At 72.7% G+C, this 56,448-nt stretch carries 56 protein-coding genes and 1 riboswitch (2 of these 57 cut by a window edge); of the genes, 32 read left to right on the forward strand and 24 right to left on the reverse strand.

The annotated features are described in order from the left end of the window. Positions 1-108, forward strand: the final stretch of a protein-coding gene (locus tag AB0877_RS14220) for a lipoprotein (protein ID WP_366608961.1). The gene continues 552 nt to the left of window position 1, outside the view; only the last 108 of its 660 coding nucleotides appear in the window; the start codon falls outside the window, past its left edge; it ends in the stop codon at positions 106-108. Positions 109-124: 16 nt separating this feature from the next. Here the strand turns inward: AB0877_RS14220 and AB0877_RS14225 are convergent, their stop codons facing one another. Beyond that, positions 125-1,861 (reverse strand): glycoside hydrolase family 3 N-terminal domain-containing protein, encoded by a 1,737-nt coding sequence (locus tag AB0877_RS14225; RefSeq protein WP_366608962.1) that lies wholly within the window; start codon positions 1,859-1,861, stop codon positions 125-127. 87 nt (positions 1,862-1,948) lie between these two features. Then, positions 1,949-2,440: a DUF3145 domain-containing protein gene (locus AB0877_RS14230; RefSeq protein WP_366608963.1), complete on the reverse strand. Its 492-nt coding sequence runs from the start codon at positions 2,438-2,440 to the stop codon at positions 1,949-1,951. A 308-nt stretch (positions 2,441-2,748) separates the two neighbouring features. On the opposite strand from AB0877_RS14230, the gene AB0877_RS14235 reads away from it, so the two are divergent. Beyond that, positions 2,749-3,078, forward strand: a complete 330-nt coding sequence (locus AB0877_RS14235; protein ID WP_030330285.1) for a hypothetical protein — start codon at positions 2,749-2,751, stop codon at positions 3,076-3,078. A gap of 197 nt (positions 3,079-3,275) precedes the next feature. Here the strand turns inward: AB0877_RS14235 and AB0877_RS14240 are convergent, their stop codons facing one another. Beyond that, on the reverse strand, positions 3,276-3,899 hold the full coding sequence (locus AB0877_RS14240; RefSeq protein WP_366609042.1) for a carbonic anhydrase: 624 nt from the start codon (positions 3,897-3,899) through the stop codon (positions 3,276-3,278). A 170-nt stretch (positions 3,900-4,069) separates the two neighbouring features. On the opposite strand from AB0877_RS14240, the gene AB0877_RS14245 reads away from it, so the two are divergent. From AB0877_RS14245 to AB0877_RS14265, 5 genes are all read left to right on the forward strand, one after another. Then, positions 4,070-5,041, forward strand: a complete 972-nt coding sequence (locus AB0877_RS14245) for an alpha/beta hydrolase (protein ID WP_366608964.1) — start codon at positions 4,070-4,072, stop codon at positions 5,039-5,041. A 108-nt stretch (positions 5,042-5,149) separates the two neighbouring features. Next, positions 5,150-7,267 carry an AAA family ATPase gene (locus AB0877_RS14250; protein ID WP_366608965.1) on the forward strand — a complete coding sequence of 706 codons (2,118 nt, stop codon included), beginning with the start codon at positions 5,150-5,152 and terminating at the stop codon, positions 7,265-7,267. A gap of 106 nt (positions 7,268-7,373) precedes the next feature. After that, positions 7,374-8,291: a cation diffusion facilitator family transporter gene (locus tag AB0877_RS14255; protein ID WP_366608966.1), complete on the forward strand. Its 918-nt coding sequence runs from the start codon at positions 7,374-7,376 to the stop codon at positions 8,289-8,291. A gap of 117 nt (positions 8,292-8,408) precedes the next feature. Beyond that, positions 8,409-8,540: riboswitch (cyclic di-AMP (ydaO/yuaA leader) on the forward strand. Between the two features lie 56 nt (positions 8,541-8,596). Continuing rightward, positions 8,597-9,610: a hypothetical protein gene (locus AB0877_RS14260; protein WP_366609043.1), complete on the forward strand. Its 1,014-nt coding sequence runs from the start codon at positions 8,597-8,599 to the stop codon at positions 9,608-9,610. Between the two features lie 141 nt (positions 9,611-9,751). Then, positions 9,752-10,252 (forward strand): hypothetical protein, encoded by a 501-nt coding sequence (locus AB0877_RS14265; RefSeq protein ID WP_366608967.1) that lies wholly within the window; start codon positions 9,752-9,754, stop codon positions 10,250-10,252. Positions 10,253-10,817: 565 nt separating this feature from the next. Here the strand turns inward: AB0877_RS14265 and AB0877_RS14270 are convergent. Next, positions 10,818-11,282: an SRPBCC family protein gene (locus tag AB0877_RS14270; protein WP_366608968.1), complete on the reverse strand. Its 465-nt coding sequence runs from the start codon at positions 11,280-11,282 to the stop codon at positions 10,818-10,820. A 190-nt stretch (positions 11,283-11,472) separates the two neighbouring features. Between AB0877_RS14270 and AB0877_RS14275 the strand changes: the two genes are divergently transcribed. After that, complete coding sequence (locus AB0877_RS14275) at positions 11,473-12,450, forward strand: PfkB family carbohydrate kinase (protein WP_366608969.1); 978 nt, start codon at positions 11,473-11,475, stop codon at positions 12,448-12,450. Then, positions 12,447-13,274, forward strand: coding sequence for a 5'/3'-nucleotidase SurE (locus tag AB0877_RS14280; protein ID WP_366608970.1), 828 nt, complete (start codon positions 12,447-12,449; stop codon positions 13,272-13,274). The genes AB0877_RS14275 and AB0877_RS14280 overlap by 4 nt, the downstream gene beginning before the upstream one ends. An 18-nt stretch (positions 13,275-13,292) precedes the next feature. On the opposite strand, the gene AB0877_RS14285 is transcribed toward AB0877_RS14280, so the two are convergent. Continuing rightward, complete coding sequence (locus AB0877_RS14285; protein ID WP_366608971.1) at positions 13,293-13,655, reverse strand: STAS domain-containing protein; 363 nt, start codon at positions 13,653-13,655, stop codon at positions 13,293-13,295. Between the two features lie 385 nt (positions 13,656-14,040). On the opposite strand from AB0877_RS14285, the gene AB0877_RS14290 reads away from it, so the two are divergent. From AB0877_RS14290 to AB0877_RS14310, 5 genes are all read left to right on the forward strand, one after another. Further along, positions 14,041-14,181 (forward strand): hypothetical protein, encoded by a 141-nt coding sequence (locus AB0877_RS14290; RefSeq protein ID WP_366608972.1) that lies wholly within the window; start codon positions 14,041-14,043, stop codon positions 14,179-14,181. 169 nt (positions 14,182-14,350) lie between these two features. Further along, complete coding sequence (locus AB0877_RS14295; RefSeq protein WP_366608973.1) at positions 14,351-14,746, forward strand: hypothetical protein; 396 nt, start codon at positions 14,351-14,353, stop codon at positions 14,744-14,746. A gap of 645 nt (positions 14,747-15,391) precedes the next feature. Then, the gene (locus AB0877_RS14300; protein ID WP_366608974.1) at positions 15,392-16,078 is read left to right on the forward strand and encodes a BON domain-containing protein; all 687 of its coding nucleotides are present in this window, start codon (positions 15,392-15,394) and stop codon (positions 16,076-16,078) included. Between the two features lie 125 nt (positions 16,079-16,203). Next, complete coding sequence (locus tag AB0877_RS14305; RefSeq protein ID WP_366608975.1) at positions 16,204-16,701, forward strand: redoxin domain-containing protein; 498 nt, start codon at positions 16,204-16,206, stop codon at positions 16,699-16,701. Then, positions 16,698-17,246: a thioredoxin domain-containing protein gene (locus AB0877_RS14310; RefSeq protein WP_357181301.1), complete on the forward strand. Its 549-nt coding sequence runs from the start codon at positions 16,698-16,700 to the stop codon at positions 17,244-17,246. The genes AB0877_RS14305 and AB0877_RS14310 overlap by 4 nt, the downstream gene beginning before the upstream one ends. 5 nt (positions 17,247-17,251) lie before the next feature. Here AB0877_RS14310 and AB0877_RS14315 read toward each other — a convergent pair whose 3' ends face one another. Further along, the gene (locus tag AB0877_RS14315) at positions 17,252-20,098 is read right to left on the reverse strand and encodes a LuxR C-terminal-related transcriptional regulator (RefSeq protein WP_366608976.1); all 2,847 of its coding nucleotides are present in this window, start codon (positions 20,096-20,098) and stop codon (positions 17,252-17,254) included. Between the two features lie 153 nt (positions 20,099-20,251). On the opposite strand from AB0877_RS14315, the gene AB0877_RS14320 reads away from it, so the two are divergent. From AB0877_RS14320 to serS, 5 genes are read left to right on the forward strand one after another with little or no spacing between them, the layout of a single operon-like run. Next, positions 20,252-20,719, forward strand: coding sequence for a hypothetical protein (locus AB0877_RS14320; protein WP_366609044.1), 468 nt, complete (start codon positions 20,252-20,254; stop codon positions 20,717-20,719). Further along, the gene (locus AB0877_RS14325) at positions 20,716-21,864 is read left to right on the forward strand and encodes an alcohol dehydrogenase catalytic domain-containing protein (RefSeq protein ID WP_366608977.1); all 1,149 of its coding nucleotides are present in this window, start codon (positions 20,716-20,718) and stop codon (positions 21,862-21,864) included. Before AB0877_RS14320 ends, AB0877_RS14325 begins: the two co-directional genes overlap by 4 nt. 50 nt (positions 21,865-21,914) lie before the next feature. After that, positions 21,915-23,111 carry a saccharopine dehydrogenase NADP-binding domain-containing protein gene (locus tag AB0877_RS14330; RefSeq protein ID WP_366608978.1) on the forward strand — a complete coding sequence of 399 codons (1,197 nt, stop codon included), beginning with the start codon at positions 21,915-21,917 and terminating at the stop codon, positions 23,109-23,111. 25 nt (positions 23,112-23,136) lie between these two features. Further along, positions 23,137-24,264: a MerR family transcriptional regulator gene (locus tag AB0877_RS14335; protein WP_366608979.1), complete on the forward strand. Its 1,128-nt coding sequence runs from the start codon at positions 23,137-23,139 to the stop codon at positions 24,262-24,264. 41 nt (positions 24,265-24,305) lie between these two features. Beyond that, positions 24,306-25,592: a serine--tRNA ligase gene (gene serS / locus AB0877_RS14340; protein ID WP_366608980.1), complete on the forward strand. Its 1,287-nt coding sequence runs from the start codon at positions 24,306-24,308 to the stop codon at positions 25,590-25,592. 101 nt (positions 25,593-25,693) lie between these two features. On the opposite strand, the gene AB0877_RS14345 is transcribed toward serS, so the two are convergent. From AB0877_RS14345 to AB0877_RS14365, 5 genes are all read right to left on the reverse strand, one after another. Further along, complete coding sequence (locus AB0877_RS14345) at positions 25,694-28,837, reverse strand: discoidin domain-containing protein (RefSeq protein ID WP_366608981.1); 3,144 nt, start codon at positions 28,835-28,837, stop codon at positions 25,694-25,696. Positions 28,838-28,951: 114 nt separating this feature from the next. After that, positions 28,952-29,836: a cytochrome c biogenesis CcdA family protein gene (locus tag AB0877_RS14350; protein WP_366608983.1), complete on the reverse strand. Its 885-nt coding sequence runs from the start codon at positions 29,834-29,836 to the stop codon at positions 28,952-28,954. Then, positions 29,833-30,480, reverse strand: a complete 648-nt coding sequence (locus tag AB0877_RS14355) for a thioredoxin-like domain-containing protein (protein ID WP_366608985.1) — start codon at positions 30,478-30,480, stop codon at positions 29,833-29,835. The genes AB0877_RS14350 and AB0877_RS14355 overlap by 4 nt, the downstream gene beginning before the upstream one ends. A gap of 51 nt (positions 30,481-30,531) precedes the next feature. Further along, positions 30,532-31,998: an NADH-ubiquinone oxidoreductase-F iron-sulfur binding region domain-containing protein gene (locus AB0877_RS14360; RefSeq protein ID WP_366608986.1), complete on the reverse strand. Its 1,467-nt coding sequence runs from the start codon at positions 31,996-31,998 to the stop codon at positions 30,532-30,534. After that, positions 31,995-33,614, reverse strand: a complete 1,620-nt coding sequence (locus tag AB0877_RS14365) for a hypothetical protein (RefSeq protein ID WP_366608988.1) — start codon at positions 33,612-33,614, stop codon at positions 31,995-31,997. Before AB0877_RS14365 ends, AB0877_RS14360 begins: the two co-directional genes overlap by 4 nt. A gap of 271 nt (positions 33,615-33,885) precedes the next feature. Here AB0877_RS14365 and AB0877_RS14370 point away from each other — a divergent pair, with 271 nt between their 5' ends. Both AB0877_RS14370 and AB0877_RS14375 read left to right on the forward strand, forming a co-directional pair. Next, positions 33,886-35,331 carry an alpha-amylase family protein gene (locus tag AB0877_RS14370; RefSeq protein ID WP_366608989.1) on the forward strand — a complete coding sequence of 482 codons (1,446 nt, stop codon included), beginning with the start codon at positions 33,886-33,888 and terminating at the stop codon, positions 35,329-35,331. 75 nt (positions 35,332-35,406) lie between these two features. Further along, entirely contained in the window at positions 35,407-36,318 is a 912-nt protein-coding gene (locus AB0877_RS14375) for a L,D-transpeptidase (RefSeq protein ID WP_366608990.1), read from the forward strand. A 16-nt stretch (positions 36,319-36,334) separates the two neighbouring features. Here the strand turns inward: AB0877_RS14375 and AB0877_RS14380 are convergent, their stop codons facing one another. The 4 genes from AB0877_RS14380 to AB0877_RS14395 are packed head-to-tail and all read right to left on the reverse strand — an operon-like array spanning position 36,335 to position 39,822. Continuing rightward, positions 36,335-36,967: a response regulator transcription factor gene (locus tag AB0877_RS14380; RefSeq protein WP_366608992.1), complete on the reverse strand. Its 633-nt coding sequence runs from the start codon at positions 36,965-36,967 to the stop codon at positions 36,335-36,337. Beyond that, entirely contained in the window at positions 36,964-38,094 is a 1,131-nt protein-coding gene (locus AB0877_RS14385) for a histidine kinase (protein WP_366608993.1), read from the reverse strand. Before AB0877_RS14385 ends, AB0877_RS14380 begins: the two co-directional genes overlap by 4 nt. A gap of 26 nt (positions 38,095-38,120) precedes the next feature. Further along, positions 38,121-38,921, reverse strand: coding sequence for an ABC transporter permease (locus AB0877_RS14390; RefSeq protein ID WP_366608994.1), 801 nt, complete (start codon positions 38,919-38,921; stop codon positions 38,121-38,123). Position 38,922: 1 nt separating this feature from the next. Then, positions 38,923-39,822, reverse strand: a complete 900-nt coding sequence (locus AB0877_RS14395; protein WP_366608995.1) for an ABC transporter ATP-binding protein — start codon at positions 39,820-39,822, stop codon at positions 38,923-38,925. 280 nt (positions 39,823-40,102) lie between these two features. Between AB0877_RS14395 and AB0877_RS14400 the strand changes: the two genes are divergently transcribed. From AB0877_RS14400 to AB0877_RS14415, 4 genes are all read left to right on the forward strand, one after another. Then, a complete protein-coding gene (locus AB0877_RS14400) occupies positions 40,103-40,957 on the forward strand; it encodes an alpha/beta fold hydrolase (RefSeq protein WP_366608996.1) in 855 nt (284 codons plus the stop codon). Positions 40,958-41,105: 148 nt separating this feature from the next. Further along, positions 41,106-41,315 (forward strand): type II toxin-antitoxin system VapB family antitoxin, encoded by a 210-nt coding sequence (locus AB0877_RS14405; RefSeq protein WP_366608997.1) that lies wholly within the window; start codon positions 41,106-41,108, stop codon positions 41,313-41,315. After that, positions 41,312-41,731, forward strand: coding sequence for a PIN domain nuclease (locus tag AB0877_RS14410; RefSeq protein ID WP_366608998.1), 420 nt, complete (start codon positions 41,312-41,314; stop codon positions 41,729-41,731). The genes AB0877_RS14405 and AB0877_RS14410 overlap by 4 nt, the downstream gene beginning before the upstream one ends. A 57-nt stretch (positions 41,732-41,788) precedes the next feature. Then, positions 41,789-42,928, forward strand: coding sequence for a site-2 protease family protein (locus AB0877_RS14415; RefSeq protein WP_366608999.1), 1,140 nt, complete (start codon positions 41,789-41,791; stop codon positions 42,926-42,928). 112 nt (positions 42,929-43,040) lie between these two features. Here the strand turns inward: AB0877_RS14415 and AB0877_RS14420 are convergent, their stop codons facing one another. Together AB0877_RS14420 and AB0877_RS14425 are read right to left on the reverse strand one after the other, a co-directional pair. Then, the gene (locus AB0877_RS14420) at positions 43,041-44,312 is read right to left on the reverse strand and encodes an FAD-binding protein (RefSeq protein WP_366609000.1); all 1,272 of its coding nucleotides are present in this window, start codon (positions 44,310-44,312) and stop codon (positions 43,041-43,043) included. Beyond that, a complete protein-coding gene (locus AB0877_RS14425) occupies positions 44,309-45,031 on the reverse strand; it encodes a hypothetical protein (protein ID WP_366609001.1) in 723 nt (240 codons plus the stop codon). Before AB0877_RS14425 ends, AB0877_RS14420 begins: the two co-directional genes overlap by 4 nt. A 150-nt stretch (positions 45,032-45,181) precedes the next feature. On the opposite strand from AB0877_RS14425, the gene AB0877_RS14430 reads away from it, so the two are divergent. Beyond that, positions 45,182-45,604 (forward strand): hypothetical protein, encoded by a 423-nt coding sequence (locus AB0877_RS14430; protein WP_366609002.1) that lies wholly within the window; start codon positions 45,182-45,184, stop codon positions 45,602-45,604. Between the two features lie 33 nt (positions 45,605-45,637). Here AB0877_RS14430 and AB0877_RS14435 read toward each other — a convergent pair whose 3' ends face one another. The 4 genes from AB0877_RS14435 to AB0877_RS14450 form a co-directional block, all read right to left on the reverse strand. Next, on the reverse strand, positions 45,638-46,567 hold the full coding sequence (locus AB0877_RS14435; protein WP_366609003.1) for an LLM class F420-dependent oxidoreductase: 930 nt from the start codon (positions 46,565-46,567) through the stop codon (positions 45,638-45,640). 65 nt (positions 46,568-46,632) lie between these two features. Continuing rightward, on the reverse strand, positions 46,633-47,670 hold the full coding sequence (locus AB0877_RS14440; RefSeq protein ID WP_366609004.1) for a hypothetical protein: 1,038 nt from the start codon (positions 47,668-47,670) through the stop codon (positions 46,633-46,635). Then, entirely contained in the window at positions 47,670-47,939 is a 270-nt protein-coding gene (locus tag AB0877_RS14445; protein WP_124859437.1) for a hypothetical protein, read from the reverse strand. Before AB0877_RS14445 ends, AB0877_RS14440 begins: the two co-directional genes overlap by 1 nt. A 565-nt stretch (positions 47,940-48,504) precedes the next feature. Continuing rightward, positions 48,505-49,059: a Uma2 family endonuclease gene (locus AB0877_RS14450; RefSeq protein WP_366609005.1), complete on the reverse strand. Its 555-nt coding sequence runs from the start codon at positions 49,057-49,059 to the stop codon at positions 48,505-48,507. 168 nt (positions 49,060-49,227) lie between these two features. Here AB0877_RS14450 and AB0877_RS14455 point away from each other — a divergent pair, with 168 nt between their 5' ends. The 6 genes from AB0877_RS14455 to AB0877_RS14480 all read left to right on the forward strand — a co-directional run bounded on the left by AB0877_RS14455 (position 49,228) and on the right by AB0877_RS14480 (position 54,549). Further along, positions 49,228-49,821, forward strand: coding sequence for a TetR/AcrR family transcriptional regulator (locus tag AB0877_RS14455; protein WP_366609045.1), 594 nt, complete (start codon positions 49,228-49,230; stop codon positions 49,819-49,821). 10 nt (positions 49,822-49,831) lie between these two features. After that, positions 49,832-50,305: a GNAT family N-acetyltransferase gene (locus AB0877_RS14460; RefSeq protein WP_366609006.1), complete on the forward strand. Its 474-nt coding sequence runs from the start codon at positions 49,832-49,834 to the stop codon at positions 50,303-50,305. 9 nt (positions 50,306-50,314) lie between these two features. Further along, on the forward strand, positions 50,315-50,794 hold the full coding sequence (locus tag AB0877_RS14465; RefSeq protein ID WP_366609007.1) for a hypothetical protein: 480 nt from the start codon (positions 50,315-50,317) through the stop codon (positions 50,792-50,794). Between the two features lie 74 nt (positions 50,795-50,868). Next, complete coding sequence (locus tag AB0877_RS14470; RefSeq protein ID WP_366609008.1) at positions 50,869-52,017, forward strand: MFS transporter; 1,149 nt, start codon at positions 50,869-50,871, stop codon at positions 52,015-52,017. A 317-nt stretch (positions 52,018-52,334) separates the two neighbouring features. Beyond that, the gene (locus AB0877_RS14475) at positions 52,335-53,279 is read left to right on the forward strand and encodes an RNA polymerase sigma-70 factor (RefSeq protein WP_366609009.1); all 945 of its coding nucleotides are present in this window, start codon (positions 52,335-52,337) and stop codon (positions 53,277-53,279) included. An 82-nt stretch (positions 53,280-53,361) separates the two neighbouring features. Beyond that, positions 53,362-54,549 carry an FAD-dependent oxidoreductase gene (locus AB0877_RS14480; RefSeq protein WP_366609010.1) on the forward strand — a complete coding sequence of 396 codons (1,188 nt, stop codon included), beginning with the start codon at positions 53,362-53,364 and terminating at the stop codon, positions 54,547-54,549. A 45-nt stretch (positions 54,550-54,594) separates the two neighbouring features. Here the strand turns inward: AB0877_RS14480 and AB0877_RS14485 are convergent, their stop codons facing one another. The 3 genes from AB0877_RS14485 to AB0877_RS14495 form a co-directional block, all read right to left on the reverse strand. After that, entirely contained in the window at positions 54,595-55,809 is a 1,215-nt protein-coding gene (locus AB0877_RS14485; RefSeq protein WP_366609011.1) for an Imm21 family immunity protein, read from the reverse strand. 117 nt (positions 55,810-55,926) lie between these two features. After that, entirely contained in the window at positions 55,927-56,217 is a 291-nt protein-coding gene (locus AB0877_RS14490) for a hypothetical protein (RefSeq protein ID WP_366609012.1), read from the reverse strand. A gap of 133 nt (positions 56,218-56,350) precedes the next feature. Further along, a protein-coding gene (locus tag AB0877_RS14495) for a hypothetical protein (protein WP_366609013.1) crosses the window boundary here: on the reverse strand, positions 56,351-56,448 show its 3' portion. The gene runs 787 nt beyond the window's last position; 98 of the gene's 885 nt are visible here — the last part of the coding sequence; its start codon lies beyond the right edge, outside the window — the gene reads right to left on this strand; its stop codon occupies positions 56,351-56,353.

The following is a 56,448-nucleotide window of genomic DNA, read 5'->3' on the forward strand; positions in this document are numbered from 1 at the left end:
GCGGGGCAGACGCTGGTCTTCGCGGTCAACGAGGGCCTGATCACCGAACGGACCGACGTGCTGCCGGCGTACCGGCTCGCGGTTGGCGGGCTCGCGGCCGCCGGCTGAGGCCAGCCCGGCACGGTCAGCTCCTGGCGCAGGTCGTGGCGGGCAGGCCGGGTACCGCGACCGGGGACTGGCCGCCCGGCCGGGCCTTGCCGGCGAGCACGGCGGCCAGGGCGGTCATCGACGCCCGGCTGGAGGAGTACGTCGCCAACAGCGTCGGCGACTTCGCGTCGGCCAGCACGTACGGGGTGTCCATGGCGACCGTGACGGCCGCGTCGGGGCGCAGGTCGCTCTTGCCGTCGCCGTAGCCCACCAGGTGCACGACAGTGCCGCCGCTGGGCTTGACCTGCACACCGGCGGCGGTCAACGCGGCGGTGAGGGTGGCCCGGGTGCCGTCCCGACCGCCGGACGAGGTGACGGTGACGGGCCCGCGTACCGCTCCGCCGCAGGCGCCACGCAGCACGGTGACGGCGGCAGCGGCCAGCGCGTCGGCCGCCGCCCGGTGTGCCGGGGTGTTGAGCGTGGACATCTGCGCCGCCGGCAGCTCGGCGAGCTGGAACTTCATCGTCAGCACCCGGGTGACCGCCTCGACCAGCCGGGTCCGGGGCAGCGACCCCCCGCGCAGCGCGGCGAGCAGCCCGTCGTACGCCTGACCGACGTTCGGGGTCATCAGGATGAGGTCGTTACCGGCGTTGAGCGCCCGGACCGCCGCCTCGCCGGGAGCCCAGCGCATCGCGGGCGGCATGTTCATCCCGTCGGTGATCACCACGCCCTTGAAGCCGAGTTGGCCGCGCAGGACGTCGGTGAGCAGCTTGTGCGAGAACGTCGCCGGGGTTCCCGGGTCGATCGCGCGCGCGTCCAGGTGACCGGACATCACGGCCATCGCGCCCGCGTCCATCCCGGCGGTGAACGGCGGCCACGCGCCGCTCTGCAACGCCGCGGCGGACTGGGTCAGCACCGGAAGGTCCTTGTGCGAGTCGTCGGCGCTGTGACCGTGCCCGGGGAAGTGCTTCAGGGTGGCCGCGACCCCGACCGCCTGGAGGCCACGGACCGCGCCGCCCACCTGCGCGGCGGCCCGCTTCGGGTCGGAGCCGTAGGACCGGGAGCCGATCACCGTGCTGCGGGTGGCCAGCACGTCGGCCACCGGGGCGAAGTCGATGTTGATGCCCATCGCGGCCAACTCGGCGCCGGCGGCCCGCCAGGCGGCCTCGGTGAGCTTCGGGTCACCGGCCGCGCCGGCCGCGAGGGCGCTGGGCAGCACCGTGACGCCGTCGGTCACACGGGTGACGACCCCGTACTCCTGGTCGGTGCCGACGAGCAGCGGCGCCGAACCGGCGGCGAGCCGACCGGCGGCGGTACGCAGCCCGGTGGTGAGCTCGTGCACCTGCTTGGGGTTGTCGACGTTCGTGGTCTCCTGGTTGCCCTTGGTCGGGTCGTCGGCGCTGAAGCCGACCAGGATCAGGCCACCCAGTCGGTACTTGGCGATCATCTCGGCGGGGGTGTCCACCCCGGCAAGGGCCTGGTTACCGGCCGCCGAGCCGGCGGAGACCTTCGTCGCCGAGTCGCCGTAGGCGTACGGCATCAGCACCTGGCCGACCAGGTCCTCGTCGGGCAGCGTCGCCACCAGCGCGGCGGCGCGGCCGGCGGGGTCGCTGGCCGGCGGCGCGGGCGGGACGCTCGGAGCCGCGGACGTCCCGATCGGGCTGGGCGTCAGCGTGGGGCGCTCCGGGTCACCTGAGCAGCCGGAGACGAGCAGGGCGGTCAGGGCGGCGACAGCGACACTGGCGCGCCACGGGCGATTCGACACGCCGCCCATCCCACCAGCTTCTCCCTTATCGGGGCAACTTGACCTTACCGGTCGTCACCGGCGCGACAGCGTACGGCCAGCGGCCCGCCGGCCGGGTCAGCCGACCCGAGTGAGCAAGGTCACCGGAGCACCGTCGCCGGCGTACCGGTAGGGCTCCAGGTCAGCGTCCCATGCCGTGCCGAGCGCCTTGTCGAGGGCGTGCGCCAGGGCCTCGGGGGCCCGGGAGGCCGCCATCAGCGTCCGGAGCCGGTCCTCGCCGAGTTGGATGTCGCCGGCCACGCCCACCGTCGCCCGGAACAGGCCACGGGCTGGCACGTACATGAAGCGCTCACCGTCGACGCCGGGACTCGGCTCCTCGGTGACCTCGAAACGGATCATGGGCCACTGCCGTAGGGCAGCGGCCAGCTCGGCGCCCGTCCCCGGACGACCGGTCCACCCGCACTCGGCCCGGCGTGCGCCGGGGTCGACGGGCTGAGCCGTCCACTGCAGGTTGACCGGCGCGGCTAGGACGCGCGCGATCGCCCACTCGACGTGTGAGCACACGGCGAGCGGGGTCGAGTGGACGTATACGACGCCACGCGTTGGCACGGTGACCTCCCGGAGAGCGAGGTGCGTCTTCCCCTACGACCTCGTCCACCCAGGTGGCTGCTGCAACACATGATGACTCCTGTGACGCGTGGTGCGCCAGGGAATCGGAAAAAACGCCGGGTGGAATAGCCGGACGGGTGGCCGCCGTTGCCTCTCAGGACACCGCGACGACCAGCATGATGTCGTGGTCCTGTACAGTTCCACCGGCGGCTTATGCCGCGTTACACCTTCGCGGGTCGAGTCACGTACGACCCGCACACAGCCCCCGGACGTCTAGTCCTCCCGTACGTCTTGCAAGGAGTACCTCCGTGGCGAGCAACACCTCTAAGACCGCGCGCGCGTCAGTCCGGGCCGGCCAGGCTGGCCAGGGTGGCGCCCTCAGCGTGCTGGGCGAGTTCAAGTACCTCATCCCGCTCAACGGCGGCAAGCACGCCTACGTGCGGAACCTGACCAACGGCAAGACCGCGCACCTGCGCACGGACTCCGACGCCTTCGTCGAGGAGATCCGCGTTCTGGCCGCCGCCGGCCACGCCGCCAAGATCCGGGCGGAGATCAACAACCTGGCTGCCACCCACCCGGGTGACGGCTGGGAGGCCACCGAGAAGCGCCTGGTCGCGGCCGGCGTCTTCGAGGGCTGAGCCCCCTCCCCCACGCACCACCGAAACCGCCCGCCGGGAGTTCCCGGCGGGCGGTTTCTCGTGCGCGAGGACCAACTTGGTCGATCATGGAGTTGTGGTGCCCGGATTGAAGTCGTTCAGGCTGGTCTGTCACCCACCACAACTCCATGATCGACGCGAGCGGCGGCGGGACGATCCTCGGGCCGGGCCGGGGCGGGTCAGCCGGGGTCGAGCAGGGCGACCTCGCCGGTGGCCAGGTCGTAGAGGCCGCCGACCACGGCCACCCGGCCGACGGCCACCGGCCCGGCCAGCAGATCGTCCCGGCGCAGGGTGTGCACCGTGCGCCGGACGTGCCGGCGGATCGCCAGCGGCAGCACCGCCGGGTCGTCGATCCCCGCCTCGGTCACCGCCGGCGCGATCTCGTCCACCAGGTGCGCCAGCGACCCGCCGGGACGCCGGCCGATGCGCAGCGCCTCCACCGTGGCCTGCACCGCGCCACACCGCTCGTGGCCGAGGACCATCACCAGCGGTACGCCGAGCTGGCCGACCACGTACTCGATGGAGCCGCAGACCGCGCGATCGAGCACATGCCCCCCGGTACGGATCACGCAGATCGCGCCGAAGGTCTGGTCGAAGATCGCCTCCAGCGGCACCCGGGAGTCGATGCAGCCCAGCACCACCGCGTACGGCTGCTGGTCGCCGGAGGCCGCGGCGGCGGCCGTGACGTCGTGTCCGTGCGCAGGCTGACCGCTGACGAACCGCCGATTGCCGGCCAGCAGGTCGGCAAGGGCGGCGCGGGGCGTACCGCCGGCCTGCCGCCCCTGCCCCGACGTCGCTCCCATGGGCGCTCCCGACGACCCCATGCCGTCCAGCTTGGCCCGCGACCGTCCGGTACGGGCGAGGTCGGGAATGTTCGCCACGGCGCGATTGGCGTGGTGTCATGGCGGGTAGCCGGTGTTACCGCCGGGTATCGGAGGTGCTGGTGGTACTGGGCGGCCCTGGGGAGGTGGCGATGCCAGAGCGGTTCGAGGTCGGCCTGCCGGACGGCGTACGGCTCAACGTCGAGGCGACGGGCCCGACGGACGCCCAGGTCACCGCCATCCTGCTGCACGGCTGGACGCTGGACGGGCGCGCCTGGCACCGACAGGTCGAGGCGCTCACCGCGCCGCAGTTCGGCGGTGCGGTGCGGGTGGTCGCCTACGACGCGCGGGGACACGGCCGGTCCAGCTGCATGGCGCTGCCCACGGCCACCCTGGCCCAGTTGGGTGACGACCTGGCCGCGGTCATCGACGCGGTCGCGCCGACCGGCCCGGTGGTGCTGGTCGGGCACTCGATGGGCGGCATGACGATCATGGAGTACGCCCACCGCCACCCCGCGCACTTCGCCGCCCGTACCGCCGGCCTGGTCTTCGTCTCGACCACCGCCGAGGGGCACACGCACACCGTCTACGGGCTCTCGCCGCGGATCGCCCGGTTGATCCGGCTGGCCGAGACGACCGGCGCCGGCGTACTGGCCCGGTGTGGCTCGTGGCGTGCTCCCCGGGCACTGCTGAACGCGCTGCAACCGAGCATCCGGTGGATGCTCTTCGGTGACCGCTGCGAGCCGGCCGACATCCGTCTGGTGACGTCGGCGGTGGCCCGGGCCTCGCTGCGTTCGATCGGCGGGTTCCGCGCCTCCATCGGCACCCAGCACCGCCTGGACACCCTCGCCGCGCTGGCCCACCTGCCGGCCGCCGCCCTGGTCGGCGACCGGGACCGGCTGACCCCACCGCCGTGCGCCGAGTCGATCGCGGCGGCTCTGCCGGCCACCGAGCTGACCGTCTGCCCAGGTGCCGGACACATGCTGATGATGGAACGCCCGGACGAGGTGAACGCCGCGCTCACCGGCGTCGTACGACGGGCGATCGCCGAATCGCCGCCGGCACACCTCGGCGCATCGCCGCCGGCACACCTCGGCGCGGCCCCCGCCGGGACGGGTGCCTGAGCACGTTCGCGCACCTCGGGCGCGGCGGGTCGGGTCCGGGGCCGTACCCTTCTGCGGTTGGCCCGCGCGGTTTCCGCCGCCTGCCGGCGACCTCTGAAGGAGCGTGCGTTGACCGACCAGACCGGCCTGGAGCAGGAGATCGCCGTCGAGCAACGACACCTGGACCGGGTGTACGCCCGACTGGCCGAGCTGCGGCAGTCGGCCGTCCGCGCCGAGCGCGACGGCTACCGGATGGCCCGGGTGGGCACGCACGGCGCCCTGGTCGAGCGCGACGCCATGGTCTTCCACGCCGCGCAGCGGCGGCACACCCTGGACGCCGAGCACGAGGGGCTGGTCTTCGGCCGGCTGGACCTGCGCGACCGTCAGGTGCTGCACGTCGGGCGACTGGGGATCCGCGACGAGAACGCCGTCACGCTCGTCGTCGACTGGCGCGCGCCGGCCGCCGCCGCCTTCTACCAGGCCACCCCGGCGCAGCCGCTGGATGTGGTGCGGCGGCGCACCATCCAGTCCCGCGCCGAGCGGGTCACCCGGATCGAGGACGACCTGCTGGACCCGACGGCCGCCCCGGAGGGGATGACCGTCGTCGGTGACGGCGCGTTGCTGGCCACCCTGTCCAAGGCCACCGGCCGGGGTATGCGCGACATCGTGGCGACCATCCAGCGGGAGCAGGACGAGGCGATCCGCTCGCCCGGCTCCGGGGTGACGATCGTCGCGGGCGGCCCCGGCACCGGGAAGACCGCTGTGGCCCTGCACCGGGCCGCGTTCCTGCTCTACTCCGACCGCAGCCGCTATGCCGGCGGCGGCATCCTGGTGGTCGGGCCGTCGTCGGTCTTCGTCGAGTACATCGGCTCCGTGCTGCCGTCGCTCGGTGAGGACACCGCGACCCTGCACTCGCTGGGCACCCTCTTCCCGGGGATGACAGCCACCCGCCCCGACCCGCCCGAGGTGGCGGCGGTGAAGGGTTCGCTGCGGATGCGCCGGGTGCTGGAGCGGGCGGCCCGCGACGCGGTGCCGGGCGGCCCGGGTGAGCTGCGGCTGCTCTACCGGGGCACGCTGCTGCGGTTGGACCGGGTCGCGTTGGACCGGATCCGGGAGCGCGCGCTGCACCGCGGCGCACGGCGCAACGAGGTGCGCCGGGCCGGTTTCGACGGGGTGTTCGCCGCGCTCTGGGCGCAGGCCCGTGAGCTGAGCAGCGGTCGGCTGCCGGAGCAACCGGCCTTCGAGGCGGAGATCGCCGAGCGGTCGGAGTTCCGGGAGTTCCTCAAGGCGTGGTGGCCTCGACTGCACCCCCGGCACGTGCTCGGCTGGCTGGCGCAGCCGGACCGGCTGCGCCGCTACGCCGGGGGGATTCTCTCCTCGGCGGAGATCCGGCTGCTCAACGCCGCGTACCGGGACCTGGACTCGGCCGGGCTGACCATCGCCGACGTGGCGCTGCTGGACGAGTTGGACGCGCTGCTCGGCAAGCCCGCGCAGCCGGCCCGCGCGCGACGCGACCCGTTCCAGCTCGCCGGCGGCGTCCGTGAGCTGAGCACCCTCGGTGAACGGCAACGGGCCGCCCGCGCGGCGGCCCGGGAACGCCCGGCGGACTACCGGGACTACGCGCACGTGGTGGTGGACGAGGCGCAGGACGTCTCGCCGATGCAGTGGCGGATGATCGGTCGGCGGGGCCGGCTGGCCTCCTGGACCGTGGTGGGCGACCCCGCGCAGACCGCGTGGACCGGCGATCCGGAGGAGCTGACCCGGGCCCGCGACCAGGCGCTGGGCCGGCGCAAGCGACACGACTTCACGCTCACCACCAACTACCGCAACTCGGCGGAGATCTTCGCGGTGGCGGCGGCAGAGATCCGGCGGCTCTACCCGGACCTGCCGCTGCCGACCGCCGTCCGCTCCACCGGGGTCGAGCCGGTGGAGCTGGTGGTGCCCGCGACGGGGTTGGAGACCGCGACAGTGGAGGCCGCCGCCGGCCTGCTGGCCGAGGTGGAGGGCACGGTCGGTGTGATCACGCCGGTCCCCCGCCGCGACGAGGTGGCCGGTTGGCTGGGCGCTCTCGGCGCGCCCAGGTTGCAGGTGGTCACCAGCCTGGAAGCCAAGGGCATGGAGTACGACGGGGTCGTGCTGGTCGCCCCGAGCGAGATCCGGGCCGATCCGGGCGCCGGGGTACGCACCCTGTACGTGGCGCTCTCCCGGGCCACCCAGCGGCTCACCACCATCGACCCGAACGGCTGACGTGTGCGGACTGCCACCGGCGGAACGCTCCACCCGTACACTTGCACACATAGCGATGTGAGCATACATTTGACCGGGTCCCGACCAGCGGCGGAAGGTGGTTCTCGTGGGCGCAGGGCATGACCACCACCATGGGTCCGTCGCCAATGCCGCACACCAGCACCGGGGTCGCCTCTGGGCGGCGTTCGGGTTGCTGGCCACCCTGATGGTGGTCGAAGCGGTGGTCGCACTGCACACCGGCTCGCTCGCCCTGCTCTCCGACGCCGGGCACATGTTCACCGACGTGCTCGGCATCGGGATGGCGCTCGCCGCCATCACGGCGACCCGACGGGCCACCGGTGACCCGCAGCGCACCTTCGGGCTCTACCGGCTCGAGGTGCTCGCCGCGCTGGCCAACGCCGTCCTGCTCTCCGGCGTCGCGATCTACGTGGTGATCGAGGCGATCCGCCGCTTCGGTGACCCGCACCAGGTCATCGCCGGCCCGATGCTCGCGGTTGCCGTACTCGGCCTGCTGGCGAACATCGCCGCCTTCGCGCTGCTGCGAGCCGGGGCCCGGGAGAGCATCAACCTCCAGGGCGCCTACCTGGAAGTGCTCGGTGACCTGCTCGGCTCGGTCGGCGTCATCGGCGCGGCGCTGCTGATCACCGTCACCGACTGGTGGTGGGCCGACCCCCTGGTCGCGGTCGCCATCGGCGTGTTCATCCTGCCGCGCACCTGGCGGCTGGCCCGCGCCGCCATCCGCATCCTGGTGCAGGCCGCCCCGGAGCACCTCCAGGTGACCGCCGTGCACGACCGGCTCGCCGCCGTCCCCGGGGTCGTCGAGGTGCACGACCTGCACGTCTGGACGCTCACCTCGGGCATGGAGGTGGCCTCCGCCCACCTGACCATGGCACCGGGCGCGGAGGTCGGCGCGGTGCTCACCGCGGCACGCACGGCCCTGCACGACGACTTCCGCATCGAGCACGCGACGTTGCAGATCGAGCCCGGCGCCGCCTCCGGGGCCTGCGGCTCCATCGAATGGTGACCGGTTCGCAGTTTTCCGTGGTGACGCACGCACCGTCCGTCACATTGGCTGCAGCGGTCCCACCCGCACCGGTAGGCTCGGTCCCGGCCTCCACCAGAAGGCGCCTCCCGGCGCCGGTGGCGGTCGCCGCCTAATCGCCCAACCGGGCGAACCGGGGAACCACGTTCCTGGGGTGCATCCGCGTCAGCGGTAGGGATCTTCCGTCCCGAACCCGTCAGCTAACCCGGTCGGCGGCTGACGGAAGGACATGCGCAGTGGCACCAGCACGACCACCCGCCGCCCGACTGGCGGCCCTGATCGTCGCGATGTTCGCCCTCGGCGTCGCGCTCCCGGCCGGCACCGCCTCGGCCGCTCCCCCGACCGGCCTGCGGGCCGCCGCACCCGACTCCGACGAGGAGGGCGGCACCCCGGCGTTGCGGGCCCAGCTTGAAGCTGCCAGCAAGGGCTACCTGGACGCGAAGCGCGCCCTGGACACCTCGGTGCAGCGGCAGAAGCAGCTCGGCACCCAGTTGAAGACCATCGAGGTCGAGATCGACCAGCGCAACGGCAAGGTCGGCGAGATCGCCGAGGTCGCCTATCGCACCGGCCGGCTCGGTGCGATGTCGGCGCTGCTCAACAGCAGCACCCCCGAAGGCTTCATGGACCGGGCAGCCGCGCTGGACGCGGTGGCGGCCAACGAGGACCGGGTGCTACGCGACCTGCTCGACAGCAAGGACAAGGCCAACCGCACCCGGATCGCCCTGGACGGCGAGATCAACGAACAACGCAAGCAGGTCGCGGTGATGGCCAAGCGCAAGGATCAGGCCGAACGGGCCCTGACCGTGGCCACCACCCCCAAGCCGCAGACCACCGCGGACGGCGGCTCCAACCGGGGCACCTCCAACGCCAACGCGAAGGCCGCACCGCGCAACTCCGACGGCTCCTGGCCCTCCGAGTCGTGCAGCGTCAACGACCCCACGCCCGCCAACGGCTGCATCACCCCGCGCACCCTGCACGCGCTCAACCAGGCCAAGGCCGCGGGATTCACCCGGTACGTCTCGTGCCACCGCCCCAGCGGCTCGGGTGAACACCCGAAGGGCCGGGCCTGCGACTTCGCGGCGCAGAAGAACGGGTTCGGCGGCAACGCCACCGGCGGCGACAAGACGTACGGCAACAACCTGGCCGCGTACTTCATCCGCAACGCGGACCGGCTCGCCGTGCTCTACGTGATCTGGTACAGGCAGATCTGGCTGCCCAGCAGCGGGTGGAAGTCGTACAGCGGGGCGCACGGCACCCCGTCGACCGACCACACCAACCACGTACACCTGTCGGTCTACTGACCCGCGCGTCGTGATGCCTGTGAGCCGCCGGCTGGCTCACAGGCATCGCGTATCTCCGGGGCCGGGCTACGTCAGCGGGCGTACCCCTGATGTCGTCGCTCGTCGGACGACCCGGCGGTGGCCGGCGGGCAGCATCGCGGTATGCCTCGGATCCGACCCACCACCCGCAAGGCGCTGCTCACCCTGCACCTCGTCACGTCGCTCGGCTGGCTCGGCGCCGACCTGGTGCTGCTCACCCTCGGCATCGCCGTACAGCGGGGCGCCGACCCGGCGGTGGTCTACCCGGTCACTGCCCTCGTCGGCACGGTGCTGTTCGCGCCGCTGAGCGTCCTGGTCTGGCTGATCGGAGTCGCCAGTTCGCTGCTCACCCCATGGGGTCTGCTGCGCCACCGCTGGGTGCTGGTCAAGCTCGTGCTCACCACGGTGATGGTCGGGCTGGTGCTGTTCCTGCTCACCCCGAACCTGCGTCACGCCGGGGCGGTCGGCGCCGCCCTGCCCGCCCGCGATCGCGCCGACCTGGTCATCGCGCCGGCGGTGTCGACCAGCCTGATGATCATTGCGACAGTGCTGTCCACCTACAAGCCGTGGGGCCGACGCTCCACCACCCGCCCGACCCGCACCAGCGCCCCAACCAAGATCTGAGACACCCAAGGCCCCGCACGCCCCGAGCGTCCCGCACACCCGCACGCCCCGCACCACCGCGCGCCCCGCACCACCGCGCGCCCCGCACCACCGCACCACCGCGCGCCCCGCACCACCGCACCTCCGCACCTCCGCACCTCCGCGCGCCCGCCCGTCCCGCACGCAGCGCCCCGCGCCCCCGCGCCCCCGCGCGCCCGCGCGCCCGCACGTCCCGCGCCCAGCGCTCAGCGCCCTCGCGATCTTGCACTTCCTGCACCGACATAAGGGCCCATCCCCACTGATATCGACAGCCGAAACTGCAAGATCGACGCGGCAGGGGCGTCGACGGGCGCGCCGGGCACCGGGGGCGCCGCGCACCCGGGCCGCCGGGCACCGGGGGCGCCGCGCACCCGGGCGCGCCGGGCACCGGGGGCGGCAGCGGGGGCGCCGCCTGCGTGCCGGGGCGCTGATCGGCGCGGCAGGGGCGTCGACGGGCACGCCGGGCAGCGGGGGCGCCGGGCACCGGGGGGCGTCGCCGGCGCGCCGGGGGGTGCCAGGGGCGCGTCGGGGGCGGTAGCGGGGTGGGTCAGGGGGGTGGGGCGTTGTTGGTGCGGTCCAGGGCGGCGCCCAGCCGGGTGGCGAGGGCGAGGTGCGCGGCCTGGGCCTGGCGGAACGCGTAGCGGAACAGGGGCGTCGGCGCGGTCAGAGTGATCTCGACGTCGATGCGGGTCAGACCGTCCGGCTCGGCGCGTAGTCGGGTGTGGTTTCGCACGGTGGTGGCCGGCCACTGGCGGGCCACCATGACGATCTCGTCGGCCTCATTGATCAGTACGTCGGCGTGGTAGGTGGTCCGGAAGCGCAGCGGCCCGGCCGCCAACCGGTCGTTGATCGTGTAGCTGGCCTGGGCGCCGGGCCGCGGCGGCACCCGGCGGACCCGGACGATCAGCGGGTGCAGCTCGCCCTGTCGGGTCAGGTCGCTGAGCAAGGCTGCCGCCTCGGCGGGTGAGCACCGGGCCTGGACGGTGTAGCTGAAGGTATCGCTGCTGCGCACACCGTCTCCCGCCGTCGTTGGTCGCCCGATCGTCCCGTACCGATGTCTTGCTGGCAACGCCCCACGAACCCGCAGCGCCGCGCCGGACCGAGCCGATGCGACAACCTGCCACTACCTACGCCATTAAGGTCGGTTAGTGCGAAATCTCCCGAAGGTGCCGGAAGGCGGCCAGCGTGAACGGCGACGACCGATGAGTGGGCACGTGATGGTCTTCGCGCCCACCCCACAGCTGACGGTGATGGTGGACCAGCCCAACGACCATCCCGAGCTGCACCTGCACCCGGGTGGGCAGGGCGTGTGGCAGGCGCGGATGGTGCTCTCCCTCGGAGTCGAGGTGGTGCTCTGCGCCGCCCTCGGCGGTGAGATCGGCCAGGTGCTGGAGCCGCTGCTGGTCAGCGAGGGCGTGGACCTCAAGGTGGTGGTCCGTGACTCCGGCAGCGGCGGGTACGTGCACGATCGCCGCGACGGCTCCCGGCGGGAGATCGCCGACGTGCCTGGGCAGCCGCTGAGCCGGCACGAGATCGACGAGCTGTACAACCTCGCCCTCGGCGAGGGCCTGCGGGCCTCGGTGAGCATCCTCAGTGGGCCGAACGAACCGTGGCTCGTGCCAGCCGATCTGTACCGACGCTTCGCCGCCGACCTCGGCGCGAACGGTTCTCGGGTGGTGGTCGACCTCTCCGGCGATCACCTCGCTTCGGTGCTGGAGAGCGGGGTGTTCTTCCTCAAGGTCAGTCACGAGGAGTTGATCCGCGACGGCCGCGCCCGTAGTGACGACACCGACGAGCTGACCCGGACCATGTACGAGTTGCACGCGGGCGGCGCCGAGACGGTGGTGGTGAGTCGCGCCGACCAGCCGGCGTTGGCGCTCATCGACGGGGAGCTGTTCCAGGTCGAGATGCCCCGGCTGGAGGCCGCCGACCCACGCGGCGCGGGCGACTCGATGACGGCCGGAGTGGCCGCCGTGGTGGCCCAAGGCGGAGACATTCGAACCGCCATCCGCACCGGTGCCGCCGCTGGCGCGCTGAACGTGACCCGGCACGGCCTGGGCACCGGGCGGCTGGACTCGATCACCGGCCTGGTGGACCGCGTCCGGCTGGTGCCGGCGGACAGCCGGCAACAGGAGCGGACCACCCCGGACGAGTTGGCCGGCCGGGTGGTCGAACGATGACCCTGCGGGTGCTGATCACCAACGACGACGGGGTCGCCGCGCCGGGCATCCAGGCGCTGGCCTGGGCAGCCCGGCAGCGGGGCCTGGACGTGGTCGTGGCCGCGCCGATGGAGGAGGCGAGCGGCACCAGCGCCGCGATGAGCGCCATGGAGCGCGACGGGCGGGTGGTCGTGAACGATCACCCGCTGCCGGACCTGGCGGGGGTGCCGGCGTACGGGGTCGCCGGGTCCCCGGGTTTCATCACGCTGATCGCCCTGCACGGGGCGTTCGGGCCACCGCCGTCGGTGGTGCTCTCCGGCGTCAACCGGGGCGCCAACGCCGGCCGGGCGGTGCTGCACTCCGGGACCGTGGGTGCGGCGTTCACCGCCGCCAGCAACGGCTGCCGGGCGATGGCGGTCTCCCTGGACGTGCTCTCCGCCGGCGAGGCGACGGCCGCGAGCGGTGGCGCGGCGGTGGACGCCGCAGCCCGGGTACGCGACGCCGAGCGGCACTGGGGCACCGCCGCGCGGGTAGCCCTGGACCTGCTCCCCCGCCTGACCTCCGCGCCCCCGGAGAGCGTGCTCAACGTGAACACCCCCGACCTGCCGCACGGGCAGCTGCGTGGGGTGCGGCGCGGCACCCTGGCCAGCTTCGGTCAGGTGCAGATGACGGTGGCCGAATCCGGGCACGGGTTCGTCCGTACCTCGCTGGAGGAGCCGGGGCAGGCCGCACAGCCGGGCACGGACGTGGCGTTGCTGGCCGCCGGGTACGCGTCGGTGACGGCCATCCGAGCGGTCATCGAGGCGACCGACATCGACCTGACCGGCCTGGACGAGCAGCCCTGACGGGGGGACCCGGCGCGCTCAGGCGCCGGGCAGCACCTCGGGGGTGGCAGCGCCGGCGAAGTAGGGCTCCGGGGCACCGAAGAGGCCGAGCAGGCCGGTCACCCAGAGCTGCCGGTGCACGAACCGGCTGGGCTGGGTCACCACCAGCTTGACGTCGCTGACCTCGGCTGTCTGGAAGCCGGCAACCATGGCGCTGATGCCGACCGAGTCGATGAAGGTGACCAACCTCATGTTGAGTTCGATGCGCAGCGGGCGGCTCTTGGCCAGCACCTCCGCGATCGCTTCGCGCACCTCGTACGCTGTGTCGACGTCGATCTCACCCCGTGGGGCGATCTCCACGACACCACCGGACAGAACCGACTGCACGATCGACAGGCTCACGCGAGCACCTCCACCCGCCCGTCCCCCGGGCGCCTCATCAGTACGCGGGCCGCGACCGAGAGTATTCCTCCGACGGCCTCGGTCGCCACCCCTCGGGATGAGCAATTCGCGGATCCGGGCCCACAAAGCCGCCCATATCCGCACTTTTCAGTATCTGATTACTCAAGACTTTTCGTTATCTGACCATCGGCGAGCAGTCGTGACCGGCCCGCCGCCGAACCAGGGTAGCGGTCCGGGGCCGGCGCGCCCGACAACCGGCCCATGACGTACGCCCGCCCGTGTGCCGTCGGCGTGTCGCCCACCATCGACCGGCGCGACCCGCGCCCCCGGTTGCCGACGCGCCCTAGCATCAGCCGGGAGACCATCGCGACGGAGAGGATCTTCGATGATCAAGCGACTTGCCGGGCTCGCCGGCGTCGGTGTTCTGCTCGCCCTCGTCCTGGCCTGCGGTTTCGGTGGCGGCGGCGACGATGACGACGATGACGACGACTTCGCCCGAGGTGCCGCCGTGTCAGCGGTGCGCTGATTCGGTGGCGTGCCACGTCGCGGCACTTCGGGCTCCCGGCGCTGCGCACGGCTCGGGGTTTGCGTTCGGCTGACGCGGGGCACTGCGGGGTAGGCGACACCGTGACGCGCTGGAAAGACGCCGAAGTCCGAAGTGGCCGGCGGCTTCGGCACCTGAGGAGGTAACCACGATGTTCGGAACCAACCTGCTGGACCGCCGCAGCAAGCCGGAGCGGATCGCGGACCAGGCATGGGAGCACCTGCTCTCGGCGGTCAGCTACGCCGGTGACAGTGTGCGGGACACCGCCCGATCGGCCCGCCAGAACAGCAGCGACCTCGCCGACGGGGCGGGTGACCTGGTGGGCTCCGCCGCCGAGGAGGCGCGACGCCGCGCCTCGCTGGCCTTCGACGCGCTCGCCGGCCGACAGCCGGCACTGCCCTGGACGCTCCTGATCGGCGCCGCGCTCGTCGGCGCGGCGGTCGGCTGGGCCGTCGGCTCCGCCGCGCGCGCCGCTGGCAGCCGGGACGACACGGTCGACGACGTGGAGTTCGTCGACGTCGACCGCCCCAACTCCCCCGCCATCTGACCGAAAGCAGCACCATCGGCCCCGCTCGACCCCGGTCGGGCGGGGCCTGCCGTCATCTGCCCGCTCCGGGTGGGACCGGTCCGCCGGGTGCCGGACCCCTCAGGCGGCCCGGCGGACCGGTGCATGGTTGGTGATCCGGGTCCCGTCCGGATCACCTGCTCAGTGGCTCGCGCCCATGGCGACTGCGGTTCTGGGTGGTTGTCGGCGCGGTGTTCGCACGCTGTCGGTGGGTGGCAGGACGAAGTGGACGTCGGCGCCGGTGGCAAACGCCGAAGTGATCTACGCAAGGGCGGTTCCTCTCGGGATCGGGCCCCGGGGGACGGGGTCGATCACCTGGCTGCCGCCGTGGCCCGGGGGACGAGCACGACGACGGGACGGGTAGAGCTGCCCTGACTCCACCACCCGACGCGACGGCTCCCGCAATCGAGGAACGCGACTAACCGTAACCGAAAGCGCCTCGCTTTGGAAGCGCTCCCACCATCGATGTTTGCCCCGCTTCCCCACCCGCGTCGCCCAGGTCGGGCCCCTTTGTCACCCGATCCGGGCGAGGGCGGCTCACCCCGGGCGGCGGCAGGATCGCAGCACGGCGGACCTCCGGCCGCGGCCAGCACCCGGTCCGCCGTCGCGACAGCGGAGGAGGGACAGATGGCCATCGCGGAGATCAACCGCACCGACCAGGACATCCAGTCCGCCGTGCTCGACGAGCTGACCTGGGAACCACGGGTGCAGCCGCACGAGATCGGGGTCACCGTCGCCGAGGGCGTCGTCACCCTGACCGGCCGCGTAGACAGCTACGCCAAGAAGTGGGCCGCCGAACGGGCCACCCACCGGGTCGCCTCGGTCCGGGCGGTCGCGAACGACGTGGCCGTGCAGCTCACCAACGGCACCGAGCGCTCCGACAGCGACCTGGCCGCCGCGGCCAGCCACGGGCTGGAGTGGGACGCGTTCGTACCCATCGAGAAGCTCCAGGTCACCGTCTCCGCCGGCTGGGTGACGCTGCACGGCGACGTCGAGTGGGAGTACCAACGCCGGGCGGCCGAACGCGCGGTGGCCCGGCTGACCGGCGTACGCGGGGTGAGCAACGGCATCACGGTCCGACCGGCCAGCGCGCCGGACGCCGGCAACCTGGCCGACCGGATCGTCGACGCCCTCGCCCGGGCTGGAGCGACCGAGGCCGAACGGGTCAGCGTCCGGGTGCACGGCGACACCGCGATCCTCGCCGGCCTGGTGCACTCGATGCCCGAACGGGCCGAGGTCGAGCAGGTGGCCTGGTCCGCACCGGGCATCCGGGAGGTGCAGAACCACATCGCGGTCGCCCCGGTGCTGCGCTGAGCGGGTGCGGGCGTCCCGCTGAGCGGGTGCGGGGCGGGCGGCGCTGGGCGGGCGGCGCTGGGCGGGCGGGAAACCACCCGGGGTGGGTGAGCCCGTCTCACCCACCCCGGGAGCAGGCTGGTGGCATGAGTGATCCGAACGGGCTGATCCAATCGGGACGCACCGCGCCCGCTTTCACCCTGCCGGCCACCCCGGACGGGGCCCTGCTGGGGCCTGAGCAGTTCCGTGGCCGGCCGGTCGTGCTCGCCTTCTACCCCGCCGACTGGAGCCCGGTCTGCGGTGACCAGATGTCGCTCTACCAGTCGGCGGCACCCGTCTTCGCCCAGTACCAGGCGGTGGTGCTCGGCGTGTCGGTGGACAGCATCTGGTCACACCGGGCGTTCGCGGAGAGCCGGGGCATCGAGTTCCCCCTGCTGGCCGACTTCGAGCCCAAGGGCGAGGTGGCCCGCAGCTACGGCGCGTACATGCCCAACGGCGAGGCGGCCCGCGCGCTGGTGGTGCTGGACCCGACGGGGAAGGTGGCCTGGAGCTATCTGTCGCCGCCCGACGTCAACCCCGGCGCCGACGGGATCTTCGACGCGCTGGACCAACTCGCCGCCGATCGGAAGGTGATGGCCCGATGAGCACGCCACTACAGGTCACCGCCCGACTTCGAGACCCGGTGACCACCGACGACCACATCCGGGGGCCGGCCGACGCGGCGGTGACCATCGTCGAGTACGGCGACTTCCAGTGCCAGTTCTGCGGTGCCGCGTACCCGAACCTGCACGAGTTGCTGCGGCAGCGGGCCGACACCGTACGGCTGGTCTACCGCTACTTCCCGATCGCCAACGTGCACCCGTACGCCGAACGGGCCGCCGAGACGGCCGAGGCCGCCGGGGTCCGGGGTCGGTTCTGGGAGATGCACGACTGGCTCTACGAGCATCAGGACCAGCTCGACCCGGTGCACCTCTCGCTCGGCGTCGAGCAGGTCGGCCTGCCGCCGGACGAGTTGAACGCCGAGGTGGAGAACCGTGCGCACGCGGACCGGGTGCGTCGGGACTTCGTGGGGGGCATCCGCAGCGGGGTGAACGGCACCCCGACCCTGTTCGTCAACGGCATCCGGCACGACGGCGGGTACGACCTGGCCGACCTGCTGACGGCAGCGGATGCCGCCGCCAACGCCTGACCCGCTCAGATCAGACGCAGCTCGCGCGCCCGCCGGACCGCCTCGCGCCGGCGGGTCGCGTCGAGTTTGCGGTAGATGTTGCGGACGTGGGTCTTGACGGTGTTGACCGAGAGGGACAACTCGCTGGCGATCTCCACGTTGGACAGGATGCTCTGCAGGTAGCGCAGGATGGTCAGCTCCCGTTCGGTGAGCGGCTCGTCGAGCGCGCCCCTCGGCCCGGCGATCGGCTCGACGGCACCCTGTCCCGCGCCCTGCATCAGGTCACTGACCAGCGTGAAGTGCGCGGTTCCCGCGTCCAGGTGCGCGGCCAGCAGGTCCCGCACCGGTGGTTCGGCGCGGGTGAAGACCCTGCGGCAGCCCTGCGGGCCGGCCAGGCCCAGCGTCTGCTCCAGGATGCGGCCCGCCCGACGCCCGTCCCCCGCGCGCTGGGCCAGCACCGCGTCGAGCAGACCGGCGTCCAGGCGTACGGGTAGCGGCCAGGCCGTGGCGGACGGCGCCTGCCAGTCCGGCAGGGTCCGCTCGGCGATGGCGGCGTCACCGGCTCGCAGCTGCACCTTCGCCAACGTCACGGCGAGCACCGGGTCGGCCCCCTCGTCGGTGGCGTCGGCCAGCAGGTCGCGGGCCGAGTCCAGGTCACCCCGCGCGGCCCGCAGTTCGGCCTCGGCGGCCCGCAGCAGGCCGGTCAGCTCGTCGGCGGACGGCCGGTCGGCCAGCGCCTCCCGGGCCTGGGCGAGCAGTCGTTGGCCGGTCGCCGGGTCGCCCGAGTCGCGGCGTAGCTGCGCCTGGCACAGCGCGGCCACCGCCGCCGCCACCGGCTCGTCGCCGGCGGCGGTCAGCCAGTCCCCGCCCAGGGCGGGGTCGCCGGCCCAGCCGGGCGTGACGTCGAGCGCCCCGACGGCGAGGGCGAGGTTCGCGGTGGCCTCCTCGGGCTGGTCGCGCAGCAGCGCCACCACGGCGAGAGCCAGGTACGCGTGACCGCAGTCGAGCCGACAGGACCAGCCCCGACAGGGTGGCATGGCGAGCGCGTCCCTGGCCGCCTGCTCGGCGGCCCGCAGTTCGCCGCGCACCGCGAGCAGCAGTGCGGCGCGGCTCGCGGCGACCAGCTCGGTGCGGGGCCGTCCGGCTTCCCGCGCGGCCGCCCGGGCCCGCACGAACCGGGCGGTGGGCAGCGCTCCGTCGGCCACCTCGACCAGCCCCAGCGCGGTGCCGGTGAACGCCCGCAGGTCCAGGTCGTCGGCGGCGCCGCCGCCACCGGCCGTCGGGGCGGAACCGGAAACCCCCGTCGTCGGCGGGGTCGGCGTCGCCTCCGCCGGGCGGGTGCGCAGCAGGCGGGCGGCGGCGGCCCGGACCTCGGTGCGGTCGTCGGCGAGCCGGGCCACTGTCAGCTCCAGCGCGGTGACCAGGCGCAGGAACCGGTCCCGTCGCGGCACCGGCAGAACCGCGGCGTGCCCGGCGGCGGCGCGCAAATGAGCGGTGGCGGCCGGCAGGTCACCGGCGTACGCGCGCTCGGCGGCGCAGGCCAGCGCCACCTCCGGGTCGGCCCGGATCACCTCCGCCGACGGCGGGGTGGGCGCCGGGGTCTGCACCGGGTCCCGGTCGAAGCGGGTCAGCTCCGGCCAGTGCGCGACGAACAGGTCACCGGCCAGGTCCCAACGGCCGGCGGCCAGGGCGTGCCGCAGCGCGTCGGCGGGACGCCCGTCACCCGCGTACCAGTCGGCGGCTCGGACGTGCAGGTCGCGTAGCTCGACGGCGGGCAACCGGGCGAGGTCGGCGCGAAGCAGGTCGGCCAGCAGGGAGTCGTACCGGTACCAGGGCGGACGGGTGTCCTCGCGGTGCAGCAGACCACCGGTCCCGGCCAGGTCGGCCAGCACCTGCCCGGCGTCGGCGCGGCCGGTCAGCGCCTCGGCCAGGTCGGCGCAGACGGTGTCGACGACGGCGGTACGGCGCAGCAGCTCCCCCTCGGCCGGGTCGAGCGTCGTCAGCACCTCCTCACGCAGGTAGCCGGCGATCTCCGGGTGGTCTCCGCCGACCTGCCCCACCCAGCGCTCCGGGTCGGGCTGTCCGCGTACCGCGAGGGCGGCGATGCGCAGCGCGGCCGGCCAGCCTCCGGTGCGCTCCCGCAGCCGGCGCACCGCGGTCGCCGGCAGCGCGGCCGCGTGAGCGGTGAGCAGGTCGGCCACCTCGTCGTCGGTGAACGCCAGCTCGTCCGGGCCGATCTCGGTCAGCTCGCCGGCGAGACGGAGTCGGTGCAGCGGCAGGTGCAGACCGGCCCGCGCGCCGATCACCAGACGGAGCCGCCGCCCGGCATGCCGCAGCAGGAACTCCAGGCCGGTCAACGCCGCCGGGTCGGCGACCCGGTGCAGGTCGTCCAGGATCAGCAGCACCGGCCGGTCGGCGGCGGCGAGCATGGCGGCCAGCGCCTCCAGTTGGTCGGGGCGCGGCGGCCGGTCGGGCACCGGGCCGCCCTCCGTCGCCCCGGTCGCCGAACGCAGCGCCGCGGCGAGGTACGCCCAGAGCCGGTCGGAGTCGTCGCCGGCCTCCACCGACATCCACGCCGAGACCGGCACGTCAGCCGATGAGACCGACAGATCACCGGAGTCCGGCACCATCGCGCCCGGCTCCACGTCGGGCGGCGCACCGCCCAGCCGCATCCAGGACGCCAGCAGGGTGGTCTTGCCCCAGCCGGCGGGAGCCGCCACCAGGGTGACCGGTCCCGCGCTGCCCTCGTCCAACCGGCGCAGCAGGCGGGGCCGGGCGACCACCGGCTCCGGCGGCACGGCCGGCGTCAGCCGGGACGCCAACAGCGGTGGCCCCGATGCCGGTTCGACCCGTACGTGATCCTGTTCCGGCACCCGGCCCCACCCCCACCACGCGCTCCGCCCCCGGTCGGCCAGCGGTTACCCGGCACGGGCCGGTTCACCCCTTCCGGGCGAGCGCGCTTCACCCGGATGCGACCGACGATCGGGGGACGTGAACCGGGAGGACGGGTGGTACCGATGGGACGGCTGGCGCGGGCGGGACCAGCCCTCGGTGCGGCGGCGCTGGCCGGGGCGGCGCGGCTGCTGCGCGTACCCCGTCGGGGTGGCCGCCCCGGCGCGGGCGGTGACCCCGCGGCACGTGGCCGGTCCGGCGCGGACGGTGATGCCGCCGCGCCGGCCCGGTGGGAGGTGGTGACCGTCGACCGGCCGCCGGAGCAGGTGCTGCCCGACGGCCGCCTGCCGGAGCCGCTGCGCCGCCTGGACGGGGCGGTCGAGGTGCGGGTGCGCCCGGCGCCCGGCGACCGGGGCACCGAGCTGGCCGCCCGACCGCGGGCCGGCGTCACCCCGCCCACCGGGCTGGCCGCGCACCTCATCGGCGACGACCCGGGTCTGCTGGTCCGCCGGACCCTGCGCCAGATCAAGCAACGGGTGGAGGCCGGTGAGGTGCTCCGCGCGGACCGCTCGGCGCTGGACCGCCCCGAGGTCCCCGGGTGAGAGCGCTGTGTTGGGTGGCCGCCGGCGAGCTGGCCGTACGCGAGGTCCCCGACCCGGAGCTGCGCAACGAGCGGGACGTCATAGTCCGGGTTCGGCGCAGCGCCACCTGCGGCGGTGACCTGCCGCTGCTGGCCGGCGGGCACCCGCTGCTGCGGCCGGGCGACGTGCTCGGTGCGGAGTTCCTGGGCGAGGTGGTGGAGGTCGGCCCCGGGGTCCGCCGACACCGCGCCGGCGACCGGGTGGTCGTCGGCGCGAGCGTGGCCTGCGGCGGCTGCTGGTACTGCCGCCAGGGCCTGCACTCCTGCTGCGACAACGCCCACGCCGACCTGCCCGGCGCCGACCCCGACTGGGTCCGCTCCGACGCCGGCTGTTTCGGCCGGCCCCGGGCGGCGGGCGGTTTCGCTGGCGGCCACGCCGAGTACGTGCGGGTGCCGTACGCCGATGTGAGCGCCTTCGGGGTGCCGGACGCCGTCGCCGACGACCGGGCGGTGTTCGCCGCGGACGTGGCGCCGACCGGGTGGCTCGCCGCCGAGTTGGGCGCGGTGCGTCCCGGCGACGTGGTGGCGATCTGGGGTGCCGGGGCGGTGGGTCAGGTGACCGCCCGGGCGGCGGTGCTGCGCGGAGCCGCCCGGGTGCTGGTGGTGGACCGGCACGAGCAGCGGTTGCGGATGGCCGAGCGGCACTACGACGCCGAACCGCTGGACTACCGCCACACCGACGTGGCGGCCGAGCTGCGCGACCGCAGCGGTGGGCGCGGGCCGGACGTGTGCGTGGTGGCGGTCGGCACGCCGCCGGCCCGGTCGAGGGCCGAGAGGTTCGGTGGCCCGCACGCCGACCGACCGGACGCGCTGCGGGAGGCCGTGCACGCGTGCCGCAAGAGCGGTGTGGTGGTGGTGCTCGGCGCGACGGGCGGGTTCGTCGACGCGTTCCCGCTGGGCGCGCTGACCGAGCGGCGACTCACGCTGCGCGGCGCCAGCCGGCCGGATCTGCGGGACGTGCCGATGCTGCTGGACCGGATGGCCCGCGACGAGTTGCGGACCGAACACCTGGCCACCCACCGGCTGCCGTTGGCGCAGGGCCCCGAGGGGTACGCGCTGTTCCGGGACCGGGCCGACGGCTGCGTGCGCGCCGTGTTCACCCCGTGACCGCCTCCTCGTGATCGCTGATCGGCGATCACGAATGGCAGACTCTGAGGATGACTGGCGAGCGAACGTACGACGTGGTGCTGTTCGGAGCGACCGGGTTCACCGGCGGCCTGACCGCCGAGTACCTGGCCCGGAACGCGCCGGCCGAGTTGCGCTGGGCGTTGGCCGGGCGCAACCCGCAGCGCCTCGCCGCCGTCCGGGAGCGGCTCGCCGCGATCGACCCGGGCCTGGCCGACCTGCCGTTGCTCACCGCCGACGTGACCGACGCCGGGTCCCTGCGGGCGGTGGCGGAGAGCGCCCGGGTGGTGGTCAGCACTGTCGGCCCGTACATCCACCACGGGGAGCCGCTGGTCGGGGCCTGCGCCCGGGCCGGCACCGACTACCTGGACATCACCGGCGAGCCGGAGTTCGTCGACCTCATGTACGTGCGTCACCACGCCGAGGCGGCCCGCACCGGCGCGCGGCTGGTGCACGCCTGCGGCTTCGACTCCGTCCCGCACGATCTGGGCGTCTGGTTCACCGTCAAGCAGCTGCCCGCCGACGTCCCGATCACCGTGGACGGATACGTACGCGCCGGCGGTCGGTTCTCGGCCGGCACCTACCACTCGGCGCTCACCGCGTTCTCCCGTACCGGGCAGGCCAGCCAGGCGGCCCGGGACCGTCGGGCGGTCGAGCCGCGCCCCACCGACCGTCGGGTCCGGGCGGTGCCCGGCCGGCTGGCCCGCTCGGCGGAGCTGGGCATCTGGACCGTGCCGCTGCCGACCATCGACCCGCAGGTGGTGCGCCGCTCGGCTGCGGCCCGCCCGGAGTACGGCCCGGACTTCCGCTACCGGCACTTCGCCGCAGTGAAGCGGCTGCCCACCGTGCTGGTCGGCGCGGCCGGGCTCGGCGCGTTGATGGGGCTGGTGAAGCTGCCGCCCAGCCGACGCTGGCTGCTCGGCCGGCTCGCGTCCGGGCAGGGGCCCACGGCGCAGCAGCGGGCGTCGTCCTGGTTCCGGGTCCGGTTCGTCGGCACCGGCGGCGGGCGGCGGGTGGTCACCGAGGTCGCCGGGGGTGATCCCGGCTACGACGAGACGGCGAAGATGCTCGCCGAGTCGGCGCTGTGCCTGGCGCTCGACGAGCTGCCGTCGACCGCCGGCCAGCTCACCCCGGTCGCCGCGATGGGTGACGCGCTGCTCGACCGGCTCGTCCGGGCCGGCCTCACCTTCCGGGTGCTCAAGCAGGAGACGCGGGAGCCCGCGGCTTGACCCTCAACCGGGTCGAGGGGGCAGGATGCCCAGCGTGAGTGACCTGCACAGCATCGGCGAGCTGGCCCGCGCCAGCGGCCTGACCGTCAGCGCGCTGCGCTTCTACGACTCGGCGGGGGTGCTGGAGCCGACCCTGGTCGACCCGGTGACCGGCTACCGCTGGTACGCCGAGGGGCAGATCGCCCCGGCCCGGCTGGTGGCCGGGCTGCGTCGGATCGGCATGCCGGTGCCGGAGATCGCCGCCGCGGTACGCGCCGAGCCGGCAGTGGTGCACCACCTGCTCGACGCGCACCTGCGCCGACTGGTCGACGGGCTCAGCGACGCCCGCCGCGAGGTCGACCGGCTCCGCGCCCTGGTGGACCCGACCCCGCCGACCGCCACCACACTCCTGGTCACCCCCGCCGCCCTGGCCGCCGCGCTCGACGCGGTGCGCTTCGCCGTCGGCGTCGACCCGGAGCTGCCGATGCTGGCCGGGGTGCTGTTCGACGTGGAGTCCGACGGCGTCCGGCTCGTCGCCACCGACCGGTACCGGCTGGCGCTGGCGCGGGCCGGGGCGGACGTCGACGGACCGCCGGTGCGGGTGTTCCTGCCGGTGGCTCTCGTCGACCAGCTCCGGCCGCTGCTCGACACCGGCGACACCTGGCCGGTGCGGCTGACGGTGGCGGGCACGGATCTGCGGGTGCGGGTGGCCGACCGCACGCTGAGCGCCGCCGCCCTGCCGTACGACTTCCCGGACTACCACCGGCTGTTGCGGAAGTCCGTCGGCGAGCGGCCGACCGCGCGTCGGATCCCGGTGGACGTGGCCGCGCTGCGCGCCGCGCTGGCCGACCCGGGGGCACCCACCGTCGCCCTCGACCACGACGGCACGACCCGGGCGGTCACCGTGCTCGGCGTCGACGACCAGGGCGGGCTGCGGCTGCTTCCCGCCGCCGACCTGGGCACCGACGCGCTGCGCGTGGGGGTGGACGGTGCTTACCTGCTGGACGCGCTGAACGCGGCCGGCGCGGCGCAACTGGTGCTGGAGCTCGATGGGCCGATCGCCCCGCTGGCCGTACGCCGACCCGACGACGCCGACACCTACTCGGTGCTGATGCCGATCCGGCTGGAGAACCTCCCCGTCCCGGGCCGAGGGGGCCGCGACGGTAGCATCTGATGGTTCACCAGTGAACCCCGGACGGAGGCGTACGGAGCAGCATGCTCGACATGGAGTTGATCCGGAAGGATCGCGAGGCGGTGGCGACCGCGTTGGCGAAGCGTCTGGATCCCGCCGAGGTCACCCGATCCCTGGACGAGATCCAGCGGCTCGACCAGGAACGCCGCGCCCTGATCACGGAGATCGACGCCGAGCGGCAGCGCCGCAAGGCCGAGGCCCGGGCGTACGCGCAGGCAAAGCGGGCCGGCGAGGAGCCGCAGGCCGTCGCGCCGGAGGCGGAGCGTCAGCAGCTCGCCGAGCTGGAGTCCCAGCTGGACGAGGTGCAGGCCCGGCTGCGCGACGCGATGAGCGAGCTGCCCAACCTGCCCAGCGACGACGTGGTGGCCGGCGGCAAGGAAGCCAACCGGGTGGTCAAGACCTTCGGCGAGCCGCCGGTGATCGATAAGGTCCGCGACCACGTGGAGCTGAGCCGCGCGTTGGGCCTGGTCGACTACGAGCGCGGGGTCAAGCTCGGCGGGTCCGGTTTCTGGATCTACACCGGCATCGGCGCCCGGTTGGAGTGGGCGCTGCTCAACTACTTCGTCGACCAGCACATCAGGGCCGGCTACGAGTTCCTGCTCCCGCCGCACCTGCTGCTGGATTCGGCCGGCTTCGCCGCCGGGCAGTTCCCCAAGTTCTACGACGACGTCTACCACCTGGACTCGGCGTCCGCCCCGCGTGGCCAGTTCCTGCTGCCCACGTCGGAGACGGCGATCCTCGGCGCGTACCAGGACGAGATCCTGGAAACCCCGAAGCTGCCGCTGAAGGCGTTCGCGTACACCCCGTGCTACCGGCGGGAGTCGGCCGGCTCGCACTCGGACGAGCGCGGCACGGTGCGCGGCCACCAGTTCAACAAGGTGGAGATCTTCCAGTTCACCCTGCCGGAGCAGGCCGACGCGGCGCTGGAGGAGATGCTCGCCCACGCCGAGAGCCTGGTCGAGGGGCTGGGCCTGCACTACCAACGCACGCTGCTCTCGGCCGGTGACGCCAGCGCCTCGATGAAGAAGACCCTCGACATCGAGGTGTGGATGCCGAGCACCGGCAAGTACAAGGAGGTGTCGTCGGTCTCCTGGGCCGGCGACTACCAGGCGCGTCGGGCGGCCATCCGTTACCGCGAGCCGGGCGGCAAGCAGACCCGTTTCGTGCACACCCTGAACGGGTCGGCGCTGGCCACCAGCCGGCTCTTCCCGGCCATCCTGGAGCAGAATCAGCAGGCCGACGGCAGCGTCCTGATCCCCAAGGTCCTCCAGGACCGCCTAGGCACCGACCGTCTGACCCCCCCGCGCTAGACCCACTCACCCCGCCGATCTTGCACTTTCTGTCGTCTCGATGCCCCGATCCGCGTCTTTTGGGGCGACAGAAAGTGCAAGATCGCGGGTGTGTCGACGGTTCAGACGCCGAACGCCTCCACGGAGGTCAGCCGGGCGTCACCGGGTTGCCAGTCGGCGACCGCGACCGCCAGGTACCGCGCGGAGGATCCGATCGCGACGGTGGTCTCGGGTTTCGGCTTCGGCACCGAGGCGACCGTCACGTAGCCGAGCCCGTCGGCCGAGGTGGCGACGGTGACCGGCCGCCGCCGACCGGGAGTCCAGGTCAGTCGGACCGAGGCCAGATCCTCCAGCGATCCGAGATCGACCACCATCCGCCCGTTCGGGCCGGGTTGCCAGGCCGTCCCCGGGTCGCCGTCGACGGCGGCCGACGGGTCGGTCATGCCGGCCGGAAGCGGTGAACTCGGGTAGGTCGTCCGGGACCGGGCCAGGTCACTGGTCGGCGTCACCGTCCCACCCGCGAACGCGACGTCCTTGCGGTGTCCGGCGGGGACCGTCACCCGCTGTCGGGCACCGCCGGCCGCGGACTCGATCTGCACCTTCACGATCTGCCCGGCCGGCGCGGTGACTCGGAGGTGGTGCGAGTCGGTGACGTCGAACCGGGTACCGGCGGGAACCGTCTTCCCCGGCTGCGCCGAGGTCACGATGAACCGGGGCGGCTCCACGCGTGCGGTCGCGGCGGCAAGGTCGACCTGGTAGGTGCTGGTCCCCGATCCGGTGACCTGGCTTCCGCGGTACAACCGCAGCGTGGCGTGCTGCGCAAGCGTGACGGAAGCCGTCGTGACGTCGTCGCCGGACAGGTTGAACAGGCTCAGGTAACCGTCCGCGTCACTCACCCGCAACGCCTCCGGACCACCGCTGGGCAGGGTCCGGGACGCCGCGGCGGCCAGGGCCGACCTGCTGACGCCCGCGTACCCCTCGATGATCAGCCGAGTGCTGCCGGTGGCCGGTCCGCTGGACAGGGTGACGGTGGTGGCGGTCACGGTGATCGGGTTCTGGGCGTTGTGGACCACCAGACCCGCTCGCCCGTCGACGTCCAGCCAGGAGCCGGCGACGGTCGGGCTGTCCGGTACCACCACCGCGTCGCTCCAGTCGGTGCCGTCGAGCGAGGTCTGGATGACGTAGCGGCTGCCGTACGCGGCCTCCCAGTCCAGGCGTACGCCGTTGATGTCGACGGACTCGCCGAGGTCGACGGCGAGCCAACTGTCCGCGCGGGCGCGTTCGTCGCGGGCGACCGCCCAGCGGGTGGAGGGGTTGCCGTCGGTCGCGCGCGCCGCCGGGTAGGCGGGGTCGGCGGACGAGGCCGTCGCGGGCCGGCCGATGGCGCGGTCGACCCCGCCGGCGTCGAGCACGGCGAAGGCGAACAGCGAGTAGCCGTACTGGGTGGAGGGGGTTCGACCGAGCATGCGCACGTACCGGGCGGAACGAGGCGCGAAGCTGATCTGGTCGGTTCCGCCGTCGCCGACGCCCGACTGTCCGGCCAGGGTGACGGACCCCTGTTCGCCGGTGAAGGTACGGGTGCCGGTGAGCCCGGGTACGCCGGGCATGTCCAGGTTGAACAGGGTGAACGTGCCCTCGTCGGCACCGGTGCCGGTGGTGGCGTACACGACCGTTCCGGTGGGCAGCGTGACGTATCCGGCGGTGCCGCCGGCGACGCGGAGCACTGTCGCGGTGGCGTCGAGGCCGTCCCGGGCCACGGTGTACGCGGCGGAGGTGCGGCCGAGGACCGGCGCGGACTGCCTCGGCAGCAGCGAGGCGGCCCGGGTGTCGAACAACCAGTTGTCGTGGGCGGGGGCCCACTGGAACGAGACGAATCCGGTCTTGCTGACCGCGGCGGCGAAGGCGGTCGCACTCTGTTGGGCGGTCAGCCCGGCCTGCGACCCGAAGTCCCGGGTGCCCGCTGCCGCCGCGAAGAACGTGGTGCTGGTGACCGGCTGGACCACGCCGCCGTTGGCCGCCCGCCAGGCATGGAAGAGGTAACTGATGGCGATCTCGGCCCGGGCTTCGGGCTCGTACTTCGGCTCGCCGCTGAACTTGGTGAGCCGATTCTCGGGCGGGTAGTTCAGGTAGGGCATCAGCCGCTCGGCGAGGTCCGCCTCGGCCCGGGCGGCATGCCGGTCGCCCTGGACCTGCGCGAGGAAGGCGAGCGGCAGGACGTCACGGCCGTACAGGTGGTAGCGGTCCGCGACCATCGGCATGAAGGGTTCGCCGGCGTCGCTGGCCAGCAGCCGCATGGTCCGCCACAGTTGGTCGCCGTTGGGCTGCCGGGACAGTGCCTCGGGGAGCGGTTGGCCGGCGGTCAGGAAGTGCGCCGCGGTCCGACCCGCGGTGCGCCACAGTTCCTCCTGGTAGTGCGGGCCGAAGGAGCCGTGGTTCTCGACGAGGAACGTGTCGTGGATGTTGTGGGCGGTGTTCCAGTCGGCGACCGCCCGACAGTCGACGAGGGCGGGGTTGGCCCGGTCGGCTGCCGGCAGTCCACTCGCGTTGAGTGTCCACATCGAGAATCGCTCGCGCCACGCCGCGGCGGCGGGGTCGTCCGTCGCCCAGGCCAGGCCGGGCGCGATCGCCTGGGCGTAGACCCCCATCTCCTCGAGCTTGGTGTCACCGACCCAGCCACCGGTGAGGCCGTTCGGTGTCCAAGCGCCACTGAGCGGGTCGTTACCGGTGCCGAGGGAGTGGGCGTACGCGGCCTGCCCACGGGCGATGCGGTCGACGTTGGTGCGGGTCACCTCGTCCAGATCGGACCAGAGCAGTCGGGCGGCCAGGACGAAGTACAGCTCGAAGGTGCTGTCCCAGAACAACTGCCGGCCCCACTCGGTGCCGCCGGCGAGCCGGTTGGTGGCCGCGAACCGGCGGATGGTGGCGACGGTACGGGCGTGCAGGGTGTCCCGGTCGACGCCTGCTGCCGCCGGGTCGTACCCGGGCGAGATGAGCAGGACCGCGTTACCGAGGACGACCGCGAACCGGAAGTCCGCGAGGCGGTACGCGTTGATCGCCGGATCCCACTGCTCCTCGGCCCATCGGGTGTGGGCCAGCAGCAGCGCGTGGTAGGTGCTGGCAACCGGGCCGGTGGCAACGGCCGGTGACGTGGCGGTGGTTGGCGCGGCCTGGGCGGCGGCGGGTCGGGCGATGGCGAGTCCCGCGCCGACGGCGCCGCCAAGGATGAGGAGCCGCCGCCTGCTCAACTCGAATTCGGATGTACGCATGGTGGTCCTTCGGTGTGACAACGTTGTCAGCCCAGCCTCCGATGATCGTTTCCCGATGTCAAGACCAACGCGTTACCTCAGATCCCCACCGCGCCCTCATCGTTGATCATGAAGTTATTGCTCCCCGCCTCGGCGTGTCGGGGCGATAACTTCATGATCGACGAGGGCTGGGGTCGGGCGGCGCTTCGCCAGGAGCGCGGTCAGGAGCAGGAGGGCCAGGGCGGCCAGCAGCACCACCGGGCCGATCAGATCCAGGGCGTCGGCCAGGGCTCGCTGGACCTGGGCGGCCACCCGGATGACCGGGTCGTGCAGCGCGTCGCGGCGGCCGGCGGCGAGGCGCAACTCGTACCAGCCGTACCAGCCGACGTAGCAGCCGGTGACCAGCAGCACCAGGCCACTGAGGCGAGGCACCAGCGCGCCAGCGACGCGCAGCCGTGCCACCAGGCCGTCGCGCACCAGCGCCACCCCGAGCGCGGCGACCGCGACCACCAGACCCATCCCGAGGGCGTACGCGCCGAACAGCGCCAACCCCTGACCGGTCGAGCCGGCCTGAAGGCTGGTCACCACGATGGCCAGGAACGGCGCGATGGCGCAGCCGAGCGACGCCAGCGCGTACGCGGCGCCGAACAGCACCATCGACGGCCAGGAGCGGGTCAGCCGAGGCGCCCGGGCCGACCAGCCGGGGGCGGGCAGCCGCCGACCGGCCAGCAACCAGCAGCCGGCCACCACCAGCAGCACGCCGAGCGCCACGGTCAGCCACGGCAGCCGGGGCCGCAACCAGCCGGCCAGCGGTGCCAGCGCCAGGCCGAACGCGCCGAACACCAGCACGTACCCCAGGGTCAGCCCGGCCGCCGCGGTGAGCGCGCGGCCGACCGCGCCGCGGGTGTCCGACGTCCCGGCGACCAACAGCGAGAGGTACGCGGGCAGCAACGCGAAGCCGCACGGGTTGACAGCGCCGAGCATGCCGGCGGTCAGCGCCAGCAGCAGAGTGGCGGTCACGCCCCGGCCAGTGCGGCGACCTTGGCGGTGAGCGCCTCACCGTCCAGGAAGCCGTGGTGCACGACGGCGCCGTTCCGGTCGATGATCACGAAGATGCTCTGCTCGGTCACCTTGAACCGCTTCCAGAGCGCGCCCTTGGCGTCCTCGATCTGCGGCGTCGCGCCGAGGTCGAACTCGGTGACGAACTCCTTCATGGCTTTCCGCTCGCCCAGCCCGGCGACGCCGACGATCGGCACGGTGTCCCGGTATCGGGGTTCGATCTCGGCCACCGTCCAGGCCTGACTGGCGCAGGTGGCGCACCAGGGCGCCCAGAACCACAGCACCACCGGCTTGCCGGCGAGCCGTGCCGCGTCGAACGCCGCCCCACCGAGCGTGGTCCCGGTGAAGCGCAGCACGTCCGGGACCCGCGCCGCAGCGGCCGACGGCCCACCGGTCGGCGTGGGCGTTACCCCGGTCGGCGCGGATGACGCACCGGTCGAGGTGGACGGCGCACCGGTCGAGGCCGGGGCCGATCCGGCGGCGGCGGGCCCACCCGGCGCGGTGCCGGTACAGGCGGCGACACCGAACAGGGCCAGCACCAGCGCCCCGGCGGCGGCGACCCGGCGGAACTGCCCGGCTCTTCTCCACGCCCTGCTGATCCGCATCCGCTTCTCCGTTCCGGTCCGGAAGGGACCCCTGCTGGGCCTGAGGCTTGGCTATTCGGCCTTGGCGAGCCGGAGAGCCAACTCCGGGCAGACCTTGACCGCCTTCAGCGCGCCCTCGCGCAGCCAGGTCGGCACGGGGGTGGCCGGGAAGGCCGGATATCCGTTCGCGTCGAGCCGGATGAAGTCCGGTACGACGTGCGCGCAGAGGCCGTGCCCGTCGCAGCGGGACCAGTCCAGGGTGAGCTTCTGCGGGTTCGCGTCGGGTGCGCCCGGCAGCCCCATCATGCCCTTGACCCGTCGGCCACAGCCGTCGCCGGTGCTGTGCAGCCGCAGGTCCTCGACGAAGACCTCGATCGCGGAGAGCGCGAACCGGGCGGTGCCGTCGGGGTGACTGCACGCGCCCCGGCCCTTCACCTCACCGGCGGCGGCGCGCACCACGTCCGCCGGTTGGCTGCCGGCCACGGCCAGGTCCACCGCTCGGGCCAGATCCGGCAGGCCCATCTTGCACGGCCCGCACTGGCCGGCGGACTCACCGGCCAGGTAGCGCACCACCTGGGCGGCCTCACCGAGCGGGCAGGTGTCGACGCCGAGCGGGACGATGATGCCCGCGCCCAGGGTGCCGCCGACAGCGGCCAGGCCCTTGCGGGAAACCTCGGCCTTCTCCGCCGCCTCCGGGGTGATCCACTTGCCGTGGTAGCCGCCCATCAGGATGCCCTGGACGTCCGGCACCTCGCACAGGTCGAGCACGTCGCGCAGCGGCATGCCGGCCGTGCACTCCACCACGGCCGGTCGGCCCGCCGCGCCGGTCACCGTGAGCAGCACGGTGCCCGGCTCGTCGTCGGTGCCGAGCGCCGCGTACTCGTACGGGCCCAGTCGGGCGCCGATGGCGAGCTGGGCAAACGTCTCGGCGTTGGACAGCAGGGTGGGCAGGCCGCTGACCCCGGAGTCACTGGAGCGTTTCTTGGTGCCCGGCGGGATGTGCGGCAGCCCGTTGATGCCGTTGACGAGTGCGCCGCCCTCGCCGGAGATGAACCGGTGCGGCACTGTGACGATCGTCGTCTGCACCGGCATCCGGCGCTCGTCGAGCGCGTCCATCAGGGAGTCCCGGCCGACCCCGTCGTCCGCCACGCCGATCACGATCTCGTCGGCGTCCAGCGCGTACGCGGCCAGCGCCGCCCCATCCAGGATCAGGTGCGGGGCGCGGGTCAGCAGCACCTTGTCCTTCCAGCTGGCCGGCTCCCCCTCGGTGGCGTTGACCACCACCACGGCGGCCAGGTCCTGCCGCTCGCAGGACTCCAGCACGGCGCGCATCTTGCGGGCGAACGGGAACCCCGCCCCGCCCTTGCCCTTGAGCTGCATGCCCTCGGCGAGCTGGAGCAGCTGCGCGGGCTCCATCGGGCCGATCGGTCCGTGCACCTCCTCGTGCGCGCGCAGGTCGAGTCGGCCGTACTCGGCGAAGCCGGCGGTGAGCCGGGGCTCGCCCACACAGGCGACAGGTGGCACAGCGGTCCGCATCATTTCGCCTCACCCCGCAGCCCGGCCCAGTACGCCCCGTCCACCGCGTCGGCGCTGGCCTTGCGGCGCTTGGACTTGCCCTCGCCAGCGGCCCGCTTGGCGCGGCGGGACGCCAGGTCGACGAGGGTCGGGGTGTCGTCGACGGGCGGCGCCACCTCGTCCGGCATGTACCGGGCCGGCGGACGCCAGTAGTCCGGCTCCTCGGGCAGGTCGTCGTCGGCGCTGTGCCGGCCGCTGCCGCTGCGCGGCGCCGACGAGATCGGGCTGCTGGAGACCGGGCCGGCGGAGATCGGCTCGTCGGCCTGCCAGCGGCGCGGGCTGTCCCAGGGCTCCTCGGGCTCGTCGAGGGCCGGCAGCGGCGGCGACGAGTAACGGCTGCCGTCGTCCTCGCTGCGGGACCGGCGACGGGACCGCTCGGCGGCCGGCTCCTCGGCGCGACGCCGTCCGGTCGGCACGGCCTCGTCGCGGGTACGCGAGGCGCGCCGCCGGGTCACCGGCTCGACCTCCTCCTCGTCGCGTCGACGGGTGTCGGTCTCCTCCACGCTGCGGCGGGCCGACCGGCGGGTCGTCGACTCCTCCTCGGCACGTCGGCCGCGCGAGGAGCGTTCGGTCTCGGCGCGGGCGGCCGGCTCCTCCTCCCGCCGACGGCGGCTCGGCCGGGTCGGCTCGACCAGGGAACCGGGCTCGGGCACCACCGGGACGGTGAACCGTTCCGGGTCGCGGCGCGCGGCCGGCGCGGCCCAGGTGGCGGTGGTGGTGTCCGCCCAGGCGGGACGCTTCTCGGGGGCCTTCGGGCGTCGGCCCAACCCGGCCAGCAGCGACCTGGCGGTCTTCGCCTCCTCGGCCCGGCCGGCCATCACCGCGTTGCGCACCGCCGCCTGGTGCTGCTCGCGGCTGCGCCGACCGATGCTGACCGAGAACCGGACCAGCAGGGCCAGCACCACCAGCAGAACGCAGGCCAGGTAGCTGAACATCACCCAGGGCGCCGCGGCCCGACCGGCGTTGAGGCCGTGCACGATGGCGAAGGGCCAGGCCAGGTACGCGACGGAGTGCATGGCCCGCCACACCCACTTCGGACCGACGCCGGCGAAGCGGGCGCGGATGATGCCGGTCCAGATCACGCTGACCATCAGCAGCGCCGCCACAGTGCCGAGCCCGATGTAGAGCCCCCGGCCGCCGACGAACGGGACCAGCGCGTCGGTCGGCGCCGCCCGCCCGGTAGCGATCTTGGTGAGAACGTGGAAGCCGAGCCCGGCCACGCCCAGCACGCCGGTGGCCCGGTGCGCCGACTGCATCAGCACCCGGTGCGGGATGCGCAGCACCAGCCGATCGGTGGCGAGCAGACCGAGCATCACGGTGAGACTCAACGACACCAGGGAGATGACCCCGGCGAAGAACTCGGTGAAGAAGAAGCCGTACGCGTACGCCGACTGACCGACGCCGGTCAGCATGATCGCCGCCCAGAGCGCGGCGAGAGCCGACGCGATCAGCAGGGCGACCCCCGACCGTGACGGGGCGCGCACCCCCCGACTGCTGGCGCTGGTCCGGACCTTCGCCGCCTTCATGTCCTGCTGTGCCCGGGCCATCTGCTCCTCGATCGTCTCGCGGCGGCGTACCACCGGCCGACCCCTGCTCCCCCATCCAGTACGGACCGGCGGGGCGCGCGGATCACCTGGGGAAGAAATTTCTGGGCCGACATCGAACCGAGGGGCACGGTCGTGCGTTCCCCCCGCCTCCACCGACCGGTCAGGACAGTGGCGGATGCCCATGCATTGACAGTCGTCGCAACACGCTTGTAATCTTTCAGCAATTTTCAGTCAGGTTTGCAACATCTTGGCAAGCCGGGCCTCCCCCACCGCACCACCACCCCCGCTCCCGTCAGGAGTCCCCATGCACCGACGTCGGCGCGGCTCGGCGCTCCTCGCCCTCGGCCTGATCGCCAGCCTGCTCGTCCCCACCGCCGTGACGGCACCCCCGGCCGTCGCCGCCCCGTCCGGCGGTAAGAAGGTCATCGTCCAGCTCTTCGAGTGGAACTGGCCCTCGGTGGCCAGCGAGTGCCAGAGCACCCTCGGCCCCAAGGGCTACGGCTACGTGCAGGTCTCGCCCCCGCAGGAGCACGTACGGGGCAACCAGTGGTACATGGCGTACCAGCCGGTCAGCTACCGGATCGAGTCCCGCAAGGGCACCCGGGCCCAGTTCCAGTCGATGGTGAACACCTGCCACGCGGCCGGGGTCAAGGTGATCGTCGACGCCGTGATCAACCACATGTCCGGTCAGGCCAACGGCGGCACCGGCTGGGCCGGGTCGTCCTACTCGCACTACGACTACCCGGGCATCTACCAGACCCAGGACTTCCACCACTGCGGGCGCAACGGCGGCGACGACATCGCCAACTACAACGACCGGTACGAGGTGCAGAACTGTGAACTGGTCAACCTGTCCGACCTGAAGACCGAGTCGGACTACGTCCGTACGAAGATCGCCTCGTACCTCAACGACCTGCTCTCGCTCGGCGTCGACGGCTTCCGGCTGGACGCCAGCAAGCACATGCCGGCCGCCGACATCGCCGCCATCAGGAGCAAGCTGTCCCGCTCCGCGTACATCGTGCAGGAGGTCATCCACGGTGCCGGCGAGCCGGTCCAGCCGAGCGAGTACACCGGCAACGGCGACGTGCACGAGTTCCGCTACGGCAAGGACCTGGCCCGGGTGTTCCGCTCCGAGCGGTTGGCGTACCTGCGCAACTTCGGCGAGGGCTGGGGGCACCTGCCCACCGGCCCGGCCTCGGTGTTCGTGGACAACCACGACACCCAGCGCGACTCCGGTGGGGTGCTGACCTACCGCGACCGGGGCATCTACGCGCTGGCGAACGCCTTCATGCTGGCCTGGCCGTACGGCTCTCCGACCGTCATGTCCAGCTACACCTTCAGCAACCGGGATGCCGGCCCCCCGTCGGACGGCGCCAACAAGACGCTCAACGCCACCTGTTACTCCGGCTGGGAGTGCGAACACCGCTGGCCGGTGATCGCCAACATGGTCGGCTTCCGCAACGCCACCGAGGGCGCGGGAGTGGCCAACTGGTACGACAACGGCAACAACCACATCGCGTTCAGCCGCAGCGGCAAGGGTTTCCTCACCGTCAACGACGAGGACGCCGCGGTGAACGGCCGCTCCTACTACACGGGGTTGCCCGCCGGTCGGTACTGCGACGTCATCCACGGCACCTACGCGGGTGGGACGTGCAGCGGTCCGGTGATCACGGTGGACGGTAACGGCTGGTTCGCGGCGAACGTGCCGGCGCACGACGCGGTGGCCATCCACATCGGCGCACGGGTCTGACGCGATCGGGGCCTCCGGACGGCGGGTCTCGCCGAACCGGGGGCCCCGAAGGATCCGCCACCATAGAGTGGTTTCGTGCCGTTTGACCGAAAGACTCCGTACCGCCGTCGCGGCGTCTGGGTGGCCGCCGCGATCGGCGTACCCGCGCTGCTGGTGACCGCGCTGCTGGTCGGCCAGGCCCTCACCCCGAGCTCGACGGCCCCCGACGACCGCGACGTGGCGGTGGCCGACCCGACACCGAGCAGTGTGGAGCAGAGCCCGGAGGAGTCGATCCCCCCGGCCGCGCCCGCCCCGGACGGGCTGCCGGTGGTCGACTACGACCCCGCACCCGGGGGGTTCCCGGCCGACCCGGCCACCATGGACGTCACACCGCTGGCCGACGGCGCGCACCCGACCAGACGCATCGCCGCGTACGACGCACCCGGCGGTCGACCGCGCGCCTTCCTCGAACCGACCATCCGCGGTGTCGAGCTGACCATGCCGATCGCCCAGCGACGCGCCGGCTGGACGGCCGTCCTGCTGCCCTCGGCCAACCGCCGACTCGCCTGGCTGCCGCCCGGCGGTTTCGAGACGGTGCCGCTGCGCGACCAGATCGTGGTGGAACGCAAGGTCCACCGGCTCACCTGGTACCGGGCCGGCAGGGCGGTGCGCTCCTGGGAGGTCAGCCTCGGCCAGTCCGGCCAGGAAACCCCACTGGGGCGGACCTTCATCCTGGGCCGCACCCCACCGCCGGAGGAGGTCTACGGCGGGGTGGACATCTACGCCCTCGGGTCGGTGCCCGACGACCCCGAGTCGGTGCCGTCCGGGCTGCGCGGCGCGCACATCGGGGTGCACACCTGGCACAACGACGACGAGCTGGGCGAGAACACCACCAACGGCTGCATCCGGCTGACCCGCAGCGGTCAGCGGGAACTGCTCGCCGAGGTCCGCCCCGGCAGCAGCGTCGTCGTCGTCGACCAACTGGCCGCCCCACCGCCGACCGCCTGAGCCCCGGCGCGCACGGTCACTCGCCGAGCAGCCAGCCATTCTGCTCGGCGACCCGGATCGCGTCGGCCCGGTTACGGGCACCGGTCTTGCCGATCGCCGCCGACAGGTGGTTGCGTACCGTCCCCTCGGACAGGTGCAACGCCCTGGCCAGGTCGGCGACGCTGCCACCGCCCCGGGCCGTGCGCAGCACCTCGGTCTCCCGCTCGGTCAGCGGGCTGAGCCCGGCGGCCAGCGTCTCCGCGGCCAGCGTCGGGTCGACCACCCGCAGGCCGGCGTACACCCGGCGGACCGCGTCGGCGAGCTGCCGGGCCGGGGTGTCCTTGACCACGAAACCGCTCGCACCGGCCTCCATGGCCCGACGCAGGTAGCCGGGCCGACCGAAGGTGGTCACCACGAGGACCCGGCAGGTCGGCAGCGCGGCCCGCAACGCGGCGGTGGCGGCGATCCCGTCCAGGCCGGGCATCTCCACGTCCAGCAGGGCCACGTCCGGAGCGCTGCGTCGGGCCTCGGGCACCACCTCGTCACCCCGGCCGACCTCGGCGACCACGGTCAGGTCCTCCTCCAACGAGAGCAGGGCGGCCAGGGCACCCCGGACCAGCGCCTGGTCGTCGGCGAGCAGCAGCCGGATCGGCGTGGACCGGCCGCTCACCGGGCCTCCCCCGGTGCGTGCACCCGCAGCAGGAAACCGTCGCCCGTCGGCCGGCGGCCGACGGTCACCACAGCGTCCAGCCGCCGCGCCCGCTCCCGCAGGCCCACCAGCCCGTGCCCGCTCGGGTCGGGAGTGGACGGGCCACGACCGTCGTCACTGATCTCGACCCGATCCGGGTGTACCCGGATCACGCAGCACCGCGCCCCGCTGTGCCGGACCACGTTCGTCACCCCTTCGCGTACCGCCCAGCCGAACAACCGGTCCCACTCCTGCGGCAGCTCCGGCACCTCTGTAGACACGTCGGCCGCGATGCCCGCCGCCGCCAGCGCCGAGCGGGCGCCGGCCAGCTCCGCGGCGAGACTCACCTCGCGGTACGCCCCGACCGTCTGTCGTACGTCGGCCAGCGCGGCCCGGGCCAGCGCCTCCACCTCGGCGATCTCGGCGGCGGCCCGGTCGGTGTCCACCTCGATCAGACGCCCGGCCAGCTCGGCCTTGATCGCCACCACGGTCAGCGAGTGCCCGAGGATGTCGTGCAGGTCGCGGGCGGCACGGGACCGCTCCTCGGCGACCGCGAGCCGACCGATCTCCTGTTGGGCCGCGCGGAGTTCGCTGTTGCGCTGCGCCAACTGGGACACCCCGAACATGGCGAACGACGCCAGCAGCACCGCGAAGACGATGCCGTTCTCCGCCTCCCACCCCGGCACCAGCCGAGACGCCACCACGGGGGTCACCGCACAGAGCACGACGACGGCCAACGCCTCCCGCAGCGGCAGCAGGAAGACCGCCGCCGCGGCCACGTAGACCAGGGTGGCCAGCCAGTCCCCCTCGGTGCCCGGGAGACTGGCCAGACCCACCGCGAGCAGCAGCGCCAGCCCGGCGCGAGCCCGGCCGGCCGGGATGGGCGACAGGGACTGGCGTAGCTTGCGGGCCCACTGGAACAGCAGCACGTAACCGACGCCGAAGACGACGAGGGCCACCACACCGAGGACCCGCCGCCACGGCTCCGGTTGGTGCAACGCGGTGGCCAGCGGCACGTTGAGGAAGAACAGCCACACCGCGGCGAGCAGCCAGCCGGTGACCCGCCAGTGGCGGCTCACCGGCCATGGCTGCCCGGTCGGGAGGTCCATCGGGTTCACGCTAGCGGCCCGGTCGCTCAGACCCGCGCGGTGTCCCGGCGGAACAGCCGGGCCGCGCCGACACCGAACAGCAGCGCCCAGACGACGAGGTTCACCACCGCCGCCATGCTCACCCCGTCGCCGGTCAGCGGGGCACGGGCCAGCACACCCATGCCGTACACCGGGGTGAACTTCGCGACCTGCTGGAGCACGTCCGGCAGCACCTCGACCGGGACGAACAGCCCGCCGAACATGGCCAGCACCGCCAGCACGGGGCCGATGATCTGCATGACGTTCTCGGCCGGCGCCAGGTAACCGATGAAGAGACCGAACGCGGCGAAGACCAGCGAGCCGACCCACGCGGCGAGCCCGGACAGCAGCCACACGTACGCCGGGACGCGGACGCCGGCCACGGCCCCCACCAGGAACTCGATGACCACCGCCAGCAGGCCGAGGCTCATCGCGGTGATCAGCTTGGTCACCACGTACGCGGCCGGGCGGAGCGGGGTGAGCCGCAGTTGTCGGCTCCAACCCAGGGCCCGTTCGGTGGCCACCGCGCCACCGACACTGGTGGTGGCCACCATCGCCGCGTAGACGGCCAGGCTGATCATGATGTACGCGGTCACCGGCCGGCCGTTGTCCAGCGACTGCCCGCCCTGCGGCAGGCCGAAGATGAGGAAGAAGACGCCGGGCATGATCAGCGTGAAGGCGAGGGTGCGACGGTTGCGCAGCACCCGGCGCAGCTCGATGAGCAGGGCACCGGGAGCGAACCCGCCCAGCGCGGGCAGCCGACGGTCCGGCTCGGTGACAGCGGCGCGGGTGGGGGTGGAGGTGGTCATCTCAGGCTCCGGTCTGCGCTGTGGTCAGGGCGAGGAAGGCGTCCTCGAGGTTGCGGGAGGTGATCTCGACGTCCCGGGCGGCGGTCCGGGTCAGCAGGTGCCGGGCGACGGCATCCGAGTCGCCGGTCCGCACCAGCACGCTGTCGCCACGTACCTCGACGGCGTCCACGCCGGGCAGCGCGGCGAGCGCGGCCTGGTCGGCACCGGGCAGGGTGGCCCGCACGGTACGGCCGGCGGCCAGGTTCTTGATCTCCGCGGTGGTGCCGTCGGCGACGATGCGCCCCTGCCGGACCAGCACGATCCGGTCGGCGTACGCGTCCGCCTCGTCGAGGTAGTGGGTGGCGAAGATGACGGTCCGACCGCGGCGGGCGTCACGGCGGAGGGCCTGCCAGAAGTCCCGCCGACCCTCGACGTCCATGCCGGTGGTCGGCTCGTCGAGCACCATCAGGTCCGGGTCGGGCAGCAGGGCCAGGGCGAAGCGCAACCGCTGCTGCTGACCGCCCGAGCAGCGCCCGACCACCCGATCGGTGATGTCGGTGATACCGGCCCGCTCCAGCACCTCCGCTGCCGGGCGGGTGTGCCGGTAGAAGTGCGCGGTCATCCGCACCGTCTCGCCCACGGTGAGGTCCTTGAGCAGACCACCGGTCTGGAGTACGGCGGCGACGCGACCTCGGGCCACCGCGTCGTCCGGGGTGCCACCGAGGACGCGGACGGTGCCCGAGTCCGGGCGGGACAACCCGAGCAGCATGTCGATGGTGGTGGTCTTGCCCGCGCCGTTCGGGCCGAGGAACGCCACCACCTCGCCGGGCTGTACCCGAAGGCTCAACCCGTCGACAGCGGTGACCGCGCCGAAGCTCTTGGTGAGGCCGTCCAACTCGACAGCCGGATGCGTACTGGTCATGCCAGTCATGCTCCGGCGGCGCGTACCCCGATGCCCGGAGCGGTCGTCACGCTCCGACCGTGACATTTGTCAGGGGCCCGGCACCACGGAGAGTGACCTCCGTGCGAGCCAACACCGAAACGAGCGTGATGTCCCCGAGTCATCATGATGTCCCTGAGTCATCACGCTCACTGCCACATCCGCCCGCGAGCGCGACCCGCCGAGTCGACAGCCGGCGGAGGCATTCCCGGCGCGGCAGCGGGTAACCGCCGGGCCGAAGCCGCGACACCGGGAGGACACGATGGGTGCCACGCCGCAGGGTCAGGTCGACACGATCGTGCTGATCCACGGGCTCTGGATGACGCCGCGCAGCTGGGAGGGGTGGGCCCAGCGCTACACCGAACGCGGCATGCACGTCATCGCCCCCGCCTGGCCCGGCATGGACCGGTCCGTGGAGCAGTTGCGCGACGACCCCGGCCCCATCGCCGAGCAGAGCATGGCCACCATCGTCGCGCACTACGACAAGATCATCCGGGCGCTGCCCCGACCGCCGATCATCATGGGTCACTCGTTCGGGGGCCTGTTCGCCCAGGTCCTCGCCGACCGGGGTCTCGGCGCGGCAGTGGTGGGGGTGCATCCCGCGGCGATCAAGGGGGTGCTCAAGGTGCCGCTGAGTCAGCTCCGCTCGGGCTTCCCGATCCTGCGCAGCCCCGCCAACCGCAGCAAGGCCGTCCCGTTCAGCCAGGACGACTTCGCCTACACCTTCGGCAACACGATGAGCCGCGAGGACTCCGACCGGGCCTGGCAGCGCTACGCCGTCCCGGGTGCTGGCCGGGTCTTCTTCGAGGGCGCCTTCGCCAACGTCGACCCGCGCTCACCCGCCCGGGTCGACGTCGGGCGCACCGACCGGGCCCCGCTGCTGCTGATGGCCGGCGAGGCCGACCACGTGGTGCCGGCGTCGGTGGTCCGCGCCAACGCCGGGCTCTACCAGAAGTCCCGGGCCCTCACCGCGTACGAGCAGTTCCCCGGCCGGTCACACTTCACCGTCGGACAACCCGGCTGGGAGCCGATCGCCGACTACGCGCTGGACTGGGCTCTGCGCGCGGCAGCCCTGCCCCGCGAGGCGACCATCGCCAGCGAAACCCCCCGCCGCTGACCCTCGGTCTCCATGATCAGGCAAGACCACGCCGGCGGCGCGTCCCCGCGTCCACCATCGCGGTCAGGGTGGCGCTTCAGCGGGGCCTGATATCAAAAGCGCACCAGATTGATATCATCGACGCTGATCGCCCACCTGAGGAGGCACTGTGAGCCGGACGATCCTTGACGTCGATGACGAACTCCTCGCCGAAGCCGGCAAGGTTCTCGGCACCACGACGAAGAAGGCCACCGTCAACGCCGCCCTCAAGGCGGTCGTCGATCGGGAGAAACGACGACAGTTCGCCGACTGGCTCAAGAGCGGTGGGCTGCCCGACCTGACCGGCCCTGTCGTGACCGCCGAGCCGGACGCGGCGTGAAGCACGAGCAATACCTGCTCGACAAGTCGGCCCTCGCCCGCTGGCCGAAGCAGCACGTGGCTCCAGTCCTTGGCGAACTCTCCGACCGAGGGGTGCTCGCGGTATGCGGGGCTGTCGAGATCGAAGTCATTCACAGTGCTCGGACCGCGAAAGATGCGCAGCGTGCCAGGTGGTTGATGGGCGGCTTCCAGTGGCTCTCAATGCCTGACGAAGTCTGGGACCGAGCGATCGACGTGCAGGTGGAGGCCCTACACAAGGGCAACCACCGCGCCCTCTCCATGGCGGATCTGCTGATCGCCGCCACCGCCGAGCGACACGGGGTCACGGTGCTGCATTACGACGGCGATTTCGATCTCATCAGCGCGATCACCGGGCAGCCCAGCGCCTGGGTGGTCCCGCCCGGCACCGCCGATTGATCAGGCTGTCTGCCTGATCTGCCGCATGTCGGCGTCCTGGCGGGGTACCTCTGTGCGATGAGGGCCAGTTTCCGGCTTGGCCGGGTCGCGGGGGTGCCGGTCGGGGTCAACTGGAGCGTGCTGGTCATCTTCGCGCTGATCGCGTGGGGGTTGGCCGCGAACCAGTTTCCCCGTTCGTACCCGGACCGCTCGCCCGTGGCGTACACCCTCGCCGGCCTGGCCGCGGCGGTGGTCTTCTTCGTCGGCCTGCTCGCCCACGAGGTGTCGCACGCGGTGGTGGCCACACGCAACGGCCTGGAGGTCGACGGCATCACGCTGTGGCTGTTCGGCGGCGTGGCCGAGTTGCGGGGCGAGCCGCGTGACCCGGGCGCGGAGTTGCGCATCGCCGGCGTCGGCCCGCTGGTCAGCCTGCTGATCGGGGCGTTCTTCGGTGCCATCGCGGCGTTGCTGGCGCTGGCCGGGCAGGGCGGGCTGCTGTTCGGGGCGGTGGCCTGGTTGGCGGGGATCAACGTGCTGCTGGCCGTCTTCAACGTCCTGCCGGCCGCGCCCCTGGACGGCGGCCGGTTGCTGCGCGCCGCGGTCTGGAAGGCCACCGGCGACCGGACCCGAGCGTCAGTCGTCGCCGCTCGGGCCGGCTGGGTGCTGGGTGTGCTGCTGATCGGCCTGGGGTTGTGGCAGTTCCTGTCCGGTGTCGGTTTCGGCGGGCTCTGGTTGGCGCTGATCGGCTGGTTCCTGATCGGCGCGGCCGGGATGGAGGAGCGACAGGCCCGCACCGGCACCGCGTTGCGCGGGATCCGGGTGGGCGACGTGATGACCCCGCAGCCGCAGACCGCCTCGGCGCAGATGACTGTCGCGGACTTCGTCGACCACTACCTGTTCGCGTACCGGCATTCGGCGTTGCCGCTGACCGAGGACGGCCGACCGACCGGGCTGGTCACCGTCGACCGGGTGCGGGGCGTACCGCCGGAGCGGCGGGCGTCGACCACGCTGGCCGAGGTCGCCTGTCGAGCCGACGATCTGGTGCTGGCCCAGCCCGGTGAACAGCTCAACGACCTGCTCCCCCGGCTCTCCGAGTGCGCCGACGGCCGCGCCCTGGTGGTGACCGAGGACGGCCACCTGACCGGCATCGTCTCCCCCAGCGACATCAGCCGCGCCGTCCAACGCAGCACCCTCCGCACCCCCACCCCCTCCCGTTGACTCCTCCCGTTGATCATGAAGTTATTGCCACCCGGCTCGGCGTGTCGGGGCAATAACTTCATGATCAACGCGGACGGCGCACAGTAGACAACAGGGGCCGGCACCTGCGGGGTCACCGGGGGAAGTAGCGGTCCAGGGCCTCGGTGCGGAACGTGCCCTTCGGATCCAGGTCGGCCAGGAGCGCGGTGAAGTCGGCGTAGCGCGGGTAGCGGGCGGCCAACTCGGCCGGGTCGGTGACGAAGACCTTGCCCCAGTGCGGGCGGGGCGCGAAGGGCGCCAGCCGCTCCTCCACGGCGGCCACCACGGGCAGCACCGCCGCGGTGTCGTCGACCCAGGTGAAGTGCAGTACGAAGCTGTCCCGCCGGTGGTTCGGGCTCAGCCACAGCTCGTCGGCCGCCACCGTCCGGAGCTCGGACACCAGCAGCACCGGGGCGATCAGGTCCGCCACGTCGTCCAGGGCGGCGAGCGCGTCCGCCGCCGCCGTACGCGCGACGTGGTACTCGGACTGCAGTTCGTCGCCGCTGCTCGGGGTGAAGCCGAGCTTGAAGTGCGGCAGCCGCTCGTGCCACGGGCCCGGCTCGCCGAGCTGCGGCGTGCAGTTCTCCGCCGGCATCCCGCGCACCGGGTGCCGGGGCTGGTCGGCCGCCGTGGTGCCCAGCCAGTCCGCCGGGGGTGGCGGCTCGTCGGCGACCTGCTTGCGCCACACCTCGCGCAGTCGGGGCGTACGGAAGTCGGTGAAGACACTCACGCTGTACGCCGAGCCGAGCGCCTCGTCCAACGCCGTCCGGTCCAGGTCGAGGCGTACGTACTGGCGCAGCGCGAAGGTCGGTACGACGTCCAGGGTGACCCGGGTGACCAGGCCGAGCGCGCCGAGCCCGACCACCATGCCGGCGAACGTGTCGGTGTCGCGGTCGACCCGGAGCAGGTCGCCGTCGGCGGTGACCAGTTCCAGGCCGGCGACCGCGCTGGCCAGGTTGCCGTGGGTCTGGCCGGAGCCGTGGGTGGCGGTGGCCACCGCTCCGGCCACCGAGATGTGCGGCAGCGAGGCGAGGTTCGCCAGCGCGTACCCCTGGGTGTGCAGTTGTCGGGCGACGTCGCCGTAGCGCATCGCGCCGCTCACGGTGACCTGCCCGCGCTCGTGGTCCACCGCGACGACCGGGGGCAGCCCGGCGAGACTGACCAGGTCACCGTCGGTGTCGCCGAGACGGTTGAAGGAGTGTCCGCTGCCCACCGCCCGGATCCGGCTGCTGCCGGCGACGAGCCGGCGCAGTTCGTCGACGGAGGTGGGGCGGTGGAACGCCGTCGCGGCGTACCGCACGTTGCCGGCCCAGTTGCGGCGCGGAACGTCAGTGCTCGACGCGGTGTGCGGTCCCTGCGCGGTCATGTGGCGGTCTCCCGATCGGTGCTCTGGTGGTCGGCCAACGCGGCGACGAGGGCACCCAGAACGGTATCCGTCTCGGATGTGTTGTAGCCACGCTGGGCGATCGGCAGACCGGCCCTGGTGGCGCGTTCGATCTCCCCGCGGGCCGCCTTCCGGGCTGACGTGTCCCCGGACATCAGCGCGTCCTGGCCGCGTCGGATCAACCGGTCGACCCGGTCCATCTGGTAGCCACGCAGACCGATCATGAGCTCCGGTGCTTCGAAGGCGGCGCGGCGCACCGCGAGCAGGTCGACGAACCGGTCGCCGGCATAGCGGGTCAACGCGGCCGACACCTGCTCGGGCTGCTCCCGGACCTGGTCGAGGACGAGCAACTCGATGGCCGGGCGACCGTCGGACGGGTGGCGCGCCGTCACCAGCTCACGGGGCACACCCTGCACAGGAACCAGCAACAGTCGCGGCGGTTTCGCGTAGCCGTCGCGTCGGGGCGGCTCGTCGAGGACCAGCGTGTCGACCTCGTCCCACCGGATCTCCCGGCGCAGGCCGGGACGCCGGATGCTGAGCCCTTCCGAGTGGATCCTGAACCGGAACGGCCGCATCGCGCTGACCAGCGCCACCGCGCCGAGCGCGATCGCCCCCACCGCGATGATCGTCCGTAGCAGGGCGCCGTCGCTGGGATAGACCAACAGAAGCACTCCACCGAGTACGCACACCGAGGCGAGCACACGGGCCCCCCGATTCCGGCGCAGTTCCACGCTCGGACCCCCGTTTCATGACCGTGGCGTCGGTCCCGACATCTTCCGCCAGACCGGGCACCAGGGACACCGGTCGATCGGGCACGGTTGTTCTCGTCGTCGTCGGGGAACCCTACGCCCATGAGCAGCTACCGTGATCCGGCCGCACGAGGCGACGTCTTCCCCTCCGAGGAGGAGCTGGACCCGACCGGCACCGAGGTCGAGCAGGCCAGCGCGCCGCCGGCCGGCGGGTTGTCGAGCCACCCGTCGCCAACGCCCGGTCCTCGGCCCACACCGGCGCCCGCGCCCGCCCCGACGCCGGTGCCGGCACCCGGCCCGCCGCCGCGCGCTCCGGGCGCACAGTCGATCGTGACACGTCACCTGGACGGCTCGGTGGAGGTGGTCACCGACCTCGACGGTGACGGCGTCGCCGACGTCGTCCAGATCGACGTGGACGGTGACGGGATCCCGGACATCACCTACGTGGACAGTGACCGCGACGGGCGGCTGGACACCGTGCTGGGTGACCCGAGCGCGGTCGGGACGGGCCTGCACCGGGCCTGACCGGCGGCGTCGTCGGACGGCCACCCGACCGACTCAGAGCTTGGCCATCACCTCGCCGGCGACCAGCTCCAGGTGATCCAGGTCGCTGAGGTCGAGCACCTGAAGGTAGAGCCGCTCGCTGCCGATCTCCGCGTACCGGCCGATGGTGTCCAGCACCTCGGCGGGCGTTCCGGCCAGACCGTTGGCCCGCAGCTCGTCCGGATCGCGACCGATGGCGGCAGCCCGGCGGGCCACCTCGGCGTCGTCGCGCCCGCAGCAGAGCACCAGGGCGTTGGACCAGACCATCTCGGCCGGGTCCCGACCGATCTCGACGCAGGCCGCGCGCACCCGGTCGAACTGCGCGGCGGTGTCCGGCACCGAGGCGAACGGCAGGTTGAACTCGTCCGCGTAGCGGGCGGCCAGCCGAGGGGTGCGCTTCGCGCCCGTACCGCCGAGCAGGATCGGAGGACGGGGCTGCTGCACGGGCTTGGGCAGGGCCGGCGAGTTCCGGACCGGGTAGTACCGGCCGTCGTGGTCGAACCGCTCCCCCGGCGGCGTGGCCCAGAGCCCGGTGATGACCGCGAGCTGCTCCTCCAGCCGGTCGAACCGCTCGCCCAGCGGCGGGAACGCGATGCCGTACGCGCTGTGCTCCTCGGCGTACCAGCCGGTGCCGATGCCCAGTTCCACCCGGCCGCCGCTCATCTGGTCGACCTGCGCGACCGTGATCGCCAGCGGGCCGGGCAGCCGGAAGGTGGCGGCGGTCATGAGCGTGCCGAGCCGGATGCGGCTGGTCTCGCGGGCCAGGCCGGCGAGCGTGGTCCACGCGTCGGTGGGGCCGGGCTCGCCGCTCACGTCCCCCATCTTCAGGTAGTGGTCGGACCGGAAGAACGCGCCGTAGCCGGCGTCCTCGGCGCAGCGGGCGACGGCGAGCAACTGGTCGTAGCTGGCACCCTGCTGGGGCTCGGTGAAGATCCGAAGTTCCATGATCCGAGCATAGGGTTCCCCGGTCGGCCCGATCGGCGGGATGCCGACCGGGCCGCCGGCGTCACTCACACGTACGGCCGCTTGGCGTACGCCTCGCGGAGCGCGGTCAACCCGACCGCCTTCGGCACCAGGGTGCCCCAGCCGGAGTTGAAGTAGTTGGTGCGCACGATCCGTGGTCCTCGCTCGGCGTTGAGCTGGGCGATCGCCGGCGGGACGGTGGCGATCCAGGCGGCCTGGTTCGGAATCTCGGCGACCCTGACGCCCCACTCCGCGATGATCACCGGTCGGGACAGCGCCACCGGGCCGAGATCCGCGACCGCCCAGTCCTTGGTGCGCCGAAACCGGGCCAGCGCGGTGTGGCTGGCGCTGGTGCCGTACACGTTCCACTGGAGGTAGTCGAGGCGGGACATCAGCGCCTCCGGGTGGGTGCGCTGGAAGCATTCCCGGTCGAAGCCGCCCAACCCCACCGAGAAGGTCGTCCCGGTGGGCAGGGTCCGGGCCTTGAACCACGTCAGGATGTAGTTCATCGCCTGCACCGCGCGAGCGTCCGACTCGGCCCAGGTGTACGCCTTCCCGTCCTCGGTGGTGCCGAACTCGTGATCGGTGTCCAGTTCCGAGGCGAGTTGGATGTTCACCCCGAAACCGAGCGACCGGTACTGCGACAGGGCGCGGGCGAACAGCCCGTCGCACTGCCCCTTGATCACCTGGTTGTACCCGTACGCCCTCGGCCAGGTGGTGCCGGGTCGCTGCTGGATGGTCATCGACGGGGCCGGCACCGTGTAGCTGACGCCGTCCACAGTGAAGCTCTGCGGGCCGTAGTTCGGGGCGCCGTAACTCTTCAGCTCCAGGACCATGTTCATCTGCACACCGGCCTTACCCAGGTTGACCAACCAGGGCCGGTTGTAGCCGGGGAAGATGTAGCCGTCGGCGAAGCTGCGGTACTGGGTGAGCGACCGGAAGTTGCCGCCGGTCATGTCGGCGGTCGGGTCGGCGCCCCCGGAGAGGTAGTAGCCGCCGAGCACGGGTTGACTCAGGCTGTAGTCGGCGGCTGCCGTCGCGGTGTTGCCGGCGGCGTCGCGGACCTGGACGGTGACCCGGGGCATCACGCCACCGACCGATACACGGCCACGGAGCCGTTGTCGGAGACCCGGGTCCAGGTACGTCCGGAGTTGTCGGTGACGGTCACTGTGAGCGGGTCGATGACCGCCGTGACCTTGACCGGCGCGCTGCTGTTGCCCTGCGCGTCGGTGACCACGATGGTGACGGTCAGCGGTTTGGTGTCGGCGTCTGAGTAGGTGACGGTCAACAGCATCTGGTCACCCGGCGCGAAGACGGATGCGTTCAGGGCTGCGGTTGCTGTGGGAGCGGCCATGTCGGGCCCTTTCTTGCTCGGTCGCCGGGCCTCGGCGCGCGGTCGAGCGACGCCGGACCCCGACGGGGTCCACAGTGCGAAAGGCCGGCGGGGCACGGGGACGGTGGGCACGACCGGCGGACGGCGTTGCCTGACTGCCGATGGTGCTGACGTCCTTGTCCCGGTGGGCGGAGGCACCGCTGCGGGCGCCCGCAGGGGTGTCGGTGACAGCGACGGCCTGTCGTACGCGTGATCGGCACGGCAGCTGTGCCGTGACCGCCACGGCTTCGAGGCCGGGCTGGGTGAGGGCGGCACCGGTGCGGACGATGTTGTCCCCGCCGGGCCGGAGGATCGGGATGTGGCCCGCCACCCGTCTACCTCCACCTGCCCCAAGGGTGCTCTACCAGGGGCTTTACCGTCTTGTCCGAATTGCGACAAGAGCCCGGAAGAGCTGGGGGCGACGGTTACTCGACCGCTACCGGGCGGCTCCACCGACCCACGTACGCCTCATACGCGTCATCGTTCGCCCACACCGGCCGCACCGTCCCGGAACGACAAGACAGGCCCGGCTTGTCGGTGCCGGCTTTCAGCCGAGATGGTCGGCGGGGGCGGTCTGGAGCAGCCAGGCCAGTGGCATCCGTGCCCGCGTCTCGTAGCTGCCGTCCCTGCTCAGCCGGTGGAGGGTTACCGTCTGCGCACCGTCCCGATCGACGACCCAGTACTGCGGGATCCCTGCCGACGCGTATTCGCGGACCTTGGTCACGGAGTCCATCGCCTCCGAGCCCGGCGAGACGATCTCCACGACGAGTACGACGTCGGCGACAGTGGCCCAGACGCTGCGGGACGGCGGCTTACGCCAGACGCTCACGTCGGGGATGCGACCACCGTCACCGTCCGGCCCGGAGATGCGCACACCGACCGCCTGAAGCACCTGCTCGGCGGGCCACCCGGCCACGATCAGCCAGGCAAAGAGGCGGCTGGCGATCATGGCGTGTTCCGAATCGGACGGCGGCATGACCGACAGGACCCCCTCGGGGCTGGTCTCGTAGCGGTGACCGTTCAGATCGGCGGCGTTCATCGCCGCCACGTCCTCGAGCGTCACAACGGCGGGCATGTGCATGCCGACAGCCTCAGCGCTCATGGGTCTCATCCTAGGTGACCAGCGGTGCCGAGCACCGCACCCGAAGGCGCAGCGTCCGCCGCGGTGGCGACCGGCCCACCCGATCTGGCATTCTAGGCAAGTGGAACCAGGTTCCGCTAACCACGACACGGGACACTGTTTGATGGAGGTAACGGCGCGTTGGTCGACATCGACGGCGAACCAGACAGGCCGACCCCGCGGAAGCGGGCCGACGCCCGGCGCAACGAGGCGACACTGCTGGCCGCCGCCGCCTCGGCCTTCGTCACCTCGGGCGTGGACGTGCCCGTACGCGACATCGCCACCCGGGCCGGCGTCGGTGTGGGCACCATCTACCGCCACTTCCCGACCCGCGCCGACCTCATCGTCGCCGTCTACCGGCACCAGGTCGAGGCCTGCGCGGAGGCCGGCCCGACGCTGCTGGCGGAGAGCGACACACCGCACGCCGCCCTCGCCCGGTGGATCAATCTCTTCGTCGACTTCCTGGTCACCAAGCACGGCCTCGCCGAGGCGCTACAGTCCGACAACGCGGCCTTCGAGGCGCTGCACGCCTATTTCCTGGACCGACTCCTGCCGGTGTGCGCCCACCTGCTCGACGCGGCTGCCGCGGCTGGCGAGATCCGGCCCGGCGTGACGGCCTTCGAGCTGCTGCGCGGTGTCGGCAATCTCTGCATCGGCGCCGGCGAACCCCGCTATGACGCCCGTCGCATGGTCGAACTCCTCGTCGCGGGGCTGCGCCAACACCAGGTCACCGAGCCGCGATAGCTTGCTGATCATGGCGAACTGGGAGCTTCGGCCTGCCTCGGCGGCGGACGTCGAGGCGGTGGCCGAGTTGCGGGCGGTGACACTGCGGGCCGATCTGGAACGGCTCGGGCGGTACGACGAACAGCGGGTGCGGCAGCGCGTGCGGGAGGGTTTCGCACCGGCGTACACCTGGGTCGTCGAGGTGGACGGCGCGTTCGCCGGCTGCGTGGCGCTGCGGCCCGCCGCGGACGCCCACTGGCTGGAGCACTTCTACCTGGCTCCGCGGCTACAGGGCAGTGGCATCGGCACGGCAGTGCTGCGCGAGTTGCTGCGCCGGTGCGACAGCGCCGGCACGCCCGTCCGACTGAACGTGCTGCGGGGCAGCCCGGCCCGCAGCCTGTACGAGCGGCACGGTTTCACCCTCGACACCGAGGATCCGGTGGACGTGTTCATGGTTCGCGCACCCAAGAGGATCACCTCCGAGATTCCGACAGTGTCAATGTAACGTTGACGGATGACGTCGGAGCTGGCCCGGCTGGCGGAGGTCCGCGCCACCCGCGCCCGCCTGGACGAGCAGGAGCTGGAGCTCATCGACCGGGCACGCCACGACGGTGCGACCTGGGCTCAGATCGCGACGGCACTCGGCCTCGGCAGCCGGCAGGCGGCCGAGCAGCGTCGACAACGGCTGGTGGCGGCGCGGTGGTCGCGGCGGCGGCAGCTCGACCTCCAGCTGCCTCAGCAGATCGCGGCGCTGCGGGCGGCGGTGGCGGACCTGGCCCGGTGGATCGGGGCCGACCAGCGGTGGGACAGCCGATTCCGTCGAGCGGCGCTCGTTCGCAGCACCGTGGACGCCGCCCTGGACGCGGCCCCGGGTTCGCTGCACGCGTTGGCCCTGCACCTCACCACCGATCTCGCCGAAGCGGGTGAGCGGCTGCCCGCGCCCGCGCGGACGGCCGCGACGAAGATCGACGCCGCCCTGTCAACGGTTCGTTGACGGAGGTCAGCAGCATTGCCTGCGTTCCGCTCAGGCTTGAGGATTGAGTCACCTCGACTCACCTCGGAGTGCTCATGCGTCGCAACGCGGGCCTGTTCGTGGCGATCTCCCTGCTGTCCGGCTTCGGCAGCAGCGCCATGTCCCTGGTCGCCGGCATCTGGATCCTGGACCTCACCGGCTCCGCCAGCCTCGCCGCCCTCGCCGGGCTCTGCGTCTACGCCCCGGTGCTCACCGGCCCGTGGTTGGGCGGTCTGCTCGACCGGGCGGCCCGAAGGCCACTGGTCATCGCCGTCAACCTCATGCTGGCGGCCGCCCTGCTCACGCTTCTCGCGGTACGCGGGCCGGGGCAGACCTGGCTCATCTTCGCCGTCGGGTGCGCCTATGGCGTCAGCTACGTGCTGATCGACGCTGGCGAGACGGCGTTGCTGCCGTCGGCACTCGCGCCGGCGGAACTCGGCGACGTCAACGGGTGGCGCTCCAGCGCGCAGGAGGGCATGAAGCTCGTCGCTCCCCTGGCCGGGGCCGGTCTCTACGCGTGGCGGGGCGGCCATGCGGTCGCCGTCCTCAGTGCCGCCATGCCGGTCCTGGTCGCCACCCTCTACGCCCTCCTTCGCCTGAAGCGTGCACCCGCCGACCGGCCCACCGAGCGCGGCGACGGCCCACGTACCGCACTGGTGGTCCTCTCTCGACAGCGAGCGACACGGCTGGCGGTCGCGCTCGCCGCGGTGTCGATCGCCATGTCCGGCTTCACGACCGCCGGGATCTACGCGATCGTGGTGACCGAGCTACGCCTGCCGACGACATTCCTGGGTGTGCTGGCCAGCGCGCAGGGCGCCGGTTCCGTTCTCGGTGGCCTGATCGTCGGCCGGCTCATCGGGGCGAGAGGTTGCGTGGCCGTGGGTGTCGCCGGATCGGCGCTGTTCGCGGTCGGCTGCCTGACACGCTGCCTGCCGTGGTGGCCGGCTTCTGTCGTCGGGGCGGTGGTGGCCGGCGTCGGGCTGCCCTGGACCCTGGTCGCGGCGGTGACCGCCGTGCAGACCCACACGCCGTCAGCGCTGCTGGGACGGGTCTCCGCGACGGCCAACACCGCGATGTTCGGGCCTCTCGTCGTGGCGATTCCGCTCGGCTCCGCAGCCGTTCACCTCGGTGCTCGCCCGCCGCTCATGGCAGCCGCGGCAATCTGCCTGACCGCCGTCGTGGTCGCCACGTTCCGCCGCGGGTGAGCTGCGCGGCCACGTCGTGCACGGCCCGCAGGTGCGCGGCGAGGCGCGGCGGTGCGTCCAGGACCTCCAACAGGGCGACGACCTGGTCGGGCAGGGGCCGTAGCGGCGGGTCCGCGGGTGCGGTGAGGGCGCGGCGCAACGGATCGGACGTCACAGCGGCAAGGGTACGACCACACGACGACGTGCGACCCGTTGATCAAGTGATGAAAAGTAGGTCAGGAACAGCGCTCACAGCTACTTTTCATCACTTGATCATGTCGCGAACGGTGGGACGGGCACCGGGACGGCGGCGCGACCCGCCCGGATACTGTCTAGTCATGCCGCTCAGCCCGGACGAGGTCGAGGTGTTCGAGCACTCCAGGCCCCGCCTGGAGGCGATCGCCTACCGCCTGCTGGGTTCGGCCAGCGACGCGGAGGACGCCGTCCAGGACACGTTTCTCCGCTGGCAGGGCGCGGACCGGGAACACGTCGAGACGCCCGAGGCGTGGCTGACGAAGGTCCTCACCAACGTCTGCCTCAACCAGCTGACCTCGGCGCGGGCCAGGCGGGAGACCTATGTGGGCACGTGGCTGCCCGAGCCGGTCCTCGGTGGGGACCGGATGCTCGGCCCGCTCGACACCGCCGAGCAGCGCGAGTCGGTCTCGATGGCGGTGCTGACCCTGCTGGAGCGGTTGTCACCCAACGAGCGCGCGGTGTACGTGCTACGGGAGGCCTTCGGCTACCCGCACGGTGAGATCGCCGAGATCCTCGGCATCACCGAGTCGAACTGCCAGCAGACCTACCGGCGCGCCAAGCAGCACGTCACCGCCGAACGGGCCCGCGCGGAGGTCGACCTGGCCACCGCCCGCAAGGTCGTCGCGGAGTTCCTCGCGGCGGCCAACAATGGCGAGATCCAGCGGCTGGTGGAGTTGCTGACCGACGACGCGACGAGCACCGCCGACGGTGGCGGCAAGATCCCGGCCCGGTCCGCGCCGATCGTCGGCGCACTGGCGGTGGCGAAGTTCCTGCGTGGTCTGTTCAAACCGGCCGACGTCAAACGGGACCTGGTGGGTGGCAGCCCAACGGTGCACGTCGCCACCGCCAACGGCGCTCCGGCGGTGGTGGTCGTGATCGACGACCGGGTCATCGGCGTGATGTCGCTGGAGGTGACGCCCGAGGGCGTCGCGGCCATCCACAACCAGGTCAACCCCGACAAGCTCGTCCGCGCCGCCCGGCAGTGGTCCGCCTCGGAGCACGAGGAACCCATCCTCCGCGTCTGGTGATCCAGCTCATAGCCGGCTCCTGTCAGGAATCGCGTCGCTGTCCGGTTCAGGAAGCGACCATCACCGAGACAGGAGTGCCACCATGAAGCACCGCATCGTCGTCCTCGGAGCGGGTTACGCCGGAGCCATGGCCGCCGGGCGTCTCGCCAAGCGGCTGCACCCGGACGACACCGAGATCACCCTCGTCAACGCCGACGCGGACTTCGTCGAGCGGGTCCGCCTGCACCAACTCGCCACCGGACAGGACCTCGCACCACGCCCACTGAGCGAGGTCTACGCCGGCACCGGTGTCACGCCTCGGCAGGCGCGGGTCACCGCCGTCGACGCCGACCGCAGGACCGTCGCGCTCGTCGACGACAACGGCACCGACGAGATCGCGTACGACACGCTCGTCTACGCCCTCGGCAGCGGCAGCGCCGATCACGGCGTGCCCGGGGTCGGCGAGCACGCGTACGACATCGCCGGCAGGCCCTCGGCGCTGCGGTTGCGCGACCGCCTCGCCCACCTCGCTGCCGGCGGGACCGTGCTCGTCGTCGGCGGCGGCCTCACCGGCCTCGAAGCGGTCACCGAGATCGCGGAGACCCGGCCGGACCTCGACGTCGCGCTCGCCACCCGCGGCGGCCTCGGCGACTGGCTCAACGGCAAGGCGCAGCAGCACCTGCGCGGCGTCTGTGACCGGCTCGGCATCACCGTGCACGAGCACGCCGACATCGCCCGGGTCGAGGCGGCCGGTGCGGTCACCCGCGACGGTCGGGAGATCCCGGCCCAGGTGACGGTGTGGACGACCGGCTTCGCCGTGCACCCCATCGCCGCCGCCACGACCCTGGCGGTCGCGGAGACCGGCCAGATCATCGTCGACGCCACCATGCGGTCGGTCTCACACCCCGAGGTGTACGCGGTGGGTGACGCCGCGATCGCCGAAGGACCGGGCGGCAAGCCGCTGCGGATGTCCTGCGCCTCGGGCGTCCCGATGGCCTGGCAGGCCGCCGACGCCATCGCCGCGCGGCTGACCGGCCGGGCCAAGTTCCCCAAGGCCCCGCTGCGCTACTTCAACCAGTGCATCAGCCTCGGTCGCCGCGACGGCATCATCCAGTACGTGACCGCCGACGACCGGGCCAGGCCGGCCCAGCTCACCGGGAAGCTGGCGGCCCGGTACAAGGAGTTCGTCTGCGCGGGCGCCGCCTGGAGCATCGGGCACCCGATCCTGTACCCGGTCCGCCGCCACCGCATCGTCCCGACCCGGACGGAGATCCGCGCAGCCACCTCCTGACCGACGACTGAGGTACGAGGAGCTGCCGTCGACCGGTCGGCGCGTTCAGGCTGGCTGCGTCTGCTCGACCAGGTGAACCAGCACCAGTGCCGTGCTCCTGTCCGGCTGTACGACAGCGGTGCGGATCAGGTACGTGCCACGGGCCAGGTCCACCGCGAGGTGGGTGGTGTGCTTCAGCCCGTCGCCGGTGTAGCCGGAGTCGAACAACTCGGCCGGCCCGCTGGTGGTCCACGTACCCGCGTCCTGCCAGTCGGCGATCTCCAACGCCCGGGGAACGAGGCGGACGACCTCCGCCTCGGAGTCGGCGTAGAGCCACCGCACGAAGATCCGCCGATCGGGAAGGTACGTGGTGGAGGCCGGTTCGTCGGCCAGAACGAGTGCCTGGTCGGCACCGACCTCCAGCACCCCGACGTAACCGTCGATCCGGCAGGCCCGGTCGTAGTCATCCCAGGAGCCGTCGCCGTCCGACGCGCCCTTCCACTCGCCCAGCGCGGTCGTCGGCACGACGATCAGCGGACCGCCGCCCGAGTCGACCCACGGCAGCAGGCTGACCGGAGTGCGCGTACGAGCGAGAACCCGGGCCAGGTCGGTCATGTCGGTCACGATCGCGTCGGCACCGGCAGCGGTGAGGCGTTCGGCCTTGCCGGGTTTGTTGGCGTACCCGATGCAGGCGACACCGGCTGCTCGGGCGGCCTCGACGTCGGTGACCGAGTCACCGATCAGCACAGCGGCACCGGGTGCGACCTTCAGCGCCCGCAGGGCCCGCACAACGGGCGTCGGGTCGGGCTTCAGCGAATCGGGATGCTCGCCCCGCCCGACGACGGCGGCGAAGTAGCGGGCCCGGTCGCGGCGCCCGAGGTAGGCACCGATGGCGGCGGCGGAATTGTTGCTGACGATGGCGAGGCTTCGCCCAGTCGCCAGGCAGGACCTGACCAGGTCGAAGGCTCCGATCGTGGTCTCCGCGGACGCCGCCGCCTCGACCTCCGCCGATGCCAACGCCGCACCGACGACGCCGACCAGCTCGGGCGCGAACGCGGCTGTCGCGCGGAACAGCGCCAGCGGGTCGTCTCCGTCGCGTAGCTCGTCGGGCAGGACGACGCCCCGGCTGAGAATCAGCTGACGCAGGTCGGCGGCGACGCGCGGCGCGGCCCTGCTCCCGAACAGGCGGCAGATCGGTCCGTCGAAGTCCACGAGTACGGCCTCGGCCCGCTCGGCGATGTCGGCGAGCCGGTCGGCTGGCCGTTCTGCCTCGATCGTCACACGCGCTCCCGCAGGCCGTCCTCGCCGTCAAGGCTGTCGATCCTAGAGGCCGACGCGGGCCGAGTCGTCCGGGGACGAATCGGCCCGCCTGCACCCCGGGCGTCGTGATCGACGGGCTCAGTCCTCCGCCTGGTGACCCACGGGTGGCCCACCGGGCCCGGCCTGGCGCTCGGCCTGCCAGATGGCGTGACCTTTGAGCAGGTACCCGACCCAGTAGACCGCGAAGAGGATCAGGAAGCACGCGAAGAACACTCCCGAGACGATGCTCGCGAGAACGAGCGCCCCCTCGCCGTCGCTCAGCCCGTGGATCGCGAAGCCGACGAGGCCCAGGAGGAAGAAGAAGACCATGTAGAGCGGCAGTGTCGAATTGTCTGCCGGGTGGGACAGGCGAGGCTCGTTGCTGATCACACGCCGAGTATCGGGGAAGGGTTCGCTCAGAGCCATCCCACCCATTCCGAGAAGCGGTGTACCTCAGCGGCATCCGTGTTCCCACTGAGGTACACCGCATCCGCCCCATCGAAGACGACAGCGGCCCGCCCGGTCAGAACCCGCCCCACGGACGGGCCGAGCACTTCCAGGTCTTCCCGTTGTCCTGCGAGACGCAGAACACGAGGAACTTGCCGAGGATCGGGAGGGTGA

The sequence above is a fragment of the Micromonospora sp. NPDC047644 genome, from assembly GCF_040704315.1.
In the GTDB taxonomy this organism is placed as follows: Bacteria; Actinomycetota; Actinomycetes; order Mycobacteriales; family Micromonosporaceae; genus Micromonospora.

Coding starts and splice junctions, on each gene's coding strand:
- AB0877_RS14345 (WP_366608981.1), bottom strand. CDS start 28,837: ATGCGTACATCCGAATTCGAGTTGAGCAGGCGGCGGCTCCTCATCCTT.
- AB0877_RS14360 (WP_366608986.1), bottom strand. CDS start 31,998: ATGATGCGGACCGCTGTGCCACCTGTCGCCTGTGTGGGCGAGCCCCGG.
- AB0877_RS14275 (WP_366608969.1), top strand. CDS start 11,473: ATGAGTGGGCACGTGATGGTCTTCGCGCCCACCCCACAGCTGACGGTG.
- AB0877_RS14430 (WP_366609002.1), top strand. CDS start 45,182: ATGAGCAGCTACCGTGATCCGGCCGCACGAGGCGACGTCTTCCCCTCC.
- AB0877_RS14435 (WP_366609003.1), bottom strand. CDS start 46,567: ATGGAACTTCGGATCTTCACCGAGCCCCAGCAGGGTGCCAGCTACGAC.
- AB0877_RS14450 (WP_366609005.1), bottom strand. CDS start 49,059: ATGAGCGCTGAGGCTGTCGGCATGCACATGCCCGCCGTTGTGACGCTC.
- AB0877_RS14335 (WP_366608979.1), top strand. CDS start 23,137: ATGCCCAGCGTGAGTGACCTGCACAGCATCGGCGAGCTGGCCCGCGCC.
- AB0877_RS14305 (WP_366608975.1), top strand. CDS start 16,204: ATGAGTGATCCGAACGGGCTGATCCAATCGGGACGCACCGCGCCCGCT.
- AB0877_RS14415 (WP_366608999.1), top strand. CDS start 41,789: ATGAGGGCCAGTTTCCGGCTTGGCCGGGTCGCGGGGGTGCCGGTCGGG.
- AB0877_RS14420 (WP_366609000.1), bottom strand. CDS start 44,312: ATGACCGCGCAGGGACCGCACACCGCGTCGAGCACTGACGTTCCGCGC.
- serS (WP_366608980.1), top strand. CDS start 24,306: ATGCTCGACATGGAGTTGATCCGGAAGGATCGCGAGGCGGTGGCGACC.
- AB0877_RS14475 (WP_366609009.1), top strand. CDS start 52,335: ATGCCGCTCAGCCCGGACGAGGTCGAGGTGTTCGAGCACTCCAGGCCC.
- AB0877_RS14295 (WP_366608973.1), top strand. CDS start 14,351: ATGTTCGGAACCAACCTGCTGGACCGCCGCAGCAAGCCGGAGCGGATC.
- AB0877_RS14465 (WP_366609007.1), top strand. CDS start 50,315: ATGACGTCGGAGCTGGCCCGGCTGGCGGAGGTCCGCGCCACCCGCGCC.
- AB0877_RS14395 (WP_366608995.1), bottom strand. CDS start 39,822: ATGACCAGTACGCATCCGGCTGTCGAGTTGGACGGCCTCACCAAGAGC.
- AB0877_RS14370 (WP_366608989.1), top strand. CDS start 33,886: ATGCACCGACGTCGGCGCGGCTCGGCGCTCCTCGCCCTCGGCCTGATC.
- AB0877_RS14330 (WP_366608978.1), top strand. CDS start 21,915: ATGACTGGCGAGCGAACGTACGACGTGGTGCTGTTCGGAGCGACCGGG.
- AB0877_RS14445 (WP_124859437.1), bottom strand. CDS start 47,939: ATGGCCGCTCCCACAGCAACCGCAGCCCTGAACGCATCCGTCTTCGCG.
- AB0877_RS14460 (WP_366609006.1), top strand. CDS start 49,832: ATGGCGAACTGGGAGCTTCGGCCTGCCTCGGCGGCGGACGTCGAGGCG.
- AB0877_RS14245 (WP_366608964.1), top strand. CDS start 4,070: ATGCCAGAGCGGTTCGAGGTCGGCCTGCCGGACGGCGTACGGCTCAAC.
- AB0877_RS14260 (WP_366609043.1), top strand. CDS start 8,597: ATGTTCGCCCTCGGCGTCGCGCTCCCGGCCGGCACCGCCTCGGCCGCT.
- AB0877_RS14300 (WP_366608974.1), top strand. CDS start 15,392: ATGGCCATCGCGGAGATCAACCGCACCGACCAGGACATCCAGTCCGCC.
- AB0877_RS14280 (WP_366608970.1), top strand. CDS start 12,447: ATGACCCTGCGGGTGCTGATCACCAACGACGACGGGGTCGCCGCGCCG.
- AB0877_RS14225 (WP_366608962.1), bottom strand. CDS start 1,861: ATGGGCGGCGTGTCGAATCGCCCGTGGCGCGCCAGTGTCGCTGTCGCC.
- AB0877_RS14480 (WP_366609010.1), top strand. CDS start 53,362: ATGAAGCACCGCATCGTCGTCCTCGGAGCGGGTTACGCCGGAGCCATG.
- AB0877_RS14385 (WP_366608993.1), bottom strand. CDS start 38,094: ATGGACCTCCCGACCGGGCAGCCATGGCCGGTGAGCCGCCACTGGCGG.
- AB0877_RS14440 (WP_366609004.1), bottom strand. CDS start 47,670: ATGCCCCGGGTCACCGTCCAGGTCCGCGACGCCGCCGGCAACACCGCG.
- AB0877_RS14400 (WP_366608996.1), top strand. CDS start 40,103: ATGGGTGCCACGCCGCAGGGTCAGGTCGACACGATCGTGCTGATCCAC.
- AB0877_RS14240 (WP_366609042.1), bottom strand. CDS start 3,899: ATGGGAGCGACGTCGGGGCAGGGGCGGCAGGCCGGCGGTACGCCCCGC.
- AB0877_RS14310 (WP_357181301.1), top strand. CDS start 16,698: ATGAGCACGCCACTACAGGTCACCGCCCGACTTCGAGACCCGGTGACC.
- AB0877_RS14470 (WP_366609008.1), top strand. CDS start 50,869: ATGCGTCGCAACGCGGGCCTGTTCGTGGCGATCTCCCTGCTGTCCGGC.
- AB0877_RS14355 (WP_366608985.1), bottom strand. CDS start 30,480: ATGCGGATCAGCAGGGCGTGGAGAAGAGCCGGGCAGTTCCGCCGGGTC.
- AB0877_RS14390 (WP_366608994.1), bottom strand. CDS start 38,921: ATGACCACCTCCACCCCCACCCGCGCCGCTGTCACCGAGCCGGACCGT.
- AB0877_RS14265 (WP_366608967.1), top strand. CDS start 9,752: ATGCCTCGGATCCGACCCACCACCCGCAAGGCGCTGCTCACCCTGCAC.
- AB0877_RS14290 (WP_366608972.1), top strand. CDS start 14,041: ATGATCAAGCGACTTGCCGGGCTCGCCGGCGTCGGTGTTCTGCTCGCC.